Origin of the sequence: Arsukibacterium sp. (assembly GCF_018402695.1) — a bacterium.
Classification (GTDB): Bacteria; Pseudomonadota; Gammaproteobacteria; order Enterobacterales; family Alteromonadaceae; genus Alishewanella.
The window spans coordinates 115,343-172,442 of sequence record NZ_JAGYIM010000024.1; the positions used below are offsets into that span (position 1 = coordinate 115,343).

Genomic DNA, 57,100 nt, shown 5'->3' on the forward strand with positions numbered 1-57,100 from the left:
TGAGTCACTCAGATAAAGATAGAATTGTAGAGTTGCGAGCGTTACTGCATCAGTATTCACACGCCTATTATAACTTAAACACCTCTGCTGTACCTGACGCTGAATACGACAGTTTGTATGACGAACTGGTAGAGCTGGAATCTCAATATCCCGATTTTTTCGATGAACACTCGCCAACACAGAGAGTCGGCGCAAGACCTCTAGATAAATTTTTGCAGTTTGTGCACAAGTTACCGATGTTGTCGCTTGAAAAAGCCAAGACAGAGGATGAGCTGACGCAGTTTAATAGACGGATATCTGATAGCCTGGACTCCGCTGCTGAAATTGAATTCTGTTGTGAGCCCAAGCTTGATGGGGTTGCGCTGAGCTTACATTATCAACACGGACTTTTAACCAGGGCAGTAACCAGGGGAGACGGGATTACAGGCGAAGAGGTAACTCAGAACGCTAAAACGATTAAATCGGTGCCATTAAAACTGTTTGGTAAGCGTTTTCCCGCATTTTTGGAAGTTAGGGGGGAAGCTTACATTCCGCTTAAACAGTTTGAGCTGATGAACGACCGATCGGTAGGCAGTGGTGAAAAGTTATTTGCCAATCCCCGCAATGCAGCCTCAGGTAGTTTAAGGCAACTCGACTCGAAAATAGCGGCGGCAAGGCCGTTGTTTTTTACTGCATATTCGGTTGGCGACGTTGAAGATTCTGAGCTGCAACTGGATCAGCACAGTCATTACCAACGTTTGCAGCAGTTGCAAGCAATGGGATTAGCTGTCAGTCCTCTGTTGAAAAAGGTTAAAGGAATAAATGCAGTTATTGAGTACTGTCATGACATTCTTAGCAAACGTGACAATCTGGGTTATGAAATAGACGGCGTGGTGATTAAAGTGGACAGCTTAGCGCAGCAGCAGGCACTGGGTTTCGTAGCCCGGGCGCCACGCTGGGCCATTGCCTTTAAATTTCCGGCGCAGGAGCAGCTGACCACTTTGCTGGACGTTGAATTTCAGGTGGGCCGCACCGGTGCCATCACCCCGGTAGCGCGCTTAGCGCCGGTTGTGGTGGGCGGGGTGACAGTCAGTAATGCCACCTTACACAATCAGGATGAAATTACCCGGCTGGGCATTAAAGTGGGTGACACGGTTACCGTGCGCCGGGCAGGCGATGTGATTCCGCAAATTGTTGCGGTATTAACAGAGCGTCGGCCATTGGACGCCCGGGATATTGTATTTCCCAACGCGTGTCCGGTATGTGGCTCTGCAGTTGAACGGGTTAGTGGCGAGGCGGTAGCCCGTTGCAGTGGTGGTTTATTTTGTCCGGCACAGCTTAAAGAGTCGATTAAACATTTTGTCAGCCGTAAGGCCATCGATATTGATGGCCTGGGCGATAAGCTGGTGGAGCAGTTGGTTGAGCAGCAGCTGATTAAAACTCCGGCCGATATTTACACGTTGGATATGCCGGCGTTAATTGGTTTGGAGCGCATGGCTGAAAAGTCGGCCTTAAAGCTGTTAAACGCTATTAAAGCGTCGTGCCAGACCAGTTTGCCACGTTTTATTTATGCGCTGGGTATTCGTGAAGTGGGCGAGGCAACGGCGCTTAATCTGGCGCAGCACTTTGGCAACCTGCCGGCTATTATGGATGCCAGTCTGGAACAATTACTGGCGGTAAACGATGTGGGCAAAGTCGTGGCTGAGCATCTGCAAAGCTTTTTTGCTGAGCCACATAACCAACAGGTTATTGCGCAGCTACAGCAGGTGGGCATCAGTTGGCCGGATATCACAGTGCAACAGGCTTCGGCTCAACCGCTTGTTGGCCATACCCTGGTATTAACCGGCACGCTCAGTAGTATGGGGCGGGATGATGCGAAGTCCCGGCTACAGCAATTGGGAGCAAAGGTGTCCGGATCAGTGTCAGCAAAAACCTATGCCGTTATCGCAGGGGACAATGCTGGCTCCAAACTGGCTAAGGCGAACGAGCTGAATGTGCCGGTATGGACTGAGCAGCAAATGTTGGACTTATTCAGTAGTAACGGAGTGGCCTGATGCTGGAGTTGTTGTATCAGCTATTAACAGACTGGGGCTTATTGTTCCGGCCCTATATCCGCGATATCGCGCTGGCAATGGTGGCGACCACTCTGGTGGTATTTGGGGATGATCTTAATCGCGTTATCCGTCGCCAGGTTAGTAGCCTGCACTTTATCTGGCGTACGGGCATTTTTATTCTGGTTTGTGCCTTTGGTTATGGTGCCATCACAATATTCCTGACCCCACTGGTAGCCGGCTTGCTGGTGCGGCTAACCAATATTGAGCTACCCTGGGTATGTCTGGCAATTTTTATTGCACTTGGCATGTTAGCTCAGCGTAAGCGCCAGGTTTAATATGAAATTGGCAGCATTTGTATGAGCACACAGCAATACTGGCCGTTACTCGACAACAACGGCTTATTGCAAATTCCAATGCGTTTTTACGGGTTGTTGCTGCTATTACTCCGGCCTTATATTTGCTGGGTAGCAGAGCTTAGTATGATGCGCTCACAGCACAGTTTGCTGGGGCAGTTTTACCCCCGGCAACACGATTTTCTGCTGGCCTGCCTGATAGCACTGCCGTTACTGTTATTGGTTGCGGCGCTAAGTCAGCGCCGGCCAAAAGGGCAGCGGTTCTGGTTTTATTTGTGGCGTCCCGGACTATGGTTGTTATGGCTGGTGACGCTGGCTGATTTTGTTCATAGCATCAGTGGTCTGGATGGTGACGTTATTCTGGATGCACCGTGGCGGCTGATAGCGCCAATGTTGTTAGTTTTGGCGATGCTGTGGCTCGGCTTCAGTAAAACCCTGCCGGCTATTTTTAAGGAATGGCCAGAGCCGTTGCCGGCTAAAAAGAACAGTAAAGCAGTTTAAGCGTGTTGGTTTAAGTGTTTTTGTTTTAGTTGCTGATAGCGCTGCAATTGCTCTGGCTTTAAGTTGCTGGCCTCGATAAGCTGCTGGCACTGTTCCAGCAGCTGTTGTTTGCTGGACGGCGCACACAGTGGCCGGGGACTGGTTAACAGCGTTTGCCACAAGTTAAGCGCGATGCCGGCATTTTTTGGCATGACCTGGTAGGCGAGTTTAAACGCATCAAAGGCTTCCTGCCAGTTGCCATGCTTGTATAAAGTCACTGCATTATTGTTCAGCTCACGCGGGCCAAGCCGCATGGCTAATCGCTCTTGCTGCTCTTGCTGCAAGTAGGCAGTAAACAGCGGGTCGGCCAGCTGTTGCTGGCAGTGCTGACTGACTCGGCTGAATAATTCAGCCGACGCCTGACTTAAGCCGACTTCATGCAAGGCTTTGGCCCTATCCAGCGCACCTTCCACTGACTCTATTTTATGTAAGGGCTCCAGCGCGCTCAGCATAGCCTGAGCCTTGTCTTTATGATCCTGTAAGTACAGTAACCTGGCTTGCAGTACCTGTTGCTGACTTTCCAGAGCACCATGGCTGCCGTTGCTATATTGGCGCTGCACGGTGCTCAGCGATACCGTCGCCTGACGGTTCAAACGGCTGCTTTGCTCTTCATCATCGACGCTCAGCGCGTAATCAATACTGGCCCGGGCCAGGGTTAAGTACAAATCAGGCTGCTCGTACATTGAGTACCGGGCGTACTTCACCATATCGCGCGCTGCCCGGTACTGGTTCTCATAGTCGTGGTTGATCCGGGACAGCTGCAATAATTTTTGCTGGCGGAACATATTGCGGGGTGCCAGTTCAGCGGCTTGCAGTAAATGTTGCTGCGCTTGCTGAAAATGCTGCTGTTTAAATTCCAGCTCAGCCAGTAAGTCCAGCGCAAACAAGCGACTTTCTGAGCGCTCCAGCAAGGCCTCCAGTTCGTTAAATGCCTGACGCTCCTTGCCTTGGGCCAAATGGCAACGCACCAGGCCCATTCTGGCCCAGCTGAAAGGTTGAATATTTAACATGGCACTGAAAAACTTCTCGGCTGTGCGGTAATCGCCCTGGCTTAACAGCACATCGCCTTTTAGCCGCAGTAATAACGGGAACAGCTTATGTTGCTGGGCATCGGCCAGCTGCTGATCTATTGCTGCCAGCGCTTTCTGATCGTCTTTGGCATCCAGCGCCTGATAAACTTCGCGTAACTGTTGTTTGCGACGCAACACCCGCTCAATCCGCAACTGTAAGTCTTTAATCACAAAAGGTTTAGCCAAAAACTCGTCGGGCTGCAGTTCAATAACACTGTGAACCAGCGACGGGTCGGTTTCGGCACTGATAAAGATAATGGCACAGCTCAGTTGCTGCAGGCCTTTGGCTTTAATTTCTTCATATAACTGAAAGCCGTCTTTACCTTGTTGCTGGTTATGGGCGCAGATAATTAAATCAAACTGATTATCCCGACACAGGTTTAACGCTACATTGGCGCGTTCGGCCAGAAAAATATTCTGATAGCCCAACTGCTCCAGGGCAAAGCGTAAAAAGCCCTGCGCTAAGCTTTGGTCATCTATCACCAGAATACGTTCATCGCGGCGCGGCGCAGTGTTCATGCAGTAAAGGGTTCCAACCGGGGATTAAATGTCTTTGCTTACTATAGCAAGTTTTGGCTGGGGCAACAGCAGAACAATGGCCTAACGCCGTTGATTCAATTGCACCAATTACTTTGAACTTGTTATTGGTGATCCAATCGTATCTGCGAGGACTACTTTTAACCATGAGAATAACTGGAGCGATAACACCTGATACCGGGTGTTATTTGCGGCAGCGGAGGAATGATGAAAAAAGTACTGATATTTGTAACCAACCACGGCACCTTGGGTGATACCGATGAAGCTAACGGCACCTTTGCTCCTGAGCTTACCCATGCACTGGATGTGTTTTTAAAAGCCGATGTTTATTATGATCTGGCGTCGATTAACGGCGGCAAAGCGCCTTTGTATGGTACTGATATCGAAGATGATGAAGTGAATGCCAGAATTCTGGCTAATGAGGAGTTTCAGAAGCGGATCAACAATACTCTGGTGGCGTCGAAAGTAAGTTTAGATGACTATGATGCTATTTTTTATCCGGGTGGCTTTGGTTTATTGTCAGATCTGGCGACAGATGAAACGGTCGCAATGTTAAGCGCCCGCCATTATGAAAACGGAGGTATATTGGCGGCGGTTTGTCATGGCCCGGCGGGCTTGTTGCCAATTACTCTGAGTGATGGCCAGAAGCTGCTTGAAAATACAGTGGTAACCGGTTTTACCCGTGAAGAAGAAGTCGACTATGGCACTATCGACAAGATCCCGTTTTTACTGGAAGAGGCGTTAGCACGGGCCGCAAAGCAGTATCGCAAAGGCCAGCCGTGGGCTGAACAGGTTATTGAAGATAACAGAGTAATCACCGGTCAGAACCCGGCCAGCGCTCATGCGGTGGCAGCGGCGCTGGTTAAACAGTTGGCTATTTGACCCGGTAATTTATTAAAGATTAATGACGCCCTCTTTGGAGGGCGTTTGTATTTATCCAACCGCCTGCTCAGATCTAACAAAAATCCCAATGTTTTAACAATACCTTGTTTTACTTATCCATTTTTACCATCTGCTAAATCAGCATTTTTGTGTCAGTTAATTTTACAGTTTCAGATAATGAAACGGAATTTTTCAGTAAATATTTTTTAAGTATCTGTTTTTTATTATTTAAAAATAATAGGAACAGTAATTGCTAGTCTCTTGCCGCCTGCATTAGCAACCTCGGAATTAAGGTTGATGTGTTAGTGATAAAACAAACCAATCGATTAGCAGTCGAATTAAGGAGATACGATTTGGATATTATAAAGGCAAGCAATAAATTCGGTTTAGCTATAAAAGCTTTGGTAGTGGTTGGGAGTCTGACAGGGTCAGCCTATGCAGCATTAATCACTCCGGCCTACGACACTTTTGGTCCGTTGCCTGAGGCAAACTGGGGTGGTAGTGGTATTCCAAATGATGCGGTAGCGATCTCTGAATATACTACTCAAATATGTACAATAAGGTGTCGGGATTTAAATACCATCTCCCTTGGATTGTCGTCTCACGGCCGTTATGAAAATCTATTAGAAAGTAATGACGGCGCCGGGACTTTTTATGCTTCAGCGGGTTCAAACGTACCACCAAGTTCTTCACTGGAAGGCGCGACCTGGAATTTTAACTTTTTTGTTAATATCGTCGGCGACTACTCACTGAATAATTACGATTTTAATCTATATTATGATTTTGACCCTGTGGTAGGTAACGCTCAGGCTACTCATGGTGTAATTAATCTCAATATGCTTTTTCAGGACGGTGTTGTTCAGGGTTCACAGAATCTGATGTTTGGGTTTTTAAGTGATGATCTGCTGCCCTTTATCACGTCGCCGGCCGGTAGCTTTAACCCTGATGTAACTGGTGAGTATACCTTTGCTCTTACCGCGTCAGATACCAATGGCACAGAGTTGACCCGCTCAGCAATGCGTGTTGTGGTTAATGCGGTAGATGTTCCAGTACCAGCCAGCCTGTCATTAATGGCCTTGGGCTTGTTTTTATTGAGACGTCGAATCCGGTAACTCAGATTTAAACGTATGTAAGGGGCTAACGCCCCTTTTTTTTGTCTGAAATTAATGGCTTGAATTAGGGTTCTATGGCATCTTTTTTAAAAAGCTAAGGGGCAAAATATGGCATTAGCGTCAATTATGACCAGGAAAGTGCGGGTAACAACAGAAGATGCCAGCCTTGCCAGTTTACGCACTTTGTTTATCGAGACAAAGTTTCAGCATGTGCCAGTGGTGAACAGCCTGCAGCAGCCGATTGGTATAGTGTCGGTGAAGGATTATTTTAAAGTGTTAAGTTCGGTTTTAGACTCAGCATCTGAAAGCACCATTGAACTGTACATGCAAAAGCGCAAGGTTGGCCAGGTCATGTCGTCGCCGGTGTTCAGCGTGTCCGCAGATACCGGCATTTTGCAGGCAGCCAGTATTCTGGTTGAACGCAATATCAGTTGTTTACTGGTGATTGATAGTCAGAAAAAGTTAATTGGCATAGTGTCATGGAAAGATATTATGCGGCGGATAGTGCAGGCGCAGCAGAAAAAGCAACAACAGCCAGAGCAAAAGAAATAATTTATAGGAGAGGGCGCTGCTTTGCTATGGTATTTAGTCAAGAAGTGGTGGATTGTACTGGGTTCGAACCAGTGACCCCCGCCTTGTAAGGGCGGTGCTCTCCCAGCTGAGCTAACAATCCACGGGAGATATACTTAAGTTTTCTGAAATCAAATTGGTGGATTGTACTGGGTTGAGCCAGTTATCACCGTCTCGTCGTAAAGAGCGGGCGGTGCTCTTCATGATAAGACATCAAATTGGTGGATTGTACTGGGTTCGAACCAGTGACCCCCGCCTTGTAAGGGCGGTGCTCTCCCAGCTGAGCTAACAATCCACGCTGTTTGATGGCGCTCATTATAGGGAGCATGAATTTACTGTCAACTTTATTTTTTAAAAAGCGGTTTGATTGCTGCAAAAGTAAACATCAGCGGCTTTTGGGTTGAAATGGCCGATGAATGGCTGCGCGCAGGTGGTGCATCATTACGTTAGCATTGTTACAATAGCGCCAACTCAGTTTTCGCCTATTTTGGATTAGATATGTCGTTAGTTACCCGTTTTGCGCCAAGCCCTACCGGCTATTTGCATGTTGGTGGTGCCCGTACTGCGTTATACAGCTGGCTTTACGCTAAAAAACGTGGCGGTAAGTTTATTCTGCGGATTGAAGACACCGATATTGAGCGCTCTAACCAGGCCTCGGTTGATGCCATTTTAGAGGGAATGCACTGGCTGGGGCTGGAGCACGACGAGGGCCCGTATTATCAGACCCAGCGTTTTGACTTGTATAAAGAGGTCGTGGCGCAATTGCTGGCTGAAGGTAAAGCCTATAAGTGTTTTTGTACGGCAGAAGAAGTCGACGCGATGCGCGAAGCGCAAATGGCCGCCGGTGAAAAACCAAAATACAACGGCATGTGGCGTGACCGTACTGATCATCCGGCAGACAAACCCTTTGTGATCCGCTTTAAAAACCCACAACAGGGCGTGGTGGTCATCGATGACATGATTAAAGGCCGGATTGAAATTGCCAATAGCGAACTGGACGATTTAATTATTGCCCGCAGTGACGGTACCCCAACCTATAATCTGACGGTGGTAGTGGATGACTGGAAAATGGGCATTACCCATGTTATCCGTGGCGATGATCATGTTAATAACACCCCGCGGCAAATGAATATTCTGGCGGCGTTGGGTGCAGATATTCCCAAATATGCCCACGTACCGATGATTTTGGGTGATGACGGCAAACGTTTATCAAAACGCCATGGTGCTGTTGGGGTAATGCAGTATCGTGATAACGGCTTTTTGCCTGAGGCATTAATCAACTATCTGGTGCGGTTGGGCTGGTCGCATGGCGATCAGGAAATTTTCAGTAAAGCAGAATTAATCGAACTGTTTGACCTGGCCGACTGCAACCGGGCGCCCTCGGCTTTTAACACCGAGAAACTGTTGTGGTTAAACCAACACTATATTAAAACCCTGCCGCCAGCACGGGTAGCGGCAGAACTGCAGTGGCATTTAACTGCCCAGCAGCTGGATACCAGCAAAGGCCCGGCTATTGAAGCGGTAATTGCTGTGCAGGGCGAGCGGGTTAAAACCTTAACAGAACTGGTAGAAGTCAGCCGTTATTTCTATGAAGACTTCAGTGAATTTGAAGAAAATGCGGCTAAAAAGCATTTACGGCCGGTTGCCGCCGAGCCACTGGCACTGGTAAAACAAAAACTGGCTGAGCTGACAGACTGGCAGGTCGAGCCTATTCACCATGCCATTAATGCCGCCGCCGAGCAGTTAGGGCTGGGTATGGGCAAGGTCGGTATGCCGATGCGGGTTGCGGTTACCGGCGGCGGTAATTCGCCGGCCTTGGATCAAACTTTATGGTTAGTTGGCCGGGAGCGCACCTTAGCCAGAATTGATATGGCACTGGACTTTATCAGTAAACGGGCAGAGGCAAGCTAATCCCGTGTTGAACCGGCCAATCGTTATATTGTTGTTGGCGGTCGCGTTTGCGGCCGCTTTGCCAGTATGGGGCGACGATAACGCTGATACTAATTCAGACGGTGATGGGGTTGCAGCAGGCGACTCACCTACGTTTCAGTTACCTTTGGAGTTTCTCGGCACTATTGGCGGCGACATAGAGCTGGGATTGTTGATAAACACCGGTAATACTGAAGCGAACTCTATCCGGATAAACAGTGAATTGCAGCATGAAATGGAATATTTCCGCAACAAGTATCAGCTGTATGGTCGTATTCAACGCAGTAAAGTATTAAATCAGGCAACGCAGCACAAAGATAATGTTACTACGGCCAAACGTTACGGTATTACTGGCCAGAGTAACTATAAGTTTCTGGTTGGCCGTCAGTCATTGTTTGGCCGTGGTGCTTATCTGTATGATCAGTTTGGCGCGTTTAAAGTGCAGAGTTCTTTGGCGGTGGGCTACGCCAATCGGGTGTATGAAATGCAAACAAACTACATCGATCTGGAGACTGGCCCCGGTTTTGCCCATCAGCGCAGCAACAGTGGTCGCACGAATACGGGTTTAATCTGGTTTCTGGCTTTTAACCTGGAACAAAAAATATACGAGGGCAGCAGTTTCCGGCAAACCTTTGAAGGCTCGGTGTCACTCGATGGCGCTAACTCAACCTTTGTCAGCCGCAGCAGTATCACCTCACAGCTGTTTGATAAATTATCGATGCGTTTCAGCTTTGTGGCCCGGCATAACTCAAGGCCAGAGGGCAATTTAAAAACCATGGACACCGAAACTGCGGCGTCGCTGGTTTATACCTTTTAATGGATGCTTTAGCTGGCTAGCCGTTGTCTGCTAGCCAGCTGTCTAAATTAATGCAGTACCCTTGCCCTTAACGTACCCGGAATAGCTTTTAACTCATTTAGGGCCAGTTCATGGTCTTCTGAATCAACATCAATTACCACATAACCAATATCCTGCACGGTCTGCAAATACTGGCCGGAGATATTGATATTGTGCTTGGCAAACGTCTCGTTGATTTTAGTCATCATGCCGGGCTGGTTTTTATGGATATGCAGCAGGCGGGAGCGGCCTTTATGCTCAGGTAGCGACACTTCCGGGAAATTAACTGCAGATAAGGTGGAACCATTGTCGCTGTACTTGACCATTTTGCCGGCCACTTCATAGCCAATGTTTTCCTGTGCTTCCTGGGTCGAGCCGCCGATATGCGGCGTCAGTAGGACATTATCAAAGGCGCGCAGTGGTGAGATAAACTCCTCATCGTTGCCTTTAGGTTCTACCGGGAACACATCAATGGCGGCCCCCGCCAGTTTTTTGCTCTGTAGGCTGGCGGTTAACGCGTCAATATCGACTACGGTGCCGCGTGACGCATTGATTAAAATGGCGCCTTGTTTCATTTGTGCCAACTCGGCCTCAGCAATCATATTTTTTGTTTGCGGCGTTTCCGGTACATGCAGACTGATCACATCTGAGGTGGTTAACAAGGTCGTAAGATCAACCTGATTGGCATTGCCCAGTACCAGTTTGCTTTCGATATCGTAAAACTGTACCCGCATGCCGATATGCTCTGCCATAATGCTTAGCTGAGTACCGATGTGGCCATAGCCGATAATCCCCAGGGTTTTGCCACGGGCTTCGTAGGAGTTATCAGCGGTTTTTAACCATTCACCACGATGGGCGGCGGCGTTTCGCTGCGGAATACCGCGCAGCAGCATTATCATCTGGCCTAATACCAGCTCAGCAACCGAGCGGGTATTAGAGAACGGTGCATTAAATACCGGGATAGCGCGCTTTAGCGCCGCGTCTAAATCGACCTGGTTGGTGCCAATACAAAAACAGCCGATGGCCATCAGCTTGTTGGCCGCGTCCAGTACCCGCTCGGTTAACTGGGTACGAGAGCGAATGCCAACAAAATGCGCTTCGCTGATCCGTTCAATCAACTGGTCTTCAGGTAACGAGGTTTTCAGGTATTCGATATTGGTGTAGCCCTGCTCAGTAAAGGTTTTCACTGCACTTTGATGCAGGCCTTCCAGCAGCAAAATTTTTATTTTATCTTTGGCCAGTGAATATTTTTCCATATTTTTCTCGATACATTAATTTAAAAAAGAGTCAGTATGCGTAACTAAACTAGCCGCTGCAGCGAATTAAACCGCTCATCTAATGATTGTGGTACCACTGCTGCTGCCAACCAGCACAATGTCGGCCGGACGACGGGCAAACAGGCCATTAGTTACCACGCCTACAATATTATTAAGTTGCTGCTCAAGCTGCAGCGGATCAGAAATTTGCAAGTCATGGGCATCGATTATCTGGTTACCATTGTCGGTAATAACACCCTGACGCAGTACTGGCCTCGCGCCCAGCTTTTGCAATTGGCGGCTGACATAACTGCTGGCCATCGGGATCACTTCTATTGGCAGTGGAAAACGGCCCAGCACATCAACCTGTTTTGTGCTATCAACAATACAAACAAAGGTTTCAGCTACTGCCGCAACAATTTTTTCACGGGTTAAGGCCGCGCCGCCGCCTTTAATCATCTGTTTGTGGCCGTTGATTTCATCGGCACCGTCGATATAAATACTTAGCTCGCTGATGTCATTTAAATCCAGTACCGCAATACCCAGCTGCTTTAATTTGGCGGTGGATTGCTCAGAGCTTGAAACTGCGCCCCGGATTTCATCTTTAATGCTGGCTAGGGCATCAATAAAATGATTAACGGTAGAGCCGGTACCCACCCCGACAATACTGTCTTTGCTGATAAATTGCAGGGCAGCCCAGGCAGCGTGGCGTTTCATTTCATCTTGGGTCATGGCAGGTCTCTTTTATGGCAGCGGGTTTTAGCGTTTAGCCGTACAGATGGATATTATATCGAAAGCGGCTTCAGACTAAAGAGCAAAAGTCGAAAAATTGCAAAACAGTTTAACAGATGGTTCATCGAACTGAGCGCCGGCCACAATACCCGCCCTGGCTCATCACAGCAACTCGCCCTAATGCCTGCGGCAGGGCTCAGACACTCTGTGATGACCAGATCGGGTTTCTGGCCTGCTTTAACGTTTTCGAAAATCAAAATACTGAGCAGGTGTTATCAGCTGCTGCAGCGGAATATCCCAGGCTGCAACGGGTACGGCAGCAACTTGCTGGCAGTTATGCGCCAGGCCGATAACCTGACAGGAGCTGTCGGCGGGGAGTTGCGACAAGGTACGATCATAAAAACCACCGCCCATGCCCAGCCGGTTGCCTGTGGCATCAAACGCCACCAGCGGGGTAAAGATAATGTCGAGTGCGGCAACGGGCATCACTCTGGCGCAATTAAGCCGGGGTTCGAGTATGCCAAAACGGTTTGGTTGCAGTTCAGTGCGGCTGTCGTAGTGCAGAAATAGCAGATAGCCAGGGCTAAAAGGATGTAAAACCGGCAGGTAAACATTTTTACCGGCTTGCCATAATGCTTTTATTAATGGTTCGGTATTCAGCTCGGCGTCGTTGGCCAGATACAGTGCGAAATGTTGCTTTGCCTGAAGCCAGTCATTGCCGGATATGTGGCGGGCAAGCTCAGTTGCCGCTGCTGTTTGCTCAGCTGCAGATAATTGCTGACGTAAACGCCGCACGTGCTGGCGCAGGGCCTGACGGGATTCGGGGAGTGTCGGCGGAACAGGTTGCTGCAGGTGTGCCATCAAAATAACTTCGCTGCCAATAACGCTGAAATATACAGTTTAAAAGAAGTAGGGTTCTCCAGGTTGCCGTTAGTTATTTAAGCCCTTGAACCCAGGGTTCAAGGCGGAAGACTCATGGTTGCCGTAGGCTTCCCGGTACAAGCCGGGCCTGCACAAAAGCCACACAAAAGAATTCCTGGATAAAACAATTATCGGCTCAGGGACGTCAATAACATTACAAACAACCCAGAGAACGCCGTAAGTATAGCAGCTGAACTAACACCTTATAAGGGGGCGGCCAACAAATGCTTTGCGGGTGCGCAGATATCCTGCAGCTGTAAAGGTGTGGCAGCTTACTGGCAGTTGCCCTGCGGCAGTGGTAGGATATTGCCGAGAAAACTTGTGAAGATTAGCTTATGACTAACCCCCTTATCCAAAGTTATGACCGCTGGAGCAGTGAGCTGGAACAAGCTCACGTGATGGCCTCAGCCGCTGAGCTGCATGGTTTAATTGCTGGTATGTTAAGTGCTGGCGTCAAAGCCGATGCCAAATCACTGCTGCCGGTACTGTACGATTTTCTGAACGATGGTCAGGCTTTGCCGGCAACGCTGGAAAAGCAGGTACAGTCACTGGTTGACGCCACGGCAACCAGCCTGAATCAGGGTGATTTTTCTTTTAGTGTGTTATTGCCCAGCGATGACGATGCCTTGTTTGAGCGGTTGGAAGCGCTGGTAGAATGGTCACAAGCGTTTCTGGTGGGGTTTGCGGTACAACAAACCGATTTGTCGCTGGTTGCAGAAGATGTACGCGAAGCGCTGGACCAGCTGACTGAAGTGACCCGGGTCGATATTCATACCGTAACTGATGGCAGCAACGATGAAAATGAAGAAGCCTATTATCTGGTGCTGGAGCATGTGCGGATCATGGTGCTGTGTTGTTTTAATGAAGTCGGCCTGAAATACAGCCCACAGCCACCACATGGCAAAACCCTGCATTAATCTCGTTTTGCCAGCTCACTTTTACCTTTAAAGGAATGCAATGGAAAACTCTGTTTTTGTTCAGCGACGGGCGCAGTTAGCAGCAGCGTTGCAGCCTGACTCCGTCGCCTTGATCAGTGCCGCCAGCGAGCAAACCCGCAGCCGGGATACCGAGTATCCATTTCGCCAGCATAGCGACTTCTGGTATTACACCGGTTTTAACGAACCTGATGCCTTACTTATTATTTCTAACCGTGCTGATTTACCGGTTGCGCAGCTGCTTTGCCGCGACAAAGACCCGGCACAGGAAGTATGGCAAGGCCGCAGGCTGGGCCCGGCGGCTGCCAGCGAAACCTTGCAGCTGCAGGCGGCAGCACTGACTGAGCAAAGTAGCTTGCTGCTACAGGCAATAAACGGCAGCAGCAGAGTTTACCTGGATATAACTGAAAACAGTGCGCTGCTCCACCAGGTTACCGCGCAAATACAACTGCTGAAACAACGCGAAAAGCGCGGTGACAAAGCACCGGCCCAACTGGTTGATGTTACTCAGCTGACTGCAGCACAGCGCCTGATTAAAGATCAGAGCGAAATTGCTGTGATGCGCCGGGCAGGCGAGATTAGTGCTCAGGCGCATATCCGCGCCATGCAGTATTGCCGCCCGGGGCGGTTTGAGTATCAGCTGGAAGCGGAAATTCTGCATCACTTTGCCCTGAATGGCGCCCGTTATCCGGCCTATAACAGTATCGTCGGCAGCGGCGAAAATGGCTGTATTTTGCATTACACCGACAACAGCAGCGAGCTGAAGGCTGGCGATTTAGTGCTGATTGACGCTGGCTGTGAATTAGCAGGCTATGCGGCCGACATTAGCCGCACCTTTCCGGTAGCGGGCAAATTCAGTCCGGAGCAGGCTGAACTGTATCAGCTGGTGCTGGATGCGCAGTATGCCGCTTGTAATGCGGTGCAGCCCGGCAGTAATTTTGCGAAAGTGACTGCCGCGGCTGAACAAGTGCTGACCGAAGGCTTGCTGGGGCTGGGTATCTTGCAGGGCGAACTGCAGCAGCTTATCAGCGATAAAGCCTGCAAACAGTATTTTATTCATGGTATTGGCCACTGGCTGGGGCTGGATGTGCATGATGTGGGTGCCTATAAAGTTAAGGGTGAAGAACAAACCTTTATGCCGGGTATGGTATTAACGATCGAACCGGGTTTATATATTCCGGCAGGTAGCCCAACCGAGCCACGCTGGTGGGACTTAGCTATCCGGATTGAAGATAATCTGCTGGTGACCGCAGAGGGCCATGAAAATCTGACCACAGCAGTGCCAAAAGAGATAGAGGCGATAGAGCAACTGATGGCTGCAGCTGATGCCGGCAACTAATCAAAGCAATAGCCGGTTTGATATCATTATTGCCGGCGGTGGCATGGCGGGTAGCCTGCTGGCCTGGTGTCTGGCTCAGGCCCGGCCAGAGTGGCAAATTGCTATTATTGAAAGACAAGATTGCCACTCTGAAACAGTGCCGGCCAGTTTCGACAGCCGCAGTATTGCCCTGGCTGCAGGCAGCGTCAGCTTATTGCAACGTTGGGGGCTGTGGCCCGTTCTTGCTGCAAACGCTTGTCCGCTTGAGCAAATCTGGGTGTCGGATCGTGGCCATTTCGGTAAAACCCGCTTAACGGCCAGTGAGTATCAGCAAGCAGCGCTGGGCCAGGTGTTAGAAGTGGAACATCTGGGCAACTTGCTCAGCACTAAGCTGGCACATCGTGCCAATCTGACGTACTTTCAGCCCGATTTTATTACCGCTATTACCCCGACAACTGCTTGCCAGACTGTGCAGCTGAGCAGTGGCGCTGAGCTTACCAGCAATTTATTGCTTATTGCCGAGGGCGGCTTATCACAAAGCCGGCAGTTAGCTGGTTTTAGCATGAGTAGTGATGATTATCAGCAAAGCGCTATTATCGCCAATCTGGCGCTGGCGCAGCCTCATAATAATACCGCGTTTGAACGCTTTACCGAACATGGCCCCATTGCCTTGTTGCCGTTGACTAACCAGCGTTACTCGTTGGTGTGGACAGTAGCGCGCGAGGCGGCTGCCGAGCTGTTAGCGTTGGATGATCAGGCCTTTATTGCGGCCATTCAACAGGCCTTTGGTTACCGGGCGGGTGTATTTACTGCTGCAGGGGCCAGGGCGCAGTATCCGTTAACGCTGCGCCGACCCGATGAGATAGTGCGCCATCGTACGGCGTTGCTGGGTAACAGCTTACATAATTTACACCCGATTGCCGGCCAGGGCTTTAACCTGGCTATTCGTGATATTCAGGCCTTACTGTTAGCGCTTAATGAGGCCTCCGATCCTGGTGATTACAAGGTGCTGCGCACCTATCAACAGCTGCGAGAGCAGGACATTAAGCGGGTAGTCTGGTTTACTGATGCGCTGGTGCGGGGCTTTTCTAATAATTCACGGCTGGTGGCACTGGCCCGCAATGCTGGTCTGGCAGCAATGCTGCTATGCGATCCATTAAAACGGCCGCTTGCCATGCAGGCAATGGGCCAGGGACAACCTTATGCAAAATACTGATGTCACCATCGTCGGCGGCGGTAGCGCCGGTCTGACGCTGGCGCTGCTTCTGGCCAGGCAGCAACTGCGGGTAGTGCTGGTAGAAAAAGGCCCGGCGCCCACCGAAACGGACGCTGCGCCGGCTTACCAGCGGGTCAGCGCGTTAAATATGGCCTCACGCACTTTGTTGCAGCAAGTAGGGATCTGGCCGCAGCTGCTGGCGGGCGCTGCAGCCCTATACCGATATGCAGGTGTGGGAAGCCGACAGCTTCGCCAAAATTAGTTTTTCAGCGGCAGAGCAGCAACTCGATGCGCTCGGTTATATTTGTGACAACGAGCATATTCGCCAGTTGCTATTTAGCCAGTTACAGCAGTTTAGCAACGTCCAGTGCTATTTTAATGTCGAGATTAGCCAGTTAAAGCAGGGCGAGCGCGAGGTAATGCTGCAGCTGGATAACAGCGAGCTTATTTTAAGCCAGCTACTGGTCGGCGCTGACGGGGTTAATTCCTTTGTGCGTCAGCATATGCAGCTGCCATTAACCCACTGGGATTATCAGCATACCGCCATAGTTGCCAAAATTCGTTGCACTGCGCCACATCAGCTTACCGCCCGTCAGGTGTTCTTACCAAGCGGCCCGCTGGCGCTATTACCACTGCCCGACAGTAATTTATGCTCTATTGTCTGGAGCGCCGAAACCGATGAAGCTAAACGTCTCATGGCACTGGATGATCCTGCCTTCGCCCAGGCACTTTGCGGGGCCAGTCAGGCCGTTTTAGGGCCGGTAGAACTTGTTAGTGAGCGCCAGGCCTTTGGTTTAACCATGCGCTATGCCAGCAGCTGGCAACTGGGCAGGGTGGTGTTGGTGGCCGATGCAGCGCATAGTATTCATCCGCTGGCTGGCCAGGGCATGAACCTGGGCCTGATGGACGTCGCGGCGCTGGCTCAGTTAATAGCAGGGCAGCAAGCAGTGGGCGAAGATATCGCCGCAACTACCATGCTGCGCCGCTATGAGCGCTGGCGCAAAGCCGAAGCGCAAAGCATGATTGTTGCCATGGAAGCCTTTAAACGCGGTTTTACCGCCAAACTGCCGCTGGTAAAACTATTGCGCGGCCTCGGTTTAGTGGCGGCAGATCGTCTGCCATTGCTGAAACAGCAACTGATGGCTTATGCGCTGGGCCTGAAAGGCGACTTACCTGAGTTGGTGAAAAAAACCACTTCGACAGTTGATGTTTTGCCTTAGTTTTATTTGTAACAGTAGCTGTCGCATTACAAAAAGTAATCCAAATTGGGCTGTTTGCCACGGGGGCTATGCGGTATAATCGAGCGGTATTTTTAGTCTCAAGCTTAACATTTTTACGTAATAGCCTGAAAAATAAGGCTTATTGCTATTGTTGGTTTTACCGCTTGTGGCCCTCACAATAAGTAGGAAAAAATAATGGCTCAAAAAACCGCGTTACATGCCTGCCACCTTGCTGCTGGTGCCAAAATGGTCGATTTTTTTGGCTGGGATATGCCAATTAACTACGGCTCACAAATTGAAGAGCACCATGCTGTGCGCCGCGATACCGGTATGTTCGACGTTTCTCATATGACCATTGTTGACTTAACCGGTAGCAATACCCGGGAGTTTTTACGCTATTTGCTGGCGAACGACGTGGCTAAACTGACCGTGCCCGGCAAAGCGCTGTATACCGGTATGCTGAACGAGCAAGGCGGCGTCATTGACGATTTAATTGTTTACTTTATCCAGGACGGGTTTTTCCGGTTAGTGGTCAATTCAGCGACCCGTGAAAAAGACCTGGCCCACATTACTGCTGAAGCTAAAGCCTTTGAGGTAACAGTAACCGAGCGGCCGGAATTTGCGATGATTGCGGTGCAGGGCCCGAATGCCAAAGCGAAAGTGGCGACCTTATTAAGCGCTGAGCAACAAGCCGCGGTTGAGGGCATGAAGCCGTTTTTTGGCAAGCAGGCCGGCGACTTATTTATTGCCACCACCGGTTACACCGGTGAAGATGGTTATGAAATTGCGATGCCGGAAGATCAGGCCGCTGATTTCTGGCAAAAACTGCTGGAGGCAGGTGTGGCGCCAGCAGGGTTAGGCGCACGGGATACTCTGCGTTTAGAAGCCGGCATGAATTTATATGGCCAGGATATGGACGAAACCGTATCGCCACTGGCGGCTAACATGGGCTGGACTATTGCCTGGAGCCCGGAAGAGCGCAACTTTATTGGCCGTGCGGCGTTAACTGAACAAAAGGCAGCGGGTACTGATAAGCTGGTTGGTCTGGTAATGGAGCAAAAAGGGGTATTGCGTCACGGCCAGCGGGTGGTGGTTGACGGCGGCGAAGGGGTGATTACCTCAGGTACCTTTTCGCCCACGCTGGGTTACAGTATTGCGATGGCGCGGGTGCCTGCTAACACCGGCGACACAGCTGAAGTGGATATTCGCGGCAAACTGGTTAGTGTTAAGGTGGTTAAACCGGCGTTTGTACGCATGGGTAAAAAAGTCATCTAAAATAAAACACGTAGCACATCACGTAATAACTAAATTAGAAAGTTAAAGACAGCTAAGGAATTGATAATGAGCTCTATCCCTACAGAATTAAAATATGCAACCAGCCACGAATGGGTTCGTAACGACGGCGACGGTGTGTTCACCGTAGGTATTACCGAGCACGCCCAGGAGCTGCTGGGTGATATGGTATTCGTTGAGCTGCCGGAAGTAGGCGACAGCGTGACTCAGGGCGATGATTGCGCAGTAGCGGAATCGGTAAAAGCCGCCTCTGACATCTACGCACCGCTGTCTGGCGAAATAGTAGAAATTAACGAAGCCCTGGCCGACTCACCCGAGCAGGTTAATGCCAGCCCCTACACCGACGGCTGGATGTTTAAAATTAAAGCCAGCGATGAAGCCGAGCTGGAGGCCTTATTAGATGCTGCCGGTTATAAAAGCAGCATCGACGAAGCTTAATAAACAGATCGCTATAGCATAAAGCCCCGTACACTTTCGGGGCTTTATCTTACTAACAGCTGTGCTGCACGCTGTAACATTACTAGGACATTCAAGGCATGACCCATACCGCTGTGAAAACCCTGTCGCAACTTGCGAACCACGACGAATTTATTCAACGCCATATTGGCCCGGACGAGGCTGAAACTGCCGCTATGCTGGCTGAACTTGGCGTTGATAGCATGGAAACGCTGATTGCTCAAACCGTACCGGCCAGTATCCGCTTACCCAAACCCCTGGCAACCGGTGACAGCCGCACTGAAAATGATGCGTTAACGCATTTAAAGGCGGTGGCAGCGAAAAACAAAATGTATAAGTCATACATTGGTATGGGTTATCACCCAACGCTTACCCCGAATGTTATTTTACGTAATGTGCTGGAAAATCCGGGCTGGTATACGGCCTATACGCCATATCAGCCGGAAATTGCTCAGGGCCGCTTAGAAGCGCTGTTAAATTTCCAGCAAATGTCATTAGATTTAACCGGCATGGAGCTGGCCAGTGCCTCATTGCTGGACGAGGCCACCGCCGCCGCTGAAGCCATGGCATTAGCCAAACGGGTCAGTAAAAGCAAAGCTAACCTGTACTTTATTAGTGACGATGTGCACCCGCAAACCATCGACGTGGTAAAAACCCGCGCCGAAATGTTTGGTTTTGATATTGTGATTGGCAAAGCCGAAGAGGCCGCCAGCCACGAGGTGTTCGGTGCCTTAATTCAGTACCCGACCACTAACGGTGATATCCGTAATGACAGCGCGTTAATTGCTGCGCTGCAAGCGAAAAAAGCGGTAGTGGCAGTGGCCACTGATCCGATGGCCTTAATGCTGTTAAAATCGCCGGGTGAACTGGGTGCCGACGTGGTGCTGGGCTCAATGCAACGCTTTGGCGTGCCGATGGCCTACGGCGGCCCGCATGCCGCTTTCTTTGCTACCCGCGATGCTTATAAACGATCGATGCCGGGCCGGATTATTGGCGTGTCGAAAGACCGTCGCGGTGATCAGGCGCTGCGGATGGCGATGCAAACCCGCGAGCAGCATATCCGCCGCGAAAAAGCTAACTCGAACATTTGTACTGCCCAGGTATTACTGGCCAATATCGCCTCTTTCTATGCGGTATACCACGGCCCGCAAGGCTTAAAAGACATTGCTGAGCGCATTCACCGCAGTGCCGATATCTTCGCCGCCGGCATCAAAGCCAAAGGCGTTGAGTTAGTTAATAGCCACTGGTTCGATACTGTTACTTTCAAAGTAACTGATCGCGCTGCCGTGGTTAAGCGGGCTCTGGCTGCCGGCGTCAACCTGCGTACCGACGTCAACGACAGCCTGGCAGTCAGCTTCAGCGAAGCCACGCAGGCTGCTGATCTTGCCCAGCTGTTTGATATTGTTTTAGGCACCGATCACGGTCTGGATGTTGACACGCTGGATAGCGATATTGTTGCCAATGGCTCTGCGTCTATTCCGGCAGAACTGGCACGGACTTCAGCTGTATTAAGCCATCCGGTATTTAACCAGTATCACAGTGAAACTGAGATGCTGCGTTATATCAAAAAGCTGGAAAATAAAGACTTGGCGCTAAACCATTCGATGATCAGCTTAGGCTCATGCACCATGAAGCTGAACGCCACCGCCGAGATGATCCCGATCACCTGGCCGGAGTTCGGCTCGCTGCACCCATTCGTGCCGCGCGATCAGGCCGAAGGTTACTACGAAATGATCACTGAACTGGGCGACTGGCTGGTCAATATTACCGGTTATGACAATATCTCTATGCAGCCTAACTCAGGCGCTCAGGGTGAGTACGCCGGTATGGTAGCGATTCGTAAGTACCACGAAAGCCGTGGTGAAGGTCATCGTAATATCTGCTTAATTCCGGTATCCGCACACGGCACTAACCCGGCAACTGCAGCAATGGCCAGCTATGACGTGGTACTGGTCGACTGTGACAAGTCGGGCAACATCGATATGGCCGATCTCAAAGCCAAGGCAGCAGAAGTGGGCGATCGCTTAGCGGCCATTATGGTTACCTATCCGTCTACTCACGGTGTATTTGAAGAGAGCATTCAGGAGCTGTGCGACATCGTTCACTCTTACGGTGGTCAGGTGTATATGGACGGCGCCAATATGAACGCCCAGGTAGGCTTAACCTCGCCAGGCTTTATCGGCTCAGACGTATCGCACTTAAACCTGCATAAAACCTTCTGTATTCCGCACGGCGGCGGCGGCCCGGGCATGGGCCCTATCGGTGTGAAAAGCCATTTAGCGCCATTTTTACCCAACCACCCGGTAGTAAAAATTGACGGCACCGGAGACAACAACGGTGCAGTAGCGGCAGCTCAGTTTGGTAGCGCCGGCATTTTACCTATCAGCTGGATGTATATCGCCATGATGGGCAGCGAAGGCTTAAAGCAGGCCACCGAGTTCGCTATTTTAAATGCCAACTATATGGCGAAAAAACTCGACCCGTTATTTCCGGTACTGTACCGCGGCACCAACGGCCGGGTAGCGCACGAATGTATTATCGACATCCGGCCGTTAAAAGACGCCAGCGGTATTACTGAAATGGATATAGCCAAGCGATTAATGGACTACGGCTACCACTCACCGACGATGAGCTTCCCGGTTGCCGGCACGCTGATGATTGAGCCAACTGAGTCAGAAAGCAAAGCCGAGCTGGATAAGTTTATCGAAGCGATGACCAGCATCCGCGCCGAGATTGCCAAGGTAGAAGCAGGCGAGTGGACAGTAGACAACAACCCACTGGCTTACGCGCCGCACACCATGGCCGATATTCTCGACCCGGCGTGGGACCGCGCCTACGAGCGCACCTACGGCGCCTTCCCGGTAGCTTATGTAGCCGAGAACAAGTTCTGGCCAACCGTTACCCGGATTGACGATGTTTATGGGGACCGGAATTTAATGTGCGCTTGTCCAAGCCCTGAGGCGTATCGGTAAAAAGTTACTAAGCGTGTAGCGTTTTACCGCAATAAATAAAAACCCCGGCCAGTGTGCCGGGGTTTTTTATGGGTGACTTTCTTTGTATGCCGGGTACAACGCTCTTCCTCACTCGCCGGGGCAACTCGCATGCTGCCTTTTGGCAGGTGTTCAGACACTCCCCGGTTCTTTCAAAAGAGGTTCTATCCTCTATGAAAATCACCTGTACCTATAAGTTATTGTAAATAAGCCAAAACCGATGTACTGTCATCAACAACAAATTTACAGGGGCGGAAAATTTGGTGTTTAAATACGGATTTTTTCGTCCAAGAAGCGCTAACTTTTAAGGAGATAGTATGGCCCAACTTCCGTATATGATTTCTGCTTCGGCAGTAGGGAAAATTCTAGAAAAGATTAAAGAAGCGCCTACGCCATCAAAATTTACTCAGAACTATCTATCGACCACTTTGGGATTCGAAGGTGCCAATGATAAAGCGTTCACGTCCTATGCTAAAAGTCTTGGTTTTATAGATGCATCTGGGATTCCGACATCTCTATACAAGCAATTCAGAACGCCTTCACTGTCAGGTGGTGCGTTGGCTAAAGGTCTGATACAGGCATATAAGCCCCTTTACGACAGAAATGAGCGCTTCTATGAACTAAGCAAGGCAAAATTTCACGAGTTAGTTTGCGCCGAAACAGGGCTTGACCACGATAATGTAACGGCTAAGAGGATTACGAATACGTTCCTTGAAGCAAAAAAGTTGGCTTATTTCACGGCTATTGATGGCGCCGACGAAGATTCTGATTATGAAGAGCCTGTTGAAACGGACGAACAGAATCAGATGGAAGAACGACCACCAACCGTAACTCAGCATCATGTAGGAAAGCTCGGTCTCTCCTACAATATTAATCTAATCTTACCAAACACAGATGATCCCAAGGTTTTTAACGCAATATTCAAAAGCCTTAAGGAGAATTTGCTGTGACGGAGCACATCGAGAACCGTCTGCGCTCATTTTATTTTAGCTGCATGGCAACAAATGGCGATTTAGAGTTATTAGAGAAAAGTTGCCAGGTGAGGCTTGTGGAAAAAGATCATAAAGTTGAGAGCAGCATATCCGATTATTTCGAAGAGAGTATATTTCGAGAAGCAAATCAGATGGCTCAGCACTACATGACATTTTACTGCTTGGAGCGGTCGGCTCGAAATATTATTGTCGGAAAGCTTGAGGCAATACATGGAGGTGGTTGGTGGGGGGAAAAAGTCCCGCCAAACATCCAAACAAGCGCTTCACAAAACATGCAGCGTGAGCTTGATGCAGGCGTTACGCCGAGATCGGAAAGTGAAATCGATTACACCACTTTTGGAGAGCTTGGAGAAATTGTAAAAGCAAATTGGGCAGACTTTGGTGACATCTTTAAGAGCACAAAAGCATTCACAAAAATAATGACGAATTTAAATGTCCTCAGGGGACCGATAGCTCATTGCAGCCCATTGTCTGACGATGAGGTTCTCAGGCTAAAGCTAACCGTCAAAGATTGGATCAGGCTTCAGTCAACGTGAAGTTAACACTTCGCTTTTTCTGGACAATTTTTTCGCCGCTTCGCGGCTCCTAAATTGCCACAAGGCTCTGTCTTAGGCCGCAACCGAGTCACCCGAGTAAAATGGCGTATATATGATAGTTGAACCGCATTGGACAGCATATGTTTCCGCAATGACCATACCCGTTATTGCTGCATTCGGTGCATGGATTGCTTTTAAGCAGTGGCAAACGAATCAGCATAAATTGCAGTTTGAACTTTTTGAAAAGCGATATGCAATCTATTTCGCTGCTAAAGTCGTCAGGGTCAGGTCTTGCTTTTTGCCAATCCATAAACACAAGTAAGAAGACCTAATTCCACGGGCTATTGCTTGTTGCTTATCGATTATCGATATACGGTTGCTGATCTTGGCGTTTATCTTTCGCTGGCATGACGGTAATGCGTTAGACGTTGAAATTGTCGATTATCACTAACGGGGGAGTTATGTTTAAAAACGGCATGCGCGCAGTACACCCTGGTAAAGTATTGCGTGAAGATTATTTGTTAACACTGAATATGAGTGCCAATGCTTTGGCGCAGGCACTCCGGGTAACCCCAGTGGTTAAGCCACCTGAAAGAGAATGGCTGGAACCCCGTTTTGGTCAAGTTCGTAAGCTACAAAAATTGACAATCTTTGTCGCCAAGCCTAGCATAACGGATACTAGTGCTTACCCTTGGAGGCCATTATGCATGTATCCCTGACGCCCGAATTAGAGTCTCGCATTAAAGCTAAAGTTGAGAGTGGCCTTTACAACAATGCCAGCGAAGTTATTCGCGAAGCACTGCGTTTTATGGATACGCACGAAGACTGGATCCACGAAGTAAAAATGGCTCGTCTGCGCGAACAGCTAAAAGTGGGTACTGAGCAACTGGACCGTGGCGAAGGTATCGCAGTTGAATCAAAGGCCGCACTGGACGTGTTGTTTGACGATATAAAAGCCTAATAACGTGTCCGTTTACAAGCTCGTTGTCGCACCTGCTGCTAAAAATGACCTGAAAGAAATATATCAATTCGGGGTTGCGCAGTGGGGGAAAGCTCAATCAGATCGCTATCTATCAGCCATTAAAAATCAGCTTTGGTTACTAACAGAGCAACCGCTAATCGGCGTTGAACGTTCAGAACTTTTACTTCATATCAGAAGCTTACCCATTCAGAGCCATACCTTGTTTTACCGGGTTACTGCCAAGCAAGTAGAAATTATTCGAATGCTGCACGGCCGCCAGGACCCTCTGCGCAATTTAACCATACCCTAAACCTTAAAATCGAAAGGGTCAGTATCATTGATTTATAGCTGATTTGTTTCTGCTGGAACGTAAATGCCTCTATCGACCACTATTTATATCAGCTGACTGATGTAAACTCTGTTTTAACTAGAAATAAGTCGCTCGGTGCATTTACCGGGCAACACCCTATAACCAAGAAGGTTCAAGCAATGGCTGAACTCAAAACGAAAGCAACGGCTGCCAGTGTGGAAGAGTACATTGCTTCCCGAGCTTCTGACGAGCAGAAAACTGATTGCCAGGCCCTGATGTCGATGTTCAAAAGAGTTACCAACCATAGCCCGAAAATGTGGGGGCCAAGTATCGTTGGTTACGGCTCGTATCGTTATGTATATGACAGCGGAAGAACCGGCGAAGCCTGCCTGACGGGATTCGCGATTAGGGGGCGGGAACTCGTCGTCTATCTGTCCTGTGAAGATGCTGCACAGGAAACACTGCTGGCCAGACTGGGAAAGCACAAAATGGGTAAGTCCTGCCTGTATTTCAAACGGCTGGCTGATCTCGACAGCAATGTATTAGAGCAGTTAGTCGTCAATTCTATTGCTGCTGTGCAGCATCGTTACGGTATACTTTAGCCAGCGGTGACCCCCCCCTAAAACCATAACCCCGGTAATTAAAGGCTTAACCCAATGAGCAAGATTTACGTGCTACATGAAAACAATGAATGGACAGTTCACTTACAACGCAGGCTCGATGAATTAAATTACCCTTATGAGTTATGGCATTTAGATGAGGGCTCGATTGATTTATCGGGCGAGCCACCGCAAGGCGTTTTTTATAATCGGATGAGTGCATCGTCGCATACCCGGGATCACCGCTTTGCGCCTGAACTGGCTGGCGCGGTTATCGCCTGGTTGGAATATCATGGCCGTAAAGTGATAAACGGCAGCCGTGCCTTGAGTTTAGAGATCAGCAAAGTACACCAATACTTAGCGTTAGAAAAAGCCGGCATCGCCACGCCAAAAACCATTGCTGCCGTCGGAAAAAAGCACATTGTCGAAGCGGCTAACGCGCTGGGTATGGGCGCATTTATCACCAAGCATAATCGGGCCGGCAAAGGGCAGGGGGTGCAATTATTTCATTCAGTACAGGCACTACAAGATTATCTTGACGGGCCCAATTTTGATGCCCCGGTTGATGGCATTACGCTTATTCAGCAATATATTAAAGCACCCGAGCCTTTTATCATCCGGCACGAGTTTATTGGCGGTAAATTTTTATATGCGGTTAAAGTTGATACCTCTGCAGGCTTCGAACTTTGCCCGGCCGATGCTTGTGCAATAGGTGAGATGTTTTGCCCCACTGACGAAACACCAGCACAGCCCAAGGCTAAATTTGAAATACTGCAAAATTACCGGCCTGCGTTTATCGAGCAGTATGAAAAGTTTCTTCAAGCGAATGCCATTAAGGTTGCGGGTATCGAGGCAATTCAGGATGCCGACGGCAACAGCTATGCCTATGATGTGAACACCAATACTAATTACAATTCAGACGCTGAGGCGAAAGCGGGGCAATTCGGCATGCTTGAGCTGGCACAGTATCTTAAAGCTGAGTTAGATAAATTAGCTTCGTAAGCGTTTGGTTGTTGGAGGTATGGGGTCAGGAAGGCGTGGGGGCAGGTTCTGGAAATGATGGTATGGTAGATATGCATTATCGACAGGAAAGCACAGAGCAGGTTAGCCGGTTTTGATAAGAAATAACTGGCTCGCTATGTTGGTGGCAGTGCGTTAACGTGGCTCACTTTACCAGCAAACTTGCCTGAAACGCACTTTGCCGCCACAGCAGCGCCAGCCAGAGTGCATGCAGGTTTATCAGTAATGCTAATATCCATTCAAAGGCATCGTCCAGCTGGCTGTATAAATCTGGTACTACCGCAGTAAGAATGACAGAAATAATCCCCACTGTTAATGTCACTTTACATAGCCACATCAGGTATTTTCCAGTCTTATGCCAGAGGTGGTGCCGCAGTAAAGCAGCGCTTATCAGCAACTGCGCCAGGTACGTAAGCGAAAAATAGAGTACGACGCCAATACGGCGGGTGATGTTAAAACCCTCGCCCTCATGCCCAAGGGCCAGCGTGTATGCTGCCAGGGCAGCACATGCCACCAGCCCGAGCCATTGCACCCAATGCCGGCCATAACCAGTTGTGCCCAGTTGCACTAACCAACGGCCGTTAAGCCACCAGAACAACATACCGATTACTGCAGCCGGCAGCATGGTGCCTTTGAAGATAAAATAAGAGGTGCCATAGCGCCCTGTGCGGCTAATGCTGGTGCAGCTGTCCCAATAGGGTATGCACCAGGGCACGAACCCCTCTAAAACAGAAATGGCAAAAGTGACATGAATAGTAAATAGCGGAATAAGCCCGGCGAGTAGTGCCAGCCACCATAACTGAATGTTGTGGCTCTGAGCTGCCATGCTTAACATGCCTCCTGATAAAACAGAGCTTTCGAAATAGTAGATGCAAAAGCAGCCAAAACCAAGAGTTTCTGAAAGTCCATGCGTTTCACAACGGATTAGCTTAACCTTGTTGACTATCAGATATGCAGCAGGGCCTTTACAATGCCAATGAAAAAGGTAGAAGTACTAATAACCGCATTGATCATGAGCGGTTGTCAACAACATGGTTATCTTGCACATCCTGAGCAGCAACAGGTTGCAACTGAAAGCCCGGTACTTCGTGACAGTACAAAATCATTTAATAAAAATAAACTCAGCGAATTAAAGCAGTTTTTGGAACAAACCGGCACTTCTTCAATGGTGCTGATGCGGGCCGGTGAAGTGGTTTTTGAATATGGTGATATTCATGAAAAACATACCATTCACTCGATCCGCAAAGCCATGCTGAACTCGCTATATGGCATTTACGTTGAACGCGGGGTAATTGACCTTAATGCTACCCTTGCTGAGCTGAAAATTGATGATATCACTCCCCTTAATACAACCGAGAAAACCGCAACCCTTCGCCAGTTATTGCAGTCACGCTCGGGAGTTTATTTGCCTTCTGCAGCAACATCTGAAGGAATGCTGGCAGCAATGCCCCCACGGGGGGCACACAAACCTGGCGAGCAGTACGTTTATAATAATTGGGATTTTAATGTTGCCGGTGCCATTTTTGAGAAGCTGACCGGCGAATCAATTTACACGGCATTTTTGCGGGAAATTGCTAAACCACTTGGCATGCAAAACTATAACGGCACCTACACGACCATTGATGATGATACCGTTATTAGTGATCTTAAGGTGGATGGCTTTTATCAATATGAAGCTGATAAATCAGCATTCCCTGCCTATCATTTTCGGATGTCGGCTTATGATATGGCGCTTTACGGCCAGTTATATGAGAACTTTGGCGTGTGGCGTGGTCAGCGTATTCTGTCCCGCGACTGGATAGTGCAAAGCACAACCTCGTATTCTGTCACAAATTCTTATATGGACTTCGGTTATGGCATGCTCTGGTACGTGATCAATGCCAATGATAAACGGCCTGAGCAGGCGTTTTATCATACGGGTGTTGGTATCCATATGCTGGGGGTATACCCCGGCTCCGATCTGGTTTTTGTGCACCGGGTTAAAACCGAGTCGGATTATGAGTTTGACCAGCAAAACCTGTACAAGATTATTGGCCGGGTGTTTGACGCGCTTGAGACTAACGAAGAAAATAAAGCTAAACAGGAGGAATAAAACATCTCTGACAGCCGATGACAGTGCCAGAAACTGTCACTACAATAACCTGCAATACCTGTTACTGACGCGGTAAACCTAAGGAGTATGGCTTGGAACTAGCTATTTTTATTGTCGATGCCTTTACCCAACAACAGTTTAAAGGCAACGCTGCGGCAGTAGTACCACTTCAGCAGTGGCTGGCGCCTGACGTGATGCAAAGCATAGCCGCTGAAAACAACCTTTCTGAAACCGCCTTTATTCGCTCGTTATCAGCCAGTCAATATGAAATTCGCTGGTTTTCACCATTAACTGAAATTGACTTTTGTGGCCATGCCACGTTAGCCGCATCTTATGTGATATTCAAGCAACTGGGTGGGCAGGGGGAAATTGAGTTTATTACTTCTCAGGTCGGCTCGCTGTTTGTTAATCAGCATAGTGACGGCAGAATTGAAATGAGCTTTCCCAATCAATGCCCGGACGTAGTAGAACAGGTGCCGGCGACATTATTGGCTGGCTTATCTGTAACACCAATCCAGGTATTACAGAACCGTCAGGCTTACTTTGCGGTAATGGCTACGGAACAAGATGTAAAAAATCTGAGCTATAACTCAGAGCAGTTAAAGCTGTTAGCACCTTTTGATGTGGTGGTGACGGCGAAGGCCAATACCGACACCTATGAGTATGACTTTATTTCCCGCTATTTCTGGCCGGCGAACGGCGGCGACGAAGATCCGGTAACCGGATCAATTCATGCCGGCCTGGCGCCATATTGGGCTAAGCAATTGGCTAAAGATGAGTTGGTGGCCTACCAGGCATCAGCTCGGGGCGGCATATTATTTTGTAACATCAGCAATGACCGGGTGTTAGTGTCGGGGTTTGCCGTGTTGTATCTAAAAGGCACCGTATTTATATAGGGGTGGACTTGTATCTTGCGTCATGCCGGATACGACACTCTTCCTCACTCGCCGGGGCAACTCGCCCGTTGCCTGCGGCAGGACTCAGACACTCCCCGGCTCCTTCAATAGAGGTTCTATCCTCTATTCGTTAAGTCGGTAATTGGTAGATAACGGCTGGAACCCCGTTTTGGTCGACACAGAGTGTCTGAGTGAGTGCGCAAGCGCGAGCGAGTTGCTGTGGCGAGCCAAGGCGGGTGTTGCAGTTGTTCTCTCTGCATGCCGGGTTCAACACTCTTCCTCACTCCTCAGCTTGCCAAACCCGCTCTCGTAATAATTCGAGGTAAGGCCCGGACTCTGGTGCATCACTAAACCAGAGCCCCAGCACGTTTAAAAAATCCGGATGCTGGCGAACCTGGGGGAGTACCTGATTTATTTTTTCTATAGCCGCCCGGCCCCATGCTGAATTGGTACAACCGATAGCCCCCAGCACATGCTGGCCCTGAGTTTCCGCAATCTCCAGAAAAACTAAATTACTGCCGGTATTCTCTGCTTTATCAAAATTATGCAGGATCTGATACTCAAGGGTGTAGTCAAGCCTGCCTTTTTTAATCATTGCCAGAATGGCTACTGTCGCATTTTCACCGGTATGGGCAATGCGACTGATATCACTTTGCAACGCTTTATCTAAAATGCTTTGCACCGCAGGGTAATGGCGGCCATCGGGATAACCAAAACGAAAAGAGCGGTCATTGACTAAACTGGTAAGGCGGACCGGATTACCGTGTAATGCTTGTATTCTGCGGGCATTCTCGGTGGTGGTGATAATACCGTGAGGATAATAAAAGTGAGTAGGTTGGCTTTGAATGGTGTCGCCTGGTATCGGGCGGTAAATCATGCATGGAAAACATTGGTTTTCCTTGTTTTGAAATTGTTTGCGTATACGCGATTGAGGCAGCACATAACGATTACTTTTATGCTCGGGAAGGTGTTCATCTACAACATCTATCAGGGCATCACAAATCCCTAGACCGGCATGAGGGCCATCTAAAATATGAAAGGGTGGCGCGGTGTTTATTACCCATTCCAGAGACCTGACCTGATCTTGCTCAGGAACCTGGGCTATGGCGGGCATTATATTGCTCAGCAATAACGCCGCCGGTAACAGCAAATTCCTTTTTAGCATTATGTCAGTCTCCTCCCTATAAGCAGAATCACGGTTAGCTGGCCGGAAGTATTACATGTTGTCAGAAATCGCGACTGAACCCAACATTGGTATCACTGGATAATTGTGAAGATGGCTAAACGTTAATACGGTTGTCTATTCCCGTTCAGTTCATTCAGGCCAGTTAATCTTCGCCAACGTTTACTTTGCTGGTCAGTTTTACTGCTGCAGCTTAGTGGCATCATATGCTTTTGTGCCCCACAACGGCACGGTAGACAGGCTGTGCTTAAAGCTGCCGGACGTTTCTTTGGTGGAATAGGACACATACATCAGGGTCTGGTTTTCAGCATCGAAAATACGTCGGATTTTCATGCTTTTAAAGAAAATACTCTTTGATTTGGTAAACAGTACCTCGCCGCTATTGCTTTTGTCTATCTGGGCAATCATCTGAGCGGTGATGTCGCCGGTCTGGCGGCAGGCAATGGCGCTGTCTGAGGGATCGGCAAAATCCAGGTTAGCTTCGATACTGGAGACATGGCAGGTAACCCCGGTAACCACAGGGTCCACAATAGCATCCAGTTTGATATCCTTGGTGGTAAAAACACCCAGTGATACGTCACCGACTTCGTTTTTGTCACAACCGGCGAGTACCAACAGCAGTAATACACAGTATATGGGGCGCATGGTTATATTTCCTCAGATTATTGATGTTAATTCTGCCATTGTGGCAGCCGGCACTATAGCAACATCAGCTTTGAACCAGCATAGCATTGCCGGCAATATAAGTGTTAGATGTGGTAGTAACTGCTTTCAGGTTCACTGATATTTAATGGGCGAGCTACACTCATTTGCCTATCTATGAACCTGACTTGTTTATCTTGCTCAGCGATGATATGCCCCGGCGCGCTCTGGCTGATATAGAACATCTTCCACAGTAATAGTCGACATATCGCCATTGGGCAATGGCCAGTTAATTGTATCGCCGGTTTTTAAACCGATTAACGCGCAGCCAACCGGTGCCAGTACCGAAATAGTGTTGCCGCTTTGCGCCGCGTCTTTCGGGTATACCAGGGTTAAGGTGCTGGTTTTGCCGCTAGCTAGACGAAAACGTACAGTGGAGTTCATACTGACCACATTGGCCGGCAGTAGAGTTGGCTCTACAACGCTGGCCCGCTCCAGCTCCTGGCTTAACGTTGTAAAGCCGATGCTGTCTGCATTGAGGTTAGAAAGTAGTCTGTCCAGCCGATCGTAATCGGTTGTGGATAGGGTGATGTCGGGAGAGGTCATTACAGGCTCCTTAATTAACTTTATTTAACATTACGCACAGTTAGCATGCCAACGCGCGATTTTTGGGTAACAGAAATACATTACAGTTTGGCTTTACCAAGATAAAAATTGTATTAGTGATAAGCAGGTATTACGCCGGTTTCGCCCAGGGCAAAACCGGCCTAGGAATGGCAGGCAATAGCAGTATTATACTGGCAGTAAACAGCGGGGTTTAGTGCCTTGAGCTGATGGATGGTTTGCATTGGGCAACCATAGTTCATCGGCTGCATAACTGCAACAGGATTATTGCAGATGACTGTCTCTCGGTTACTGTGCTTTACGGCGTAGAGAATAATTTGTATCAGTATCAAAGCCTGTAATTACCCCTTCAGCTACCGTCAGAAAATAGAGACAACTATGCGCTTTAAAGGAAAAATAACCCAATGCGTCGATGACAAAGGCTTTGGTTTTATAAAGCCTTATTGACGGTTTTCCTGGTTTAGCGTGGCGCTTAATCTGGGGGCTGTGTGGTACCTGGCAACTATGTTCTGGACGTGAGCTCAGGGGGCATTAAGGTTTACTGTTGAGATTTTGCCGCTTAATTGCAGAAATTCGCGGTTAGCCACTACGCTTTCATGTAGAATGCGCACTTTGTAAGCGTGTTCAGCTTTTAGGCTTGACTGCCCACCTGTAGGATTTTTGATGAAAAAGACATTTGCGTTAACTCACCCTAAGCTGCAACCTGCTCGTTTAGTCGATGCCATTAAGCATGAGATTAAAAAGTACCTGGCCAGGGAACGGCGTAAATCGCTGCCAGACGGCACAGATTACTGGACGTTTGACTGCCGCTTTGGTGCGTCAGAAGCTGAAGCCAAACAGATATTTACCTCTGAAATTAACAAGCAAATCGATGCAGCGGCAGCGGCACAGTTACCTGAGTTTTATATTGAAATACTGGCCCGGGCGGCTATCCATAAACCGCGTGCGGCCGATGACGCTGAGTAATCTTTTTCTCCTTACTGACTGTAGCTATTCTACAGAGGAACTCTTATGCAATTTTCATCTTTAGATTTAGCGGCAGATTTATTACGTGGCCTGGCCGACTATGGCTACAGCGAAATGACGCCGGTGCAAAGCCAGGCTATTGTGCCGGCCCGCCGTGGTAAGGATTTACAGGTTACCGCGCAAACGGGTACCGGTAAAACCGCTGCTTTTGCTATTCCGATACTGCAGCAAATGCTGGATAAGCCTAAGGCCGCCATTGAAAAAAGGCCACGCGCTTTGATCCTGACCCCGACCCGCGAGTTAGCCGAGCAGATAGCCGCCGCGGTTAGCGCTTATGCACAGTTTTTACCAATCAGTGCTACTGCTTTATACGGTGGCGTGAAAATGGGTGGCCAGGCCAGTAAATTGGCTGCGGGTGTTGATATCGTTATTAGCACACCGGGCCGCTTGTTAGAACATATTGCCCTTGGCAACGTAATACTAAGTGATGTGGAATTTGTGGTACTGGATGAAGCCGACCGCATGCTGGATATGGGCTTTAGCACCGATGTGTTGAAGTTGCTGGAAATGACGGCAAGCAAGCGCCAGACTTTGCTGTTTTCTGCTACCACCTCACCGGCGGTTAATGAGTTATCGCATAAAATTTTGCGCAATCATCAGCAAATCCGGGTCGCAAAAACCAATAGCACGGCAGATACCGTAAACCATGTGATTTACCCGGTGGAAGAAAGCCGCAAAATCGAATTGTTTGAGCAGTTACTGGCTGAGCATAACTGGTTTCAGGTACTGGTGTTTACCAGCACCAAGGAGCAGGCTGACCGTTTATTAGCTGAGCTGCAAAAGCGAAAAGTTAACGCCGCGGTATGTCATGCTGATAAAAGCCAGGGTGCCAGACGCCGCGCTATTGCTGATTTTAAATCGGCTGAGTTGCAGGTATTAATTGCTACTGAAGTGGCGGCGCGCGGCCTGGATATTCAGGGCCTGGATTATGTGGTGAATTTTAACCTGCCGTATTTACCGGAAGATTATGTCCACCGGATTGGCCGCACCGGCCGGGCAGGGACCTCAGGTACTGCCATCTCCTTTGTCAGCCGGGAAGAAGAGCAAACCTTAGAGCGTATTCAAAAGCTGATTGGCAGTGATATAAAACGGATTAATAAGCCGGGCTTTGAAGTCAGTAACCGCGGCTCTTTACTCAAAAGTATCTCGCGTAAGGTATTGTCCGGCCGATCCAATAAAGCCAGTGAAACTGCCATTAACCTGGAAAAAAGCAGTAAGACAAAACCGAAAGCTAAGCCTAAGTCTGCAGCTAAGCCGCGCGGCGCTAAGTAAGCTAATAAAAGTGATAATAAAAAAGGGCCAACCGGCCCTTTTTGTCTCGTGGTGCTCGGAATTATCTGTTATCGATCCAGGTTCATTACCTTAGTCCAGGCTTTCACAAAGTCATCAACAAACTTTTGTTTTGAGGTATCAAAAGCATATACCTCGGCCACGGCACGCAGCTCTGAGTTTGAACCGAAAATCAGATCAACAGAAGTAGCAGTCCACTTTTGCTGACCGGTTTTACGGTCTAGTCCCTGATAAACGCCTTCGCTGTCAGCCTTTTGCCAGACAGTAGACATATCCAGCAAGTTAACAAAAAAGTCGTTATTTAAGGTGCCGGGTTTATCGGTAAAGACACCGTGTTTGGCACCCTGATAGTTGGCATCCAGCGCGCGTAAGCCACCAATCAGTACAGTCATTTCCGGCACACTTAAATCCAGCTGATCTGCCTTATCCACCAGCATTTCTGTTGGTGACTTGTAGCTGGCATCGGCGTCAAAGTAATTTCTGAAACCGTCAGCCGTCAGCTCCAGCAAGCTGAATGCATTAACATCAGTCATTTCCTGCGTAGCATCACCACGGCCCGGTTTAAAGGGGACGGTAATGGTGTAACCGGCGTCTTTGGCGGCTTTTTCAATCGCAGTTGCCCCACCGAGTACAATTAAATCGGCTAGCGATACTTTTCTTCTGCTCTTGTTAAAGTCGGTTTGAATGCCTTTTAATGCGTCCAGAACCTTAGCGGTTTCAGCCGGGTTATTAACCGCCCAGTCTTTTTGCGGCACTAAGGCAATGCGGGCACCGTTCGCACCACCACGCATATCGGTATCCCGATAGCTGGCAGCCGATGCCCAGGCTACGCGCACCAACTCTGGCACGGTTAAACCGGTATCCAGAATTTTGGCTTTCAGCGTTTTAACATCGCGCTCGTTAATGGTCGACTGGGTTTTTTGATCTATCGGATCTTGCCATACCAGCACTTCTTCTGGCACTTCGCTACCTAAAAAGTTACGTGGCGGGCCCATATCGCGGTGGGTTAGCTTGTACCAGGCTTTAGCGAAAGCCAGGCGGTATTCTTCCGGATCGGCTAAGAAACGCTCGGCAATTTTGCGGTATTCGGGGTCAACCTTTAGTGCTAAATCTGCGGTGGTCATTACCGGCGGGTTAAATTTACCGTCAATATGCGCATCCGGTACCGCTTTGTGCAGCGACTCATCGGTTGGGATCCACTGAATAGCCCCACCCGGGCTGCGGGTTTGTTTCCACTCGAAATTAAGCAGGTTGCTTAAATAAAGCGAGGTCCAGCGGGTTGGAGCCTGGGTCCAGGCGCCTTCCAGGCCGCTGGTAACGGTATCTTCCGAATGGCCTTTACCGCATTTATTTTTCCAGCCTAAGCCTTGCTCTTCAATATCTGCTGCCGCAGGTTCAGCACCCAGACAATCTGCTGCTTTGTGGGCGCCATGCATTTTACCAAACGTATGACCGCCGGCGATCAGCGCCAGGGTTTCTTCATCGTTCATGGCCATCCGCTCAAAGGCAACCCGGATGTTTTTGGCTGAACCCATTGGATCAGGCACGCCTTTTGGCCCTTCCGGGTTAACGTAGATCAGGCCCATATGGGTAGCACCGAGTGGCCGTTGCAGTTTGCCATCGGCATCTTCCCGATCACTGGCCAGCATTTCCACTTCCGGGCCCCAGTACACCATATCGGGTTCCCAGTCATCAGCGCGGCCGCCGGCAAAACCGTAGGTTTCAAACCCCATGTTTTCCAGTGCGACATTGCCGGCCAGTACCATTAAATCTGACCAGGACAAGGCTTCGCCATATTTCTGTTTAACCGGCCACAATAGCCGCCTGGCTTTGTCTAAATTGCCATTGTCCGGCCAGCTGTTCAGTGGCTCAAACCGTTGCTGGCCACCACCCGCGCCGCCGCGGCCATCCAGAGTACGATAGGTACCGGCGCTGTGCCAGGTCATCCGGATAAAGAACGGGCCATAATTGCCAAAGTCGGCCGGCCACCAGTCCTGCGACTCAGTTAGCAGCGCATCGATATCCTGCTTTACCCTGGCCAGGTCAAGTTTATTAAAGGCGTCAGCGTAACTAAAGTTAGCGCCATAGGGGTTAGAGCGTGCATCGTGATCGCGCAGCGCCGATAAATCAAGTTGATCCGGCCACCAGAATTGATTATCCCTGACAGCGACGCCTTTACTTGCGCCGGTAGCAACCGCGCCCTGCGGCTTGGCCATTTCAGGTTTTTGCGGATCGTTGGCAAAAGCCGCACCTGATGCCAGCAGCATGCTCATCATGCCGGCCAGTATGGTTTTATTAAGATTATTATTCATTGTTCCCGTCCTTTTATTAACCCATAGTTGTTGTTTACAAGCAGGTGTTGGTACTGATGAACGATGTTGTTTAGTTTGCCGCCACAGCAGCGCTTAACAACAGGCCTTAACGGACTGACATTGATAACGCTGCAGACCGATAAGTGACGCTGAAAATAGTATAGTAAGTTACTGATAGATTTACGTGAAATAAAACGATTATCTTAATCTTAAAATTCGATTGATGCTGGGCCGACTGATAAAAGTGGTGTATGTTGTCTGACATTATTAGGTGCGTTATCCGTTGCATTAGCTGAGGGCGGGGTCATGATGTCTGTATGGCTGTTAAATAGCTTGGTTGTGGCTATTGTGGTTATTATTCACTACGAATTTTTATACCGGCTTACCGTAAATATCCCAAAGCTTAAAATAAAACACCGCTACCGAATTGTCGTGGGGGTTTTTGGTGCACTGGTCGCCCATTCGCTGGAGATTTGGGTGTTTGCGATGGCGTATTATTTTATGCACAACGCTGAGGGCTGGGGGGAGCTCAGTGGCAATTTTGATGGCAGCATACTGGATTGCGCGTATTTCTCTTTTACTGTGTTCAGCACTGTTGGTTTTGGCGATATTGCCCCCCTGGGTGAACTACGCTTTTTAACCGGTATTGAGTCGCTAACCGGGCTGGTGCTGATTACCTGGACAGCGTCATTTTTGTTTTTTGAAATGCAGCGGGACTGGATCAACCGCAAATAGCAACGGAATACCTGTAATACCGTTTCGCCAGATATATCCCAGAGTCTGGTGTACTAAACCATTGCTCCCTGCGTACAATGCTTATCTTTTCCAGATAAAGGATGCTGTTTTGACTGTCCGTTTACCTGCAGACTTATTGCCTGGCCCGAATGATTTATGGTTTTTGCCGTTGGGCGGCTGTGGCGAAATTGGTATGAATCTTAACCTGTATGGCCATGACAGCCGTTGGTTGATGATCGACTGCGGCGTCACATTTTATAACCCACTGCAGCCGACAGCCAGCCCGATCACCGCCGAAGTGCAGGCGGCTGACCCCGCTTTTATTGCTAAGCGCAAAGAACTGCTGGCTGGTATTATCATTACTCATGCTCATGAAGATCATATTGGCGCCTTACCCTTTTTATGGCCTCGTTTTGGTTGTCCGGTGTATTGCACCCCTTTTGCCGCCGAGATTTTGCGTCGGAAAATTGCCAATAGTGGCTTATCGCCGGATATGCCAATTATTGAAGTTGTGCCCGGTGGTACCTGCAATATTGGGCCTTTTTTAATTAACTGGCTGAATATTACTCATTCCATCCCCGAACCGCAGGCACTGCTTATCAGCACGGCAGCGGGTAAGGTGTTTCATACTGCTGACTGGAAAATAGACAAAGCGCCGGTAACCGGCCGGCCTTTTAAACCCCAGGTTTTTAAGCGACTGGCCAGCCAGAATATTACTGCGATGGTTTGTGACTCGACCAACGCCTTAAAACCGGGTTTTTCCGAGTCTGAATCGGCCTGTTATCAGGGGCTATATCAGGTTATCCGTCAGCAGAAGCAGCGGGTGGTGGTTAGCGGCTTTAGCAGTAATATTGGCCGGCTGATTAGCCTGGGCCATATTGCCAGACGCACCGGCCGTTATTTAGCGTTGTTTGGCCGGGCCATGGAAAATATGGTCGGTGCGGCCCGGGCCTGTGGTTACTGGCCAGATGATATTCCGCTGATTGAGCCTTCGCATGTAGGGTATTTGCCTGCTAACGAAGTGCTGGTGGTGGCCACCGGCAGTCAGGGCGAACCCAGAGCAGCACTTAGCCGGCTGGCGCAGCAGCGTCATCCACATTTAATGCTGGAGGAAAATGATTTGGTGCTGTTCAGCTCAATTCTGATCCCCGGAAATGAAATGCTGGTCAGCCGCCTGATAGCGCAGTTAAACGTGCTGAAAGTACGCACTTTGCAAAGTGCTGACAGTAGCGAGCTTATTCATGTGTCAGGTCACCCTAATCAGGGAGAGCTCGACTTAATGTATCGCTATGTGCAGCCGGCCATTGCGGTGCCGGTGCATGGCGAAGCGGCCCATATCAGCGCTAATGCCGAAATAGCTCGGGCTGCGGGCGTGCCGCAGCAATTTACTGGCCAGAATGGTGATTTATTTGTGCTGGCACCCCAGCCACGGGTTTGGCCACAGGCGGTAACCGCTGGCCGGATTGCGGTAGAGCATTAGCATCTGCCAGAAAGGTTGCTCAGGTGTAACCCTATTCAGTTACTTTTGCCCTGTGTAACTAATTATGGTTACATATTTGACATGTAACCATATTGAGTTACTATTATGGGCCAGGGGGACACTGACTGAGACTGTTATGCCTGCTAATTATGCCGTTTTAACCGGCGATTTTGTTAAATCACGCAGTATTGCCGGTGGTCAATATGATTCGGTGCTGTATCAGCTGGAACAGCTGCTGGTTTCAAAGGCAGAGCCCCTGGGCTGCAGCTACAACTTTTACCGCGGTGATGCCTTTCAGATCCTGTTAACCCAACCTGCAGCAGCAGTAGAACTTGCCATTTATATCCGGTTAACGCTGCTAAGCCTGGGCCGGGATTGTAAGATCAGCATTGGCCTGGGTGAAGTTACCAATTTAAGGGGGGATGTTAAAAGCGCCAGCGGCCCGGCTTTTACCTTGTCGGGCATCGGCCTGGATAAATTGCCTGCCGGCCAGCGTTTAGCCATTAATAGCCAGCAACCGCTGTTGCAGCAAGTGTTAGCAGTGCCGCTGCAAATGGCCGACAGCATGCTGGGCAAACTTACCGCCCGTCAGGCGGAAGCCCTGTTATTATATTTTCTGACACCCGGCAGTTCTCATGAAAATATCGCTGTTAAACTGGGTACGTCCCGCGAGAATGTCACTAAATTACTCAATAATAATCATGCTGACTATCAACTGCTGCAGGCGTTTATACAGTACTGCAACAGTCATATTACAAGGAGTTTGGAATGAGTGACAGCAGCTTACTGCTGGGGTTAGTGCTGGTGCATATTCTGGCCGATTTCTTTTTCCAGCCCACTGCCTGGGTGCAGGCCCGGGTACAGCAGCACTGGCGTTGTGTCCAGTTGTATTATCATGGCTTAATTCACTTTGCTCTGAATTTGCTGCTGTTAACACTGTGGTACCTGCTCAGCTGGTCGGCCGTAAGCATTTTTACCCTTGTTGGCCTGGCACTGCTTATCGCTGCCAGCCACCTGCTGATTGATATCGGCAAGTCTTATTTTGACGGCCTGCGCTACTTTGTGCTGGATCAGTTGTTGCATCTGCTGATCATTTTGCTGGTATGGCTGAGCCTGGCGGATACGGGCTATAGCAACCTTACCCAGCTGGGCGGGGTCTTGCTAAAACCAGAGCATCTGCTGGTGTTGCTGGCGTACCTGCTGTTAATGAAGCCGGCCTCAGTACTGATAGCTCTGGTGCTAACAAAAATATCTGCTCCTGCCAGCAGCGCCAAGCAAGGCTCACCGGCGGCAGGCCACTTAATCGGGATTGCCGAGCGCTTACTGATCCTGACCTTGATTCTGGCCGGCCAATACTCCGGGGTCGGGCTGGTCGTAGCGGCAAAATCGGTGCTGCGCTATAACGACTTACGTGACTCACACGACCGGGCATTGACAGAATATATTCTGCTGGGCTCATTTTTGAGTTTTGGCATTACCTTACTGGTGGCAATTATCCTTCTTAGCTTAACGCCGCTAAGCATGCAGCCGGCCATGAGTTAAGTCTTAATTGCAACTAACGAAAAATAATACAGGTAACGTACTGTGCTGCATATTCCGGCAACTAACAGGTTAAATTTTTCACTACTGTCTGCACAGGATGCAGAGCTGTTATTTAAAGTCGATCAGGATGAAGAGGTCATGCGCTATCTGAATGGCGGCAAACGTACCTCTATGCAGCAAATTATTGAAATATTTCTGCCACGGATGGCACAGTACCGCAACCCTGAACGGGGCTTTGGGATCTGGCAGGTATGCCGGCTTGAAGACAACGCCTATTTAGGCTGGGTGCTGATCCGGCCTCTGGGGTTTAATACCCAGGCACCAAGCAGCGATGATCTGGAAATTGGCTGGCGGTTTATGCAAGCTTACTGGGGCCAGGGTTATGCCAGCGAGGCGGCGGCTGCAGTGGCTGCAACTGTGCTGGCGAACAATCCGGCGGTTAGTTATTTATCGGCTATTGCCATGCCGGATAACGCCGGCTCCATTGGGGTAATGCGAAAATTGGGCATGCAGTTTATTAAACGCTATTGGCACCAGGATGCATTGGGTGAAGTTGATGCGGTTTTATACAGGAAACAGATAAATGAAAATAACTAAGTTTTTACCCTGGGTTGGCACAGCAAGTTGCGCGCTGGCGTTGCAGGTAAGTGCTAATACTATTTATCTGGTACGTCATGCCGAAAAACAAGACGACGGAAAAGATCCGGCGCTGTCAGAGTGCGGTCAGGCCAGAGCGCAGGCACTGGCCGATTACTTTGCCAAGGTTCCACTGGCGGCAGTTTATGCCACGCCTTATCAGCGCACCCAGCAAACTGCGGCTGCCGTTGCCAACAGTAAGCACCTGCCGGTTAAAAACTACGACCCCGCCAAGCCTGAGCAATTACGTCAGCAATTGTTAGCTTACAGCCAGCCTGTGCTGGTTGTTGGCCATAGTAACACCGTGCCGCAACTGGTTACGCTGTTAAGCGGCATTGAGATGGCACCGTTAACAGAGCAGCAATACGGCTTGTTGTATCAGGTACAACTGGGCGAGCAGGGCAGCGTTACGCTGCGGCATCAATCTTTTGGTTGTGATAACTAAATTCCAAGCTGAGCAGGTATTTCAGTGCCAGAGTTAATTGGCCTCCAGTCCGCTTAGCCGATATGCTGCTACTGAATTGCCAGAAAAAGTGGGTACATACAGGGTGCTTGTTTGCGGGTCCCAGCCAATATCGGCGGTATTCAGTTTTTGGCTTCGGCTATCAAACAGCTCTGTTATGCTGCCGTCGGTATACACATAATAAATAAGACCCGCCCAGCAGCTGACAATAAAGTCGCCATTGCCTACCGGCTCCAGACCATCGGCACGTTCGGCGAAGCCTTTGGCAACTTGGGTTATTTCGCCATGTTTATCAGCTTTTAACAGCAAGTCGGCGCCAGCTATGTATAAATCACCATCAATACTTTTTAAACCATTCGCCGAGACAATATTCTGCAGCCAGATACTGATCTCGCCATCTGCGTATTTGTAAACATAGTTTTTCCGGGTGTCAGAAATATACACTACGCCGTTATCATCTACCGTCACATCATTCAGAAACACGGAATCCGGAGCCGGGATTTTTGCTGTAACTTTGGCGCTGCCAATATCAATAATCACCAGTTCGGTTAAATCGGCGACATAAAGTTTACCCTGATACGCTGCTAAGCCTTTTGGTGCGTTTAAGCCGCGCAGCCAGTTATGATCACGCAGGGTGCCGTCGGTATTCAGCAGTGCGATACCACCTTCGCCGTCCGCCGCATTACCGGCACCATCAATTTCTGAGACAAACAGGTAATTATCATCCTGCTGCTGATGCACCAGCACTGATTCCGGCACCCTGAACCCGTCGGTTTGCCATAGCCGTTCCAGCTTAGGGGCGGCGCTCAGGGGCAGGGAGATACTAAATAACAGGGCCAGATATTTGTTCATTGCTGCTAACTCCGCTGGGTTTTTCTTGAAAATGTTATCAACAGTCAGCATAACGTGCTGACAAGCAGATTGCGAATAACCGCCTGCACCGGCTAAGGCAACAAAATGATATTTCCATATTTGAAATTGCTGGCGCTGGTTTTTATAGCAACATAGCCGGTAACTCAGCGCTTGATACAAGCAAACAGCGCATTGCCTGCTACGGTGTCCCATGGTGTTATTCTGTCGTAATCGTGCGCCAGAATGTGCACGTCAAAGTATGGGCAAAGTAGAGCTTGTAACTCTGCAAAGCTGATAGCAACCATAATATGTTGATCCTGCCAGAGCTGGGTACCTTCAAAGCTGGTTCTGGCAATCCTTAACTTTAATGCCTGTTGCTCGCCACTGCCGCTATAGTGCCAGCCTGATTCAAATACAAACTGGCTATTGTCGAACCGGGTACTGTGGCGCACGGCCGACAGGTTACAGATTGTGTCCTTATCCACCGCATTAAATACAAACAGCCCGCCCGGTGCCAGCGCCTGATATACACTGGCAAGGCATTGTTTTAACGCATTAATACTGGCACTGTAATGAATTGAGTATAAAAAACAGGTAATCAAATCAACTGAGTTGTCTAACGTAAACTGACACATGTCTTGCAATATAAAGCGGGCGTCAGGACAACGCGCCCGAGCCAGTTCAAGCATTGGTTGATTCAAATCCAAGCCGCTGCATTGGTAGCCAAAGTCGATAAAATGCCGGATATGTGGCCCGGTGCCACAAGCTAAATCAAGATGATGGTTATTGCCGTTGCCAAGCATTTTGTTCAGGCGGTGTACACTGCTACTTTGCGCCAGATAGTTGATATCACAGCACATTAGATCATAGTAGCCTGATAAATCAGTGTACAGAGCATTAGTCGATAGCATAGCGGCATACTACTGGCGCGGAATTTTGGTGGCGCATGATATAGCAATTCAGCGGATTTGCGTAGCGTGATTACACTGCCAGTGCGCAATAGTCGCAAAAAAACGCAGCATTGTCCTCCCCGCCAGTCTGATGTGTTATCAGCCAGCGGCTACAATGTAAAACTACTGAGCGACTTTTTCATATCGCTGGCCATCTGCCGCAGTTGCTGGCTGGAGACAGATAACTCAGCCGATTTTTCAGTAGTACTTTGCACCGCGTCCGCTATATTTTCCATATTTTGGTTAATAGTGCCGGCAACAGCGGCTAGCTCTTCAGTGGCACTGGCCAGCTGATCATTAACATCGGTAATGCTTGATACCGCAGTATTTATACGCTGCAGAGCGGCACTGGCTTGCTGTGAGCAGGCAATGGTTTGCTCAGTTTCTGTTTTACTTTGCGCCATAGATTCCACTGCATTGGCTGAGTCCTGCTGAATACCCTGAATACGCTGGTTAATATCCTGGGTGGATTCCTGAGAACGACTGGCCAGGGTACGGACTTCGTCGGCAACCACAGCAAAACCCCGGCCCATTTCACCGGCCCTGGCGGCTTCAATGGCAGCATTTAGTGCCAGCAAATTAGTTTGTTCGGCAATTGCGCCAATAACATCGGTAACTGCGCCGACTTCTTCGCCGCGTTTTGATAACTGGGCAATCACCTCAGATACCTGTTCCAGTTTTATTTTCAGGTCATCGATGGCGCTAATGGTTTGCTCTACTGCGGTTACGCCATTTTGTGCCTCTTGATCTGCATCTCTGGCTGCTTTGGCGGCGGTAGTCGCGCTGCGTGCCATATCATCGCAGGTGGTAGCCATTTGATGTACCGCAGTGGCTACCTGAGCGGTCTGGTCCATCACGCTTTGCAGGATATGCTGCGTTTGCTGGCTGGTTTCGTCTAATGTTTGCGATTGCGCTGCCAATTGCTCTGCCATTGCCGACTGTTGGCCAATAATCCGGCGCAACTGACTGATCAAGCCACTGAGTGCGGCCAGCAAGCTGTCGTTATCTCCCGGGCGCAGCGCAAGGTTCACCGAGAAATCTCCGGCCGCTACCTGTTGCACCAGCTGTTTGGTACTGGCAACTTCGCCCCCCAGCGCCCGCAGCAACCAGCGCCGGATATACAATGAGATACCCACAGTCAGCGCAATAACAATAAACACCAGTAGTCCGACCTGCGCCGCTATGGCCCAGAAGGCGGCCTTTACGTCATCGATATAAATACCCGAGCCCAGCACCCAGCCCCAGCTGTCGTCCTTTGCCACATAGGACAGCTTGGTATAGCGCTCTTCGGTCACCCCGCCGCCCGGCAACGGTTTAGTCCATTGATATTCGACAAAGCCATCGCCGTAACGGCCAATCACATCAACGAAGCTGACAAATAAATTGGCGTTATCCAGCGGCTGTTGTTCACTGCCATCGCGGTTGCGCATTAAAGTGGCGTAGTTAAAATTAGGCCGGTCCAGCACAGTACCATCCAGGCTTGGCACAGTAGGGTGCATTATCATGGTTGGAATGGGCCGGCCGGTATCATTGATCCAGATATACTCAGTGCCGTCATAGCGGATAGCCCTGATAGCGGCCATGGCCTGTTGCTGTGCCTGCTCGGTGCTGATAGCTCCGCTTTGCTCCAGCGCCTGGTAATGTTTTATCAGGCTCATACCACTGTCGATTACCGCGACCACCCGGTCTTCCCGGCCCTCAATCAGACTATTATTAAGCGCATTCAGCGCCACGGCTGCCAGCACCAGAAAACCGACTAAGGCCAGTAAAGGCATGCTGAGTAAACGTCCACCTACTGAGTTCCAGAACCCCATATCATACCTCTGCGACAATTTTATTATTGGTTTTGTAGTTAATTCATCTGCTTAACGCTGGTATTCAAATTTGAGCATAGCAAGTTTGGTTAAAGTTGCCAGCAAGCGGAGAAACTTTCGCTGGCTGATTACAGAGCCTGTTATGATAGCTCTCAAATCGAATAACCCCTGATAACGGGGGCCAAACAGGCTGAGGTAATATGAATTTCTTTTCCGGCCAGCGAGCGGAACCCAGGCACGCTATTTTGCCATGGCTTGCCAGCTTTTTAACACCGTACCGTTGGCAGGTGGCGGCAGCGATGTTGTTTTTATTAATCGGTGCGCTGGCCTGGCTGGCACTGGGGCAGGGTGTAAAGCTGTTGGTTGACGAAGGCTTTGTTAGCGGTAATGCCAGCCGGTTGAATTCGATTGTTCTGCTGATTTTGCTGATTACCGGTGTCAGTGCCATTGCAGTGTTTAGCCGGTTTTATCTGATGACCTGGCTGGGGGAGCGGGTCAGTGCCGACATACGTAATCATGTTTACCGGCATATGTTGTTGTTATCACCGGCTTTTTACAGCGAAACCCGTACCGGCGAGGTGATTTCCCGCTTTACCGCTGACACTACGGTGCTGCAAACGGTGATTGGGTCCAGCTTTTCAATGGCGTTGCGCTCCTTGGTTACCGCAATCGGTGGTTTGCTGATGATGGCGTTTACCAGTTTGAAAATGACGGCATTGGTGTCTATTGCCGTGCCGCTGGTGTTGGTACCTATTTTTGTATTGGGGCTCAGAGTAAGGCAAATGGCACGGGCCAGTCAGGACCGGCTGGCTGACATTGGTGCCCATGTCGATGAGAGCCTGCATGAAATTCACACCGTGCAGGCTTATGGCCATGAAGCTCTCGATCAGCAGCTATTTGCCGGCAAAATTGAGCAGGTTATGGCTGCAGCCAGGCAACGAATCTTTTACCGGGCGCTGCTGATTGGTCTGGTGATGCTGCTGAGTATCAGCGCAGTGACTCTGGTAGGTTGGGCGGGGGCGCTTGATGTACTGGCCGGTCGGATAAGTGCGGGCGAGCTGACCGCTTTTTTATTTTATGCGGTTGTGGTAGCCGGAGCGGTTGCGACTATCAGTGAAGTTATTGGTGAAATTCAGCGGGCTGCGGGGGCAACTGAACGGTTAATTGAGCTTGCTGAGATGCCACTGGAAATAACAGCCCCGGTTACACCCGCGCAATTAACTGAGCCGGTGGCCGGTAGTTTGCTATTTGATGAGGTAAGTTTTTACTACCCGCAACAACCAGACAAAGCCGTATTACAACAGCTGAACCTGCGTATCAACGCGGGTGAGCGGGTGGCGTTGGTCGGGCCCAGCGGGGCAGGTAAAACGACCTTATTTCAGTTATTACAGCGTTTTTACACTTTACCCATGGGCAGAATTTTGCTCGATGGCATTGATATCAGTACCCTTGATCCTGCAACGCTTAGGGCGCAGTTCGCACTGGTGCCACAAGCGGCAGTCATTTTTGCCAGCAGTGTCCTGGAAAATGTTCGGTACGGCCGGCCTGATGCCAGCGAGCAAGAGGTGATTGCGGCTTGTAAAGCGGCTGAGGCTGATGAATTTATCCGGCAACTGGCAGAAGGGTATCAGAGCCAATTGGGTGAGCGGGGAGTGCGGTTATCCGGTGGCCAGAAGCAACGTATTGCCATCGCTCGCGCTATTCTGGCTGACAGGCCAGTATTACTGCTGGATGAAGCTACCAGTGCCTTAGATGCTGCCAGTGAGCATTACGTGAAACAAGCGCTGGACCAGCTGATGCAGGGTAAAACTACGTTAATTATTGCTCACCGGCTTAGCACTGTGTTACATGCCGACCGTATCCTGGTGCTGGATAAAGGTCAGCTGATTGCCGCCGGTAAACATAGTGAGTTGATGCAAAGCTGCCCGCTCTATCAGCAGTTGGCGGCACTACAGTTTATAAAGGCTGACAGCACTGACTAACTATTATTCTGGCTAACTATTATTGCAGCACTGCCTCGTATATCAGCGTCATAATGGTGCCATAGCGGCCGGTTTCAAAACTATCGCCAGCAAATTCATAGCTTGTGCCACTGTCGGTAATGGGGCTATGTTTTTTGTTGGTCAATAGCACCACCATTAAATTATGTGCCGGGTCAATCAGGGTGGCAGTGCCGGTCCAGCCAGTGTGGCCGTAGGCATAGTCGCTGGCATAGGCGCCAAAGTGCCAGTTCAGGTCGCCGCCGGCAGCGGTGCGCCAGCCCAGACCAAACCGGTGATCATAGCCTGATGGTCGGGTAAACTGCTGCACGACGGCCGGGCTGAAAAATCGTTGCCAGCCATAGCCACCCTGCTGCGCTGCTACACTCATTAACACCGCCAGATCGCGGGCAGTGGCGAACAATCCGGCGTGACCGGCCACGCCCTGCAAGGCATGAAAGGCTTTTTCATCATGCACCTGCCCGCGCAACACGCCCTGCCGGTTAGCAGGGAAAGTGACCCGGCCGCCGCGGCTATTGCCATCAAGCTCTGTGGCGGCAACCCTGGCCAGCGCCACGCCTTTTTGCAATGGGTTAAACATCACGTTGTTTAACCCCAGCGGCCGGTAGAATTGCTGCTCCAGGTAATGGTCCAACGGCATGGCGGTTAATCTTTCAATCAACAGCCCCAGCAGCATAAAGTTGACATCGCTGTAGCGTGCTGTTTTAGCGCGGTCGCTGCTAAAGGGCACCTGCCCCAGCAGCAATTGTTCGGTGTAAGCCTTATTAAGCGAATAAAAAAGTGGGCCATTGCGGTTGTCGGGCCGGTGAAAATGCACTTCAGGCGCATAACCACTGGTGTGATACAGCAAATCGCTGACCAGGCGCTGTTCGCGACCCTCACCCAGATATTCCGGCAGATAGTCAGTCAGTGGCCGGTTGAGATCAAGCATGCCATTACTGACCAGCTGCATTACAGCATAGGTTGTGGCATACATTTTGGTATTGGAAGCAATATCAAATAAAGTGGTGGTATTCATCGGCTCTGGTACAGCTAAGGCACTGCCATCTGTCTGATACCGCAAGGCATATCCGTAGGCGGTCTCTTTGATAATCCGGCCATCTTTAACGATCAGCAACACCGCGCCGGGAAAACCGGCGGCAACCTCTTTGGCAATTAACTGGTCGATTTTCCTGAATTGCCTTGAGTTTACCGTTGGCGCAACCGGTTGCTGGGAAAGCTCGGGGTAAGGGACTGCAATGGTTAGCTTAGCGGTCGCAGGTTGTACTGTAACAAGTTGCAAGTGGTTGCCGCCATTGCGGGTAAAGGCAGAAATATCAATTTTAAAAGGCTGACCGTGCTCCGGGCGCGTCAGATGTAACCGCTGGCCATTAACCGCAATGGTTGCTGTTGCAGCCTGCTGCATATCCACCAGCAGCAACCCTTGTCCCTGCCAACTGTTAAACAGACGCCGGTTATTAACACCCGGCCGGCTGCTGCGTTGCTCTGGCCACTGCACAACATGCTGGCCGGCTTGTTCTGCCAGTGCCAGTTGCTCAGCGCCGGTCAGAGGTTGCGATACCGGATGGTTTAGCCCTTTAGGTGCCGCCGCACAGCCGGTCAGTGCCAGCAGCATAAGCAAGATAATTAACCGCATCTGATTACCTTCCAGCCCATTAGCCAGTTAACTGTTATCTATTCAGAATAGATTCACTATATCAAGTTAGCCTTAAAACCCGAAATCTTGTTATTTAACTCATTTCAGTAATGGTTAATAAGGTGTAATATTCGTTACAGGAAAGGGGTGTGTATTTACCAGCCGTATGAGGGATTATGAAAGTTGGATTAGGATACAGTAACTGTGAAGATGCATTTATCGCCGGTAAGCAGGCGGCGCAGAGTGCATTAACTCAGGCGGCGTTTTCAGACGCCGATTTGGTGCTGGCTTTTTGCAGCGGCACTCTGGATCATCAGGTATTCTACCGTGGCTTGCGCGCTGTGCTGGGGCAGGATGTTAATATTTTCGGTGGCTCTGCTATTGGCGTGATTACCAATCTGCATTTGTCCTATCACGGCTATCCTGCCGCGGTTGCGGTGCTGAAATTTGCAGATAATTACTGCCAGATGGCGGTAGCTACTGGTTTGTTTAACAGCCCGTTTAATGCCGGCGAGCAGTTAGCGGAGGCACTGCCAGCGATGCCTGATGCCAGTGTATTATTGCTGCTTTACGACTCCATCAAGTTCTCCGGCTCAGAAAATGTTGCACCGGTGATGAATCCGTCAGCTCCATTGTTAAGGGGGTTGGAGCTTAACCTGGCAGCACCACTGCCAATTGCCGGGGCCGGGCTGCTTGGCGATCAGGGTTTTGGGCATACCCAGCAATTCTGTGGCAAAAGTATTACTCAGCAAAGTGCCAGTGCCCTGGTGTTTGGTGGTAATTTAAGCTCATATATTGGGGTGATGCACGGATGCCAGCCACTTAGCAGTCAGCGCTACACCATTACCGGTATTTTTGGCCAGTTTTTATATACGCTCGATGGTAAACCTGCGGTTGAGGTTATTGACCAGGCATTTGGCAGCAGCAACTGGCGCAGTCGTTCGCCGGTCAGCCAGCTATGTCTGGGTATCCCGGCGGATGATGCAGATTTAAGTAATGGCAACGAGTTCAGTAACAGGCTGATTAGCGGTATCCTGCCCAACGCTGAAGGTATTATTTTATTTGAACCCGATATGCATGAAGGGATGCAAGTTCAGTTAATGCGCCGCAGTCCTGCGTTAAGCCGGGTGTCTGCCAGAACCAGCACTGAGACGTTACTACAGCAAATTAAACAGGATGGCAGGCAGCCGTTGTTTGCACTGTATATGGATTGTGCTGGCCGTATAGCCCGGTTTGAGCCAGATTCAGCAGATGAAGCAGAGCAGACAGCAGTGGGCCAGGAAGATGCCAGGGAAGTACAAAGCCTGCTCAATGAAGCCAGAATTCCGCTACTGGGGTTTTACTGTGGTGTCGAGATTGCGCCCCAGGCTGGCAAGAGCCGGGGCTTAGATTGGAGTGGCGTGCTGGTTATTTTAGCCAGATAACACTTATTGGATGGCTGAACCTTCAGCAAATTGCTGTCGCAGGTAACGGATAATATCGTCTGACTCATACAGCCACTGGCTAGTTTGATTAGGTGAACTGGTAATTCGTAAGCAGGGCACTTTTATTTTGCCACCTGCGCTGGCCAGTTCGCTGCGATGCTGCTGATTATGCTGGGCATTGCGTTTCTCTATTTTCAGGCCCAGCCTGGCAATTTCTTTGCGTACTTTTATGCAAAATGGGCAGGCGGGAAACTGATACAGTGCCAGTTGCTGGCAGGCGGCATCAACCGCTGCTTGTTGCTCTTCGCTGCGTCTTATCGCTTTTGGGGTAGTTAACCATTCAGTCAGCAGCATAAATGGGGTTAAAATAAGCCGAACGAGTCGAAAAAATAAACGAATAATCAAACGCATGTTGCACTCTGTCTGCTAGTTAAAAAAACGGCGGGAGTATAACAAATAACAGGAGTAAGCGTGAACTATCTGGCGCATGCTGCCTTAGCCCAACCTAATCAGTACTCGCTGGTGGGTAATTTGCTGGGGGACTTTTGCAAAGGCGTTAACGTTGCCGGCTTGCATCCGCAAGTGCGGGCAGGGCTGGACAATCATCGTGCGACCGACCGTTTCACCGATAGTCATCCACTGGTTAAGGCCGCCAAAGCTGAATTTTCGCCAATGCGCCGACGGTTTGCTGCGGTGGCGCTGGATGTGTTGTTTGATCACTTTCTAATCCGGCACTGGCAGCAGTTTTACCCTGAGCCTTTTCAGGAATACAAAGCCGGTTTGTATTTTCAGCTGAATATTGCCATGCCGCTAATGCCGGCGCCCATGCGCGACACTATGCAGCGGGTATGCCGCCATGACTGGTTTGCCAGCTATCAGCAGCTGCCGGCGCTTGGACAGGCGCTGGATCATATTGCCCGGCGGATCCGGTTTGCTAATCAGTTCAGCGGTATTATTACCGAAATCATTCCACGCTATACTGCATTGGAGCAAAATTTTTTACAGTTCTATCCAGAGTTGCAGCGGCATTTGCTGCAGTTAAGGCTAGAACGCGCAGATATACAGGAGTAATTATGCCGCAACAGATTTTAGATTTTTGGTTTGCCGAAATAAAACCCAGTCAATGGTGGGCCAAAGACGCGGATTTTGATCAGTTCATTGCCAGCCGTTTTGGTGATGTGTTGCAGCAAGCAAAGCAGGGCGAGTTGTATCGCTGGCGCAGTGATGCGCAAGGCCGGCTGGCGGAGATAATTGTACTGGACCAGTTTTCCCGCAATGTGTATCGCGACACGGCTGCGGCTTTTGCGCAAGACCCAATGGCACTGGCATTAGCTCAGGAGGCCGTCGCCGGCGGCGCGCTGTCACAGTTAAACCCGGATGAACGTAGTTTTTTATTGCTACCTTATATGCACAGTGAATCGGCAACGATTCATCTGCTGGCCGAACAACTGTATAAAGAGCAGGCCCCGGAAACAAACTACCAGTTTGAACTAAAGCACAAGGCAATAATCGACCGATTTGGTCGCTATCCACACCGCAACGCTATTCTGGGCAGGCAGTCGACGGCAGAAGAGCTTGAGTTTTTAAAGCAACCAGGTTCAGGATTTTAATTTTTTGGCGCGACGGTTTCAGTTTTGTCTGCTACCGAATTAATTGTTTTGTCATTATATTTTTTAATTGCCAGATTTAATCTCTGCATAAAATCGGGATGGCCTTTAAGATAAGTTTTACTGATATAAATGCCGTAAGGTAATTGAATATGTTTATGAATCTTGTAATGTGCTTCATCGCGCTGATATTTATTGATTAACGTGGTGGCGGTTAACGCAGGTAACATAATGGCGTCTACCCGGCCATGGTCCAGCAGATTAAATAAACCTCTGATATTGCTGGTACCGGGTGTTATCTGATATTGCTGCAGGGCCAACCAGCGGTAGATATTGCTGTTCATCTGGGCTGAGACAACAGCAGCATCTTTAAATTGCTGGCTGTCTGGCCGAATATCGTGCCGCTTTGCTAGCCAAACCCAGGCCCAGTCGGCAAAAAACAGGGGCTCAGAGTATTCAGCCAACGCACTGCGCTCAGGGCTTTCGGTAGCCAGCAACATGGCATCCAGCTGCTTATTCTCCATATCAATTAACGAGCGACCAAAATGCGGCACGGCTTCAGCATGGTATTGAACGCCCAGCTCAGCCATTATGTCGGCGAACGCCCGATACCCCTCACCAGTAATTTCTTTATCCTGAACATAGGTATAAGGTGGATAATCGGGTACGGCTACCCGTAATGTTTCAGCCTGACTGCTGTAAGCGCTTAGCAGGAGGGGGAGCAGAACAGCGGCTAGCCAGGCTGGCCACTTTCTGTTTCGGCTGGCTAACATAACCCTGTTTTGCATACCTGCACCCCTCCATGTGATTACAAATTTTAACACGTATTGCAAGTATAGCGTTAAACTGGCCAGGGGGATGGCTACACGCCACAATTCCCACTGATGTCTATATTTAGTCAGCCATAAACTGGCTTAAACACCGGCGCGTTGATGTGGCCGGTTATAATCTATTTCCGGCCCGGCCGGCACGACCTGGCTTGGGTTAATCATGGTGTGACTGTAATAGTAATGGCGCTTGATATGATAAAAATTGACCGTATCTGCCACACCAGGCCATTGATAAAGCTCGCGGGTATAGCCAGCCAGGTTCGGGTAGTCTTCCAGTCGTTGTTTATTACACTTAAAATGACCATGGTATACGGCATCAAAGCGGATGAGGGTAGTAAACAAGCGCCAATCGGCCTCAGTTATCTGTGTTCCGGTCAGGTATCTGCTACTGGCAAGTATCGCTTCTACTTTATCTAAGGCTGCAAACAACTTGTTGTAGGCTTTTTCATAAGCCTGCTGGCTGGTAGCGAAGCCGCATAAATACACACCATTATTGATGTTGTTGTAAACCAACTCGTTAATCTCAGTAATTTTCTGCTGTTTATCAGCCGGGTAATAATCGTCTGTGTTGCCGGTAAGGTGGTTAAAAGCCGTATTAAGCATGCGGATAATATCGGCCGACTCGTTACTAACGATGCAGTTTTGCTGCTTGTCCCACAGCACCGGCACTGTCACTCTGCCAGAGTAATCGCTTTGGTTTCGGGTATATAGCTGGTGCGCAAAGTCATAGTTAAATAAGCTGTCGCCAGTGCTGTGGTTGGCCTTATCAAATTCCCAGCCATGCTCCAGCATATCGGGGCTGACAACCGAGACGCTAATATACTGGGTCAGGTCTTTTAACTGCAGAAAAATAAGGGTGCGATGGGCCCAGGGGCAGGCCAGCGAAACATATAAATGGTAGCGACCCTTTTCGGCTTTAAAGCCTGCTTCACCGGTTGGCCCGGCACTGCCATCGCTGGTTACCCAGTTTCGCAACTGAGCATTTTCCCGTTTAAACTCGCCATCGTTACTGTCGGTGTCGTACCATTTATCCTGCCAGTTACCATTAACCAGTAAACCCATGTCAGACTCCTTAATGTGTGATCAGATTGAACAACCGGCCTGTTGCAGCCAGGGAAGATATCCTGTAACTGTAGCCAAATCGAACCGTTGGCGATATTGGATAATAGCGGCAGGTTTGTTCGACAAAATAGAAGATACCCTTGTTCGCTGCCGCTAAGCGCAGTAACACTGCAGGGCAACGAATCCAAATTGCCTGTGCTGTGAAAAGGCGATAGCGTAAATAAAAAAGCAATGGAGAAAGGACAATGACGGCAAATCCGGATTACGATATCGGGGTCGCAGGACAGAAATGGGGCGATGCAGAAAAAACACAATGGTTGGGTCGCCAGCGCATTCAACGTAGTTATCAGCAGCAGGTACTGGCTAAGCTGGAACAGGTTACCGCTCAGTTTACCCGCCAGCAATACGGCGAGCTGGATTATCGCCAGTACGGCGCAGACCGTTACCCGTTGTACGCATTCAGTAATGATTTAGCCGCTGACAAAGTGACCGTATTAGTGACTGGTGGCGTGCACGGCTATGAAACCAGTGGTGTCCAGGGCGCTATTCGTTTTTTGCAAACCGAAGCGGCGAATTACAGCGATCACTTTAATCTTGTCGTGTTGCCCTGTATCAGCCCCTGGGGTTATGAAACGATTAACCGCTGGAATCCGCTGGCGCTGGATCCTAATCGTAATTTTACCGCAGACAGCCCGGTGGCGGAATCGGCGGCAGTAGTTCGCTTTCTGCAGCAGCTAAGCTTACCGGTACTGGCCCATATTGATTTACATGAGACTACTGATTCAGACAATAGCGAGTTCCGGCCGGCAAAAGCAGCGCGCGATGGCGAGATTAATACCAATTGGGATATCCCCGACGGCTTTTATGTAGTAGGCGATAGCGCAAAACCAGCTGCTGATTTTCAACAGGCGATTAATCAGGCAGTGGGTAACGTGACCCAGATAGCACCGGCAGATAGCAATGGCTGCTTAATTGGCGAGCCGATCAGCCAGCCCGGGGTGGTAAACTACCCGAAAAAAGCCCTGGGTTTGTGTGGCGGCATTACCGATGCGCCTTATGTCACCACTACCGAAGTGTATCCCGATAGCCCGAATGCCAGCCCGGAGCAATGTATTCTGGCTCAGGTTACGGCGATAACGGCGGCGCTGGATTATTTAAAAGCGCAGGGCTATTAATCTTGCTGCATCAGCGCATCCTTAATAAAGCTTGCTATACTCTTTTGGTTTTAGGTAATTTGGCTTGTTCGACTTAAGCTTTTTTTAATTTTTTAACCAAGATCTGCATCTGTTGCGGGTGATGTCTGGTTTTCCGGTTTGCAACAAGGAAGACAACATGGACAACCCGGTCATTATTCTGCATGGCTGGAGCGACAGCAGTCGCTCTTTTGCCGCTATCAGTAAATTTATTAAGCAGTTACCGAATAAAAAAACCGTGCATTTACATCTGGGCGACTGGCTGTCAATGCACGATGATGTGACCTATACCGATTTAGCCATGGCCATGCAGCGCGCCTGGCATGAAATGGGCTTACCCACCGACGATCGCAGCATTGATTTAGTAGTGCACAGCACGGGTGCGCTGGTGGCCAGGCAATGGCTGACCCAGTTTTACAGCGCCAGCCATAATCCGGTAAAACGCTTTGTGATGATGGCACCGGCTAATTTTGGCTCGCATTTGGCCCATAAGGGCCGCAGTTTTTTTGGCCGGGCTGTTAAAGGCTGGGGCCAGCCAGGTTTTCAGACGGGTACCCAAATTTTAAAAGGGCTGGAGTTAGCCTCACCCTATAGTCAGCAACTGGCTTTTAAAGATCTATTCGGTAATGAAAGCTGGTACGGCGCCGGTAAAATTCTGGCCACGGTAATGACCGGCAATACCGGTTATTCCGGGGTCAGTGCCATTGCCAATGAAGCTGGCTCTGACGGCACGGTACGGATCAGCGGCGCTAACCTTAATTGCCGCCGGATAGAGCTGGCGCTGGACGAGCAACAATGCATATTACCGGGCAGTTTGCACTACAGCCAGAGTAAAGGCGAGATTGCGCTGGCCATTCTGGATAACGAAAACCACAGCACCCTGGTATTTAAAGACAAAGGCCCAAAAAACCCGCTTACCCAAACTATCCTGGCCAAAGCGTTGCAGGTAGAAGATAGCGATTATCAGCCGTTGGCCGACAGCTTCAACTGGCAGCAACAAATTAATGCGCTTGACCCGGACGTTGCTGAGCGCAGCCCGCAGCGCAGTCAGGTGGTCTGCCAGTTAACCGATCATCTTGCCAATAATGTGCAGGACTATTTTGTCGAGTTTTATCGTACCGGTAAAAAAGACGAAAAATTTGAGCAGCGGTTGTATCAGCAGTTTTTATGCGGGGTGCATGCCTACAGTGATAATGCGGCTTATCGCACCTTGTATTTTAATCTGGCCAGTCTGGCTGAGCTTCGCCAGCGCTATCAGCTGGACCAGTTGTATATCAGTTTTAATGCCGAGCCCCATTATAAACCACCACGCCAGCCGGTCGGTTATGCCAGCGTTGCCGCCACCGACACCGCCGGCTTAAAGCTGGAGCCAGACAACATTGACTGGGTATTTATGCCGCACCAGACAGTACTGCTGCAGGTAGTGATGCAGCGCAGTATTGATGCCAGTGTGTTTAAACTGCGCCGCTAACCGCTGGCGCCGTCACTCTGTTTAATAAGGAGTTAAAGATGAAAAACGTTAAGGCGGTACTGTTATTTCTGACCCTGGCGTCTAGTCAGCTATTTTTCTTAGTGTATAGCGTAACAGCCGAAGCCGGTTTAGTACGAAACGCTGGCAAAGGCAGTATTTCGGTTAGTTTTCCAACCTGGGTAACCATGGTGCCGGAAACTGAGCTGGTGTCCGGTTTATTACGGGAAGAATACTATGCTGCCGGGGTGCCGCTTGCGATAAGAGGTCCCGGCGAGTACGATATTTCGGCGGTGCCGGAAGAAGACTGTATTGTTTATCTGGATGGTAATACGCCGTTTGAAGATGACCCCTGCTATTGGCAGTTTTATCAGGACGAAGCGTTAGATTTGTTTGGTTATACCCAAAGCTTTTTTGCCGAAGCACAGTCGCTGCTAAGCTGGACTATCAGTAACGGCGCCGACTCCTGGCTATTTAGCGGGGCTGATGTGGCAGTAGAGGAGGGGGCAGCTTTACAAGCCCGGCGCGAAATTTATATGAATGCGGCGATGCCGGCCGGTTTATTGCCGGGCGAGTATACGCTAAGGGCCAGCCTGGATATTACCGCGCCCGAAGGTTATGTGTTTTATAATATTGATACTCTGGTCAGCGGGCCGGCGTGTATTGACGAGCTGGGTGGTTGCTTTCGGCTTGGCACTGCTGTTGGAAACAGCCGGTTGGTAACCAG

At 49.6% G+C, this 57,100-nt stretch carries 55 protein-coding genes, 2 tRNA genes, 1 other RNA gene and 1 pseudogene (2 of these 59 cut by a window edge); 40 read left to right on the forward strand and 19 right to left on the reverse strand.

What is annotated here, in order from left to right; genetic code table 11:
• The 3 genes in view from ligA to KG631_RS16410 are tightly spaced (at most 21 nt apart) and all read left to right on the forward strand, a layout consistent with a single transcriptional unit that may run on beyond the window.
• Positions 1-2,033: the 3' portion of an NAD-dependent DNA ligase LigA gene (gene ligA / locus KG631_RS16400; RefSeq protein ID WP_214000732.1), read on the forward strand. Its footprint begins 1 nt before the window's first position; only the last 2,033 of its 2,034 coding nucleotides appear in the window; the start codon is cut by the window's left edge — 2 of its three bases fall inside, at positions 1-2; its stop codon occupies positions 2,031-2,033.
• Positions 2,033-2,368, forward strand: coding sequence for a DUF3392 domain-containing protein (locus KG631_RS16405; RefSeq protein WP_214000733.1), 336 nt, complete (start codon positions 2,033-2,035; stop codon positions 2,366-2,368). Before ligA ends, KG631_RS16405 begins: the two co-directional genes overlap by 1 nt.
• 21 nt (positions 2,369-2,389) lie before the next feature.
• Positions 2,390-2,887, forward strand: coding sequence for a DUF2919 family protein (locus tag KG631_RS16410; RefSeq protein WP_214000734.1), 498 nt, complete (start codon positions 2,390-2,392; stop codon positions 2,885-2,887).
• On the opposite strand, the gene KG631_RS16415 is transcribed toward KG631_RS16410, so the two are convergent.
• Positions 2,884-4,515: a response regulator gene (locus KG631_RS16415; RefSeq protein ID WP_214000735.1), complete on the reverse strand. Its 1,632-nt coding sequence runs from the start codon at positions 4,513-4,515 to the stop codon at positions 2,884-2,886. The two genes, KG631_RS16410 and KG631_RS16415, sit on opposite strands and share 4 nt — an antisense overlap.
• A 225-nt stretch (positions 4,516-4,740) precedes the next feature.
• Here KG631_RS16415 and KG631_RS16420 point away from each other — a divergent pair, with 225 nt between their 5' ends.
• The 3 genes from KG631_RS16420 to KG631_RS16430 all read left to right on the forward strand — a co-directional run bounded on the left by KG631_RS16420 (position 4,741) and on the right by KG631_RS16430 (position 7,079).
• On the forward strand, positions 4,741-5,415 hold the full coding sequence (locus tag KG631_RS16420; protein ID WP_214000736.1) for a type 1 glutamine amidotransferase domain-containing protein: 675 nt from the start codon (positions 4,741-4,743) through the stop codon (positions 5,413-5,415).
• A gap of 353 nt (positions 5,416-5,768) precedes the next feature.
• Positions 5,769-6,527: a hypothetical protein gene (locus KG631_RS16425; protein WP_214000737.1), complete on the forward strand. Its 759-nt coding sequence runs from the start codon at positions 5,769-5,771 to the stop codon at positions 6,525-6,527.
• A 108-nt stretch (positions 6,528-6,635) separates the two neighbouring features.
• Positions 6,636-7,079 carry a CBS domain-containing protein gene (locus tag KG631_RS16430; RefSeq protein WP_214000738.1) on the forward strand — a complete coding sequence of 148 codons (444 nt, stop codon included), beginning with the start codon at positions 6,636-6,638 and terminating at the stop codon, positions 7,077-7,079.
• Between the two features lie 45 nt (positions 7,080-7,124).
• On the opposite strand, the gene KG631_RS16435 is transcribed toward KG631_RS16430, so the two are convergent.
• Together KG631_RS16435 and KG631_RS16440 are read right to left on the reverse strand one after the other, a co-directional pair.
• A tRNA-Val gene (locus tag KG631_RS16435) sits at positions 7,125-7,200 on the reverse strand.
• Between the two features lie 116 nt (positions 7,201-7,316).
• A tRNA-Val gene (locus tag KG631_RS16440) sits at positions 7,317-7,392 on the reverse strand.
• Between the two features lie 203 nt (positions 7,393-7,595).
• On the opposite strand from KG631_RS16440, the gene gltX reads away from it, so the two are divergent.
• Positions 7,596-9,008 (forward strand): glutamate--tRNA ligase, encoded by a 1,413-nt coding sequence (gene gltX, locus KG631_RS16445; RefSeq protein ID WP_214000739.1) that lies wholly within the window; start codon positions 7,596-7,598, stop codon positions 9,006-9,008.
• Positions 9,009-9,012: 4 nt separating this feature from the next.
• On the forward strand, positions 9,013-9,843 hold the full coding sequence (locus KG631_RS16450) for a DUF481 domain-containing protein (protein ID WP_365869287.1): 831 nt from the start codon (positions 9,013-9,015) through the stop codon (positions 9,841-9,843).
• 47 nt (positions 9,844-9,890) lie between these two features.
• Here KG631_RS16450 and serA read toward each other — a convergent pair whose 3' ends face one another.
• The 4 genes from serA to ssrS all read right to left on the reverse strand — a co-directional run bounded on the left by serA (position 9,891) and on the right by ssrS (position 12,945).
• On the reverse strand, positions 9,891-11,117 hold the full coding sequence (gene serA / locus KG631_RS16455; protein ID WP_214000740.1) for a phosphoglycerate dehydrogenase: 1,227 nt from the start codon (positions 11,115-11,117) through the stop codon (positions 9,891-9,893).
• 75 nt (positions 11,118-11,192) lie between these two features.
• Positions 11,193-11,849, reverse strand: a complete 657-nt coding sequence (gene rpiA, locus KG631_RS16460; RefSeq protein ID WP_214000741.1) for a ribose-5-phosphate isomerase RpiA — start codon at positions 11,847-11,849, stop codon at positions 11,193-11,195.
• Positions 11,850-12,086: 237 nt separating this feature from the next.
• On the reverse strand, positions 12,087-12,710 hold the full coding sequence (locus KG631_RS16465; protein WP_214001018.1) for a 5-formyltetrahydrofolate cyclo-ligase: 624 nt from the start codon (positions 12,708-12,710) through the stop codon (positions 12,087-12,089).
• Positions 12,711-12,761: 51 nt separating this feature from the next.
• Positions 12,762-12,945: non-coding RNA, 6S RNA (gene ssrS / locus KG631_RS16470), on the reverse strand.
• A gap of 160 nt (positions 12,946-13,105) precedes the next feature.
• Between ssrS and KG631_RS16475 the strand changes: the two genes are divergently transcribed.
• The 15 genes and pseudogenes from KG631_RS16475 to KG631_RS16535 all read left to right on the forward strand — a co-directional run bounded on the left by KG631_RS16475 (position 13,106) and on the right by KG631_RS16535 (position 26,598).
• Positions 13,106-13,687 carry a UPF0149 family protein gene (locus KG631_RS16475; RefSeq protein ID WP_214000742.1) on the forward strand — a complete coding sequence of 194 codons (582 nt, stop codon included), beginning with the start codon at positions 13,106-13,108 and terminating at the stop codon, positions 13,685-13,687.
• Between the two features lie 40 nt (positions 13,688-13,727).
• On the forward strand, positions 13,728-15,044 hold the full coding sequence (gene pepP / locus KG631_RS16480; RefSeq protein WP_214000743.1) for a Xaa-Pro aminopeptidase: 1,317 nt from the start codon (positions 13,728-13,730) through the stop codon (positions 15,042-15,044).
• Entirely contained in the window at positions 15,031-16,239 is a 1,209-nt protein-coding gene (gene ubiH, locus KG631_RS16485) for a 2-octaprenyl-6-methoxyphenyl hydroxylase (RefSeq protein WP_214000744.1), read from the forward strand. Before pepP ends, ubiH begins: the two co-directional genes overlap by 14 nt.
• A complete protein-coding gene (locus tag KG631_RS19120) occupies positions 16,226-16,501 on the forward strand; it encodes an FAD-dependent oxidoreductase (RefSeq protein WP_301003940.1) in 276 nt (91 codons plus the stop codon). Before ubiH ends, KG631_RS19120 begins: the two co-directional genes overlap by 14 nt.
• A complete protein-coding gene (locus KG631_RS16490) occupies positions 16,464-17,459 on the forward strand; it encodes an FAD-dependent monooxygenase (protein WP_301003941.1) in 996 nt (331 codons plus the stop codon). Before KG631_RS19120 ends, KG631_RS16490 begins: the two co-directional genes overlap by 38 nt.
• Positions 17,460-17,654: 195 nt before the next feature.
• Positions 17,655-18,734 carry a glycine cleavage system aminomethyltransferase GcvT gene (gene gcvT / locus KG631_RS16495; protein ID WP_214000745.1) on the forward strand — a complete coding sequence of 360 codons (1,080 nt, stop codon included), beginning with the start codon at positions 17,655-17,657 and terminating at the stop codon, positions 18,732-18,734.
• 66 nt (positions 18,735-18,800) lie between these two features.
• A complete protein-coding gene (gene gcvH, locus KG631_RS16500) occupies positions 18,801-19,190 on the forward strand; it encodes a glycine cleavage system protein GcvH (protein ID WP_214000746.1) in 390 nt (129 codons plus the stop codon).
• A gap of 98 nt (positions 19,191-19,288) precedes the next feature.
• The gene (gene gcvP, locus KG631_RS16505) at positions 19,289-22,180 is read left to right on the forward strand and encodes an aminomethyl-transferring glycine dehydrogenase (protein ID WP_214000747.1); all 2,892 of its coding nucleotides are present in this window, start codon (positions 19,289-19,291) and stop codon (positions 22,178-22,180) included.
• Between the two features lie 335 nt (positions 22,181-22,515).
• A complete protein-coding gene (locus tag KG631_RS16510; protein ID WP_214000748.1) occupies positions 22,516-23,148 on the forward strand; it encodes a DUF5343 domain-containing protein in 633 nt (210 codons plus the stop codon).
• Complete coding sequence (locus KG631_RS16515; protein ID WP_214000749.1) at positions 23,145-23,726, forward strand: Swt1 family HEPN domain-containing protein; 582 nt, start codon at positions 23,145-23,147, stop codon at positions 23,724-23,726. Before KG631_RS16510 ends, KG631_RS16515 begins: the two co-directional genes overlap by 4 nt.
• 461 nt (positions 23,727-24,187) lie before the next feature.
• A pseudogene (locus tag KG631_RS19310) lies at positions 24,188-24,301 on the forward strand (transcriptional regulator); the annotation flags it as partial.
• Between the two features lie 128 nt (positions 24,302-24,429).
• Positions 24,430-24,687, forward strand: a complete 258-nt coding sequence (locus tag KG631_RS16520; RefSeq protein WP_214000750.1) for a type II toxin-antitoxin system ParD family antitoxin — start codon at positions 24,430-24,432, stop codon at positions 24,685-24,687.
• Positions 24,688-24,691: 4 nt separating this feature from the next.
• Positions 24,692-24,997 carry a type II toxin-antitoxin system RelE/ParE family toxin gene (locus tag KG631_RS16525; RefSeq protein ID WP_214000751.1) on the forward strand — a complete coding sequence of 102 codons (306 nt, stop codon included), beginning with the start codon at positions 24,692-24,694 and terminating at the stop codon, positions 24,995-24,997.
• Between the two features lie 179 nt (positions 24,998-25,176).
• On the forward strand, positions 25,177-25,599 hold the full coding sequence (locus tag KG631_RS16530; protein WP_214000752.1) for a DUF1801 domain-containing protein: 423 nt from the start codon (positions 25,177-25,179) through the stop codon (positions 25,597-25,599).
• 54 nt (positions 25,600-25,653) lie between these two features.
• Complete coding sequence (locus KG631_RS16535) at positions 25,654-26,598, forward strand: alpha-L-glutamate ligase (RefSeq protein WP_214000753.1); 945 nt, start codon at positions 25,654-25,656, stop codon at positions 26,596-26,598.
• A 163-nt stretch (positions 26,599-26,761) separates the two neighbouring features.
• Here the strand turns inward: KG631_RS16535 and KG631_RS16540 are convergent, their stop codons facing one another.
• Complete coding sequence (locus tag KG631_RS16540; RefSeq protein ID WP_214000754.1) at positions 26,762-27,442, reverse strand: hypothetical protein; 681 nt, start codon at positions 27,440-27,442, stop codon at positions 26,762-26,764.
• Positions 27,443-27,586: 144 nt separating this feature from the next.
• Here KG631_RS16540 and KG631_RS16545 point away from each other — a divergent pair, with 144 nt between their 5' ends.
• Complete coding sequence (locus KG631_RS16545; RefSeq protein ID WP_214000755.1) at positions 27,587-28,708, forward strand: serine hydrolase; 1,122 nt, start codon at positions 27,587-27,589, stop codon at positions 28,706-28,708.
• Between the two features lie 92 nt (positions 28,709-28,800).
• A complete protein-coding gene (locus tag KG631_RS16550; protein WP_214000756.1) occupies positions 28,801-29,604 on the forward strand; it encodes a PhzF family phenazine biosynthesis protein in 804 nt (267 codons plus the stop codon).
• Between the two features lie 280 nt (positions 29,605-29,884).
• Here the strand turns inward: KG631_RS16550 and KG631_RS16555 are convergent, their stop codons facing one another.
• The 3 genes from KG631_RS16555 to rnk all read right to left on the reverse strand — a co-directional run bounded on the left by KG631_RS16555 (position 29,885) and on the right by rnk (position 32,035).
• Positions 29,885-30,769, reverse strand: coding sequence for a hypothetical protein (locus tag KG631_RS16555; protein WP_214000757.1), 885 nt, complete (start codon positions 30,767-30,769; stop codon positions 29,885-29,887).
• Positions 30,770-30,967: 198 nt separating this feature from the next.
• Entirely contained in the window at positions 30,968-31,432 is a 465-nt protein-coding gene (locus KG631_RS16560; protein ID WP_214000758.1) for a CreA family protein, read from the reverse strand.
• 198 nt (positions 31,433-31,630) lie between these two features.
• A complete protein-coding gene (gene rnk / locus KG631_RS16565; RefSeq protein WP_214000759.1) occupies positions 31,631-32,035 on the reverse strand; it encodes a nucleoside diphosphate kinase regulator in 405 nt (134 codons plus the stop codon).
• Between the two features lie 681 nt (positions 32,036-32,716).
• Between rnk and KG631_RS16570 the strand changes: the two genes are divergently transcribed.
• On the forward strand, positions 32,717-33,019 hold the full coding sequence (locus KG631_RS16570) for a DUF6172 family protein (protein WP_214000760.1): 303 nt from the start codon (positions 32,717-32,719) through the stop codon (positions 33,017-33,019).
• 45 nt (positions 33,020-33,064) lie between these two features.
• Positions 33,065-34,351 (forward strand): DEAD/DEAH box helicase, encoded by a 1,287-nt coding sequence (locus tag KG631_RS16575; protein ID WP_214000761.1) that lies wholly within the window; start codon positions 33,065-33,067, stop codon positions 34,349-34,351.
• A gap of 68 nt (positions 34,352-34,419) precedes the next feature.
• Here the strand turns inward: KG631_RS16575 and katG are convergent, their stop codons facing one another.
• The gene (gene katG / locus KG631_RS16580; RefSeq protein WP_214000762.1) at positions 34,420-36,681 is read right to left on the reverse strand and encodes a catalase/peroxidase HPI; all 2,262 of its coding nucleotides are present in this window, start codon (positions 36,679-36,681) and stop codon (positions 34,420-34,422) included.
• A gap of 306 nt (positions 36,682-36,987) precedes the next feature.
• On the opposite strand from katG, the gene KG631_RS16585 reads away from it, so the two are divergent.
• The 6 genes from KG631_RS16585 (at position 36,988) to KG631_RS16610 (ending at position 41,519) form a co-directional block, all read left to right on the forward strand.
• The gene (locus KG631_RS16585) at positions 36,988-37,416 is read left to right on the forward strand and encodes a potassium channel family protein (RefSeq protein ID WP_214000763.1); all 429 of its coding nucleotides are present in this window, start codon (positions 36,988-36,990) and stop codon (positions 37,414-37,416) included.
• A 109-nt stretch (positions 37,417-37,525) separates the two neighbouring features.
• Positions 37,526-38,896 carry a ribonuclease J gene (locus KG631_RS16590; protein WP_214000764.1) on the forward strand — a complete coding sequence of 457 codons (1,371 nt, stop codon included), beginning with the start codon at positions 37,526-37,528 and terminating at the stop codon, positions 38,894-38,896.
• Positions 38,897-39,032: 136 nt separating this feature from the next.
• Positions 39,033-39,668: a sigma-70 region 4 domain-containing protein gene (locus KG631_RS16595; protein ID WP_214000765.1), complete on the forward strand. Its 636-nt coding sequence runs from the start codon at positions 39,033-39,035 to the stop codon at positions 39,666-39,668.
• Positions 39,665-40,438, forward strand: coding sequence for a DUF3307 domain-containing protein (locus tag KG631_RS16600; RefSeq protein ID WP_214000766.1), 774 nt, complete (start codon positions 39,665-39,667; stop codon positions 40,436-40,438). The genes KG631_RS16595 and KG631_RS16600 overlap by 4 nt, the downstream gene beginning before the upstream one ends.
• Positions 40,439-40,480: 42 nt before the next feature.
• Positions 40,481-41,035 (forward strand): GNAT family N-acetyltransferase, encoded by a 555-nt coding sequence (locus KG631_RS16605; RefSeq protein ID WP_214000767.1) that lies wholly within the window; start codon positions 40,481-40,483, stop codon positions 41,033-41,035.
• Positions 41,022-41,519, forward strand: a complete 498-nt coding sequence (locus KG631_RS16610; protein ID WP_214000768.1) for a phosphoglycerate mutase family protein — start codon at positions 41,022-41,024, stop codon at positions 41,517-41,519. The genes KG631_RS16605 and KG631_RS16610 overlap by 14 nt, the downstream gene beginning before the upstream one ends.
• Positions 41,520-41,552: 33 nt before the next feature.
• Here the strand turns inward: KG631_RS16610 and KG631_RS16615 are convergent, their stop codons facing one another.
• From KG631_RS16615 to KG631_RS16625, 3 genes are all read right to left on the reverse strand, one after another.
• Positions 41,553-42,389: a hypothetical protein gene (locus KG631_RS16615; RefSeq protein ID WP_214000769.1), complete on the reverse strand. Its 837-nt coding sequence runs from the start codon at positions 42,387-42,389 to the stop codon at positions 41,553-41,555.
• 164 nt (positions 42,390-42,553) lie between these two features.
• Positions 42,554-43,300: a class I SAM-dependent methyltransferase gene (locus KG631_RS16620; RefSeq protein ID WP_214000770.1), complete on the reverse strand. Its 747-nt coding sequence runs from the start codon at positions 43,298-43,300 to the stop codon at positions 42,554-42,556.
• 149 nt (positions 43,301-43,449) lie between these two features.
• A complete protein-coding gene (locus KG631_RS16625) occupies positions 43,450-45,153 on the reverse strand; it encodes a methyl-accepting chemotaxis protein (RefSeq protein ID WP_214000771.1) in 1,704 nt (567 codons plus the stop codon).
• 200 nt (positions 45,154-45,353) lie between these two features.
• On the opposite strand from KG631_RS16625, the gene KG631_RS16630 reads away from it, so the two are divergent.
• Entirely contained in the window at positions 45,354-47,135 is a 1,782-nt protein-coding gene (locus KG631_RS16630; protein WP_214000772.1) for an ABC transporter transmembrane domain-containing protein, read from the forward strand.
• Between the two features lie 19 nt (positions 47,136-47,154).
• On the opposite strand, the gene pbp4b is transcribed toward KG631_RS16630, so the two are convergent.
• Positions 47,155-48,789: a penicillin binding protein PBP4B gene (pbp4b, locus tag KG631_RS16635; protein WP_214000773.1), complete on the reverse strand. Its 1,635-nt coding sequence runs from the start codon at positions 48,787-48,789 to the stop codon at positions 47,155-47,157.
• Between the two features lie 176 nt (positions 48,790-48,965).
• On the opposite strand from pbp4b, the gene KG631_RS16640 reads away from it, so the two are divergent.
• Positions 48,966-50,213 (forward strand): FIST N-terminal domain-containing protein, encoded by a 1,248-nt coding sequence (locus KG631_RS16640; protein ID WP_214000774.1) that lies wholly within the window; start codon positions 48,966-48,968, stop codon positions 50,211-50,213.
• A gap of 3 nt (positions 50,214-50,216) precedes the next feature.
• Here the strand turns inward: KG631_RS16640 and KG631_RS16645 are convergent, their stop codons facing one another.
• Positions 50,217-50,624 (reverse strand): glutathione S-transferase N-terminal domain-containing protein, encoded by a 408-nt coding sequence (locus KG631_RS16645; RefSeq protein ID WP_214000775.1) that lies wholly within the window; start codon positions 50,622-50,624, stop codon positions 50,217-50,219.
• A gap of 60 nt (positions 50,625-50,684) precedes the next feature.
• Here KG631_RS16645 and KG631_RS16650 point away from each other — a divergent pair, with 60 nt between their 5' ends.
• Positions 50,685-51,284, forward strand: coding sequence for an ACP phosphodiesterase (locus tag KG631_RS16650; protein WP_214000776.1), 600 nt, complete (start codon positions 50,685-50,687; stop codon positions 51,282-51,284).
• A gap of 2 nt (positions 51,285-51,286) precedes the next feature.
• Positions 51,287-51,823: a DUF924 family protein gene (locus tag KG631_RS16655; protein WP_214000777.1), complete on the forward strand. Its 537-nt coding sequence runs from the start codon at positions 51,287-51,289 to the stop codon at positions 51,821-51,823.
• On the opposite strand, the gene KG631_RS16660 is transcribed toward KG631_RS16655, so the two are convergent.
• Both KG631_RS16660 and KG631_RS16665 read right to left on the reverse strand, forming a co-directional pair.
• Positions 51,820-52,608, reverse strand: coding sequence for a transporter substrate-binding domain-containing protein (locus KG631_RS16660; protein ID WP_301003943.1), 789 nt, complete (start codon positions 52,606-52,608; stop codon positions 51,820-51,822). The genes KG631_RS16655 and KG631_RS16660 overlap by 4 nt on opposite strands.
• Positions 52,609-52,734: 126 nt before the next feature.
• Entirely contained in the window at positions 52,735-53,712 is a 978-nt protein-coding gene (locus tag KG631_RS16665) for a glutathione S-transferase family protein (protein WP_214000778.1), read from the reverse strand.
• 245 nt (positions 53,713-53,957) lie between these two features.
• Here KG631_RS16665 and KG631_RS16670 point away from each other — a divergent pair, with 245 nt between their 5' ends.
• From KG631_RS16670 to KG631_RS16680, 3 genes are all read left to right on the forward strand, one after another.
• Positions 53,958-54,887, forward strand: coding sequence for a M14 family metallocarboxypeptidase (locus tag KG631_RS16670; protein WP_214000779.1), 930 nt, complete (start codon positions 53,958-53,960; stop codon positions 54,885-54,887).
• Positions 54,888-55,044: 157 nt separating this feature from the next.
• Positions 55,045-56,376, forward strand: coding sequence for an alpha/beta hydrolase (locus KG631_RS16675; RefSeq protein WP_214000780.1), 1,332 nt, complete (start codon positions 55,045-55,047; stop codon positions 56,374-56,376).
• Between the two features lie 38 nt (positions 56,377-56,414).
• Positions 56,415-57,100 carry the 5' portion of a PEP-CTERM sorting domain-containing protein gene (locus KG631_RS16680; RefSeq protein WP_214000781.1) on the forward strand. The gene runs 109 nt beyond the window's last position, so 686 of the gene's 795 nt are visible here — the first part of the coding sequence; it begins with the start codon at positions 56,415-56,417; its stop codon lies beyond the right edge, outside the window.

Bases quoted from the DNA above. Each gene is read 5' to 3' on its own strand.
- KG631_RS16405 (WP_214000733.1), top strand. From the start codon at position 2,033: ATGCTGGAGTTGTTGTATCAGCTATTAACAGACTGGGGCTTATTGTTC.
- KG631_RS16410 (WP_214000734.1), top strand. From the start codon at position 2,390: ATGAGCACACAGCAATACTGGCCGTTACTCGACAACAACGGCTTATTG.
- KG631_RS16415 (WP_214000735.1), bottom strand. From the start codon at position 4,515: ATGAACACTGCGCCGCGCCGCGATGAACGTATTCTGGTGATAGATGAC.
- KG631_RS16420 (WP_214000736.1), top strand. From the start codon at position 4,741: ATGAAAAAAGTACTGATATTTGTAACCAACCACGGCACCTTGGGTGAT.
- KG631_RS16430 (WP_214000738.1), top strand. From the start codon at position 6,636: ATGGCATTAGCGTCAATTATGACCAGGAAAGTGCGGGTAACAACAGAA.
- gltX (WP_214000739.1), top strand. From the start codon at position 7,596: ATGTCGTTAGTTACCCGTTTTGCGCCAAGCCCTACCGGCTATTTGCAT.
- serA (WP_214000740.1), bottom strand. From the start codon at position 11,117: ATGGAAAAATATTCACTGGCCAAAGATAAAATAAAAATTTTGCTGCTG.
- rpiA (WP_214000741.1), bottom strand. From the start codon at position 11,849: ATGACCCAAGATGAAATGAAACGCCACGCTGCCTGGGCTGCCCTGCAA.
- KG631_RS16465 (WP_214001018.1), bottom strand. From the start codon at position 12,710: ATGGCACACCTGCAGCAACCTGTTCCGCCGACACTCCCCGAATCCCGT.
- KG631_RS16475 (WP_214000742.1), top strand. From the start codon at position 13,106: ATGACTAACCCCCTTATCCAAAGTTATGACCGCTGGAGCAGTGAGCTG.
- pepP (WP_214000743.1), top strand. From the start codon at position 13,728: ATGGAAAACTCTGTTTTTGTTCAGCGACGGGCGCAGTTAGCAGCAGCG.
- ubiH (WP_214000744.1), top strand. From the start codon at position 15,031: ATGCCGGCAACTAATCAAAGCAATAGCCGGTTTGATATCATTATTGCC.
- KG631_RS19120 (WP_301003940.1), top strand. From the start codon at position 16,226: ATGCAAAATACTGATGTCACCATCGTCGGCGGCGGTAGCGCCGGTCTG.
- KG631_RS16490 (WP_301003941.1), top strand. From the start codon at position 16,464: ATGCAGGTGTGGGAAGCCGACAGCTTCGCCAAAATTAGTTTTTCAGCG.
- gcvT (WP_214000745.1), top strand. From the start codon at position 17,655: ATGGCTCAAAAAACCGCGTTACATGCCTGCCACCTTGCTGCTGGTGCC.
- gcvH (WP_214000746.1), top strand. From the start codon at position 18,801: ATGAGCTCTATCCCTACAGAATTAAAATATGCAACCAGCCACGAATGG.
- gcvP (WP_214000747.1), top strand. From the start codon at position 19,289: ATGACCCATACCGCTGTGAAAACCCTGTCGCAACTTGCGAACCACGAC.
- KG631_RS16510 (WP_214000748.1), top strand. From the start codon at position 22,516: ATGGCCCAACTTCCGTATATGATTTCTGCTTCGGCAGTAGGGAAAATT.
- KG631_RS16520 (WP_214000750.1), top strand. From the start codon at position 24,430: ATGCATGTATCCCTGACGCCCGAATTAGAGTCTCGCATTAAAGCTAAA.
- KG631_RS16530 (WP_214000752.1), top strand. From the start codon at position 25,177: ATGGCTGAACTCAAAACGAAAGCAACGGCTGCCAGTGTGGAAGAGTAC.
- KG631_RS16535 (WP_214000753.1), top strand. From the start codon at position 25,654: ATGAGCAAGATTTACGTGCTACATGAAAACAATGAATGGACAGTTCAC.
- KG631_RS16540 (WP_214000754.1), bottom strand. From the start codon at position 27,442: ATGGCAGCTCAGAGCCACAACATTCAGTTATGGTGGCTGGCACTACTC.
- KG631_RS16545 (WP_214000755.1), top strand. From the start codon at position 27,587: ATGCCAATGAAAAAGGTAGAAGTACTAATAACCGCATTGATCATGAGC.
- KG631_RS16555 (WP_214000757.1), bottom strand. From the start codon at position 30,769: ATGCTAAAAAGGAATTTGCTGTTACCGGCGGCGTTATTGCTGAGCAAT.
- KG631_RS16560 (WP_214000758.1), bottom strand. From the start codon at position 31,432: ATGCGCCCCATATACTGTGTATTACTGCTGTTGGTACTCGCCGGTTGT.
- rnk (WP_214000759.1), bottom strand. From the start codon at position 32,035: ATGACCTCTCCCGACATCACCCTATCCACAACCGATTACGATCGGCTG.
- KG631_RS16570 (WP_214000760.1), top strand. From the start codon at position 32,717: ATGAAAAAGACATTTGCGTTAACTCACCCTAAGCTGCAACCTGCTCGT.
- KG631_RS16575 (WP_214000761.1), top strand. From the start codon at position 33,065: ATGCAATTTTCATCTTTAGATTTAGCGGCAGATTTATTACGTGGCCTG.
- katG (WP_214000762.1), bottom strand. From the start codon at position 36,681: ATGAATAATAATCTTAATAAAACCATACTGGCCGGCATGATGAGCATG.
- KG631_RS16585 (WP_214000763.1), top strand. From the start codon at position 36,988: ATGATGTCTGTATGGCTGTTAAATAGCTTGGTTGTGGCTATTGTGGTT.
- KG631_RS16595 (WP_214000765.1), top strand. From the start codon at position 39,033: ATGCCTGCTAATTATGCCGTTTTAACCGGCGATTTTGTTAAATCACGC.
- KG631_RS16600 (WP_214000766.1), top strand. From the start codon at position 39,665: ATGAGTGACAGCAGCTTACTGCTGGGGTTAGTGCTGGTGCATATTCTG.
- KG631_RS16610 (WP_214000768.1), top strand. From the start codon at position 41,022: ATGAAAATAACTAAGTTTTTACCCTGGGTTGGCACAGCAAGTTGCGCG.
- KG631_RS16615 (WP_214000769.1), bottom strand. From the start codon at position 42,389: ATGAACAAATATCTGGCCCTGTTATTTAGTATCTCCCTGCCCCTGAGC.
- KG631_RS16620 (WP_214000770.1), bottom strand. From the start codon at position 43,300: ATGCTATCGACTAATGCTCTGTACACTGATTTATCAGGCTACTATGAT.
- KG631_RS16625 (WP_214000771.1), bottom strand. From the start codon at position 45,153: ATGGGGTTCTGGAACTCAGTAGGTGGACGTTTACTCAGCATGCCTTTA.
- KG631_RS16630 (WP_214000772.1), top strand. From the start codon at position 45,354: ATGAATTTCTTTTCCGGCCAGCGAGCGGAACCCAGGCACGCTATTTTG.
- pbp4b (WP_214000773.1), bottom strand. From the start codon at position 48,789: ATGCGGTTAATTATCTTGCTTATGCTGCTGGCACTGACCGGCTGTGCG.
- KG631_RS16640 (WP_214000774.1), top strand. From the start codon at position 48,966: ATGAAAGTTGGATTAGGATACAGTAACTGTGAAGATGCATTTATCGCC.
- KG631_RS16645 (WP_214000775.1), bottom strand. From the start codon at position 50,624: ATGCGTTTGATTATTCGTTTATTTTTTCGACTCGTTCGGCTTATTTTA.
- KG631_RS16655 (WP_214000777.1), top strand. From the start codon at position 51,287: ATGCCGCAACAGATTTTAGATTTTTGGTTTGCCGAAATAAAACCCAGT.
- KG631_RS16660 (WP_301003943.1), bottom strand. From the start codon at position 52,608: ATGCAAAACAGGGTTATGTTAGCCAGCCGAAACAGAAAGTGGCCAGCC.
- KG631_RS16665 (WP_214000778.1), bottom strand. From the start codon at position 53,712: ATGGGTTTACTGGTTAATGGTAACTGGCAGGATAAATGGTACGACACC.
- KG631_RS16670 (WP_214000779.1), top strand. From the start codon at position 53,958: ATGACGGCAAATCCGGATTACGATATCGGGGTCGCAGGACAGAAATGG.
- KG631_RS16675 (WP_214000780.1), top strand. From the start codon at position 55,045: ATGGACAACCCGGTCATTATTCTGCATGGCTGGAGCGACAGCAGTCGC.